Raw genomic sequence first — 57,671 nt, forward strand, 5'->3', positions numbered from 1 at the left:
ACGGTCGACGAGGCGCGCGAGCGGATCGCGCGGTGGGAGGGACGCATATCCGTCGCCGCCGTGAACGGCCCGCGGTCGGTGGTGGTGGCGGGCGACGCCGACGCACTGGACGAGCTGATCGAGTCCTGCGCGGCCGACGAGGTGCGGGCCCGCCGGGTGCCTGTGGACTATGCCTCGCATTCGCCGCATGTGGAGCGTATCGAGGAGGCGTTGGCGGGCGTGCTGGCCGGGGTTGAGCCGCTGCCCGCGAGTGTGCCGATGCTGTCCACGGTGACGGGGGAGTGGCTGACCGGTTCCGAGGTGGGTGCCGATTACTGGTACCAGAATTTGCGGAATACCGTGCGGTTCGAGGAGGCCACGCGCGGCCTGCTCGACCACGGGGTCGGCGCGTTCGTCGAGTGCAGCCCGCACCCCGTGCTCACCATCGGCGTGTCCGAGACGGTGGAGGCCACCGGTGGCGACGCCGTCATGGTGGGTACGCTGCGCCGGGACGAGGGCGGTCTCGACCGGTTCCTGCTCTCCGCCGCCGAGGCGTACGTAGGGGGCCTGCCGTTCGAGTGGCGGCAGACCGTGCCCGCCGGGCGGCACGTGGACCTGCCCACCTACCCCTTCCAGCGCAAGCACTACTGGCTGGACGCCCCCCGCGACCTGCGCTTCGTCGAAGCGGCCGGTGGTCTCGGCCTTGCGGACGCCGATCACCCGCTGCTCGGCGCCGCCGTGGACCTCGCCGACGAGCAGGGCCTGGTGTGCACCGGCAGGCTGGGCACCGACACCCACCCGTGGCTCGCCGACCACGCCGTCGCACAGACGATCCTCCTGCCCGGCACCGCCTTCGCGGAGATCGCGCTCGCGGCGGGCGGCAGGCTCGGCCTGGACGAGGTGGAGGAACTGGCCCTGGCCGCACCGATGGTGCTGCCCGAACGCGGCGGAGTACGCCTGCGGGTGACGGTCGGCGGCGACGACGGCTCCGGCCGCCGGGCGCTGAGCATCGACTCCTGCCCGGACGGACCGGTCGGATTGGAGGCCCCGGCCGCCGGTGCCGACTGGACCCGGCACGCCACCGGCTTCCTCACCACCGGAGCCCCCGCCGAGCCGGCCGCGCCCGCGCAGTGGCCGCCCGCCGAAGCCGAGCCCGTCGACATCGAGGGCCTCTACGACAGCCTGGAGGGGGCCGGGTTCGGATACGGGCCCGCCTTCCAGGGACTGAGGGCAGCATGGCGCGGCGAGGGCGCCGTGTACGCCGAGATCGAGCTTGACGAGGACCAGCACCGGGACGCCGCTTCGTTCGGCCTCCACCCGGCGCTGCTTGACGCCGCGCTGCACGCCTGCATGCTCGGCGGCCTCGTCGAAGACGCCGGTCGCCCCCGGCTCCCGTTCTCCTGGAGCGGGATCCGCTGGCACGCGACCGGTGCCACGGCGGCGCGGGTACGGCTCACACCTGCCGGACCCGACGCCGTCTGCCTGGAACTGACCGACGTACAGGGAAACCCCCTGGCGACGGTCGCATCCCTGGTCCTGCGGCCGATCGCCGCCGACCACTGGGGTGCGCGCCACCGCGATTCACTGTTCCGGCTGGAGTGGGTGGCCGCACCGACCCGTGCGGCCACTCCCGCTCCCGCCCGCGGTTGCGCCGTCGTCGGCCCGGACGACCTGAAGGCCGGCGCGGGTCTCGCCGCGGCCGGTATCGCCGTCGAGGAGTACGACGGCCTCGCGGCCCTCGCCGAGTCCGGGGTGCCGGAGCTGGTCGTCGTCCCGTGCGCCGAGGACGACACGGAGCCGGTCGCCGCCGCCCGCACGGCCGCCCTGCGCGCGCTGCGCATCGCCCAGGAGTGGCTGGCCGACGACCGTTTCCTCGCATCCCGCCTCGTCTTCGTGACCCGCGGGGCCGTCGCGACCGGACCCGACGAGGACGTGCCCGGCCTCGCCGACGCGGCGGTGTGGGGCCTGATCCGGTCGGCGCAGTCCGAGAACCCCGACCGGTTCACACTGGTCGACGTGGACGGGCACGACACCTCCTGGCCTGCATTGCCCGCCGCCCTCGCCGCCGCCGAGCCCCAATTGGCGCTGCGCGACGGCGAGGTGCTGGTGCCGCGCATCGCGCGGACCCGGCCGCCGTCCGACGTGGACTCCGGCATCGCGTTCGCCCCCGGTGGCACCGTCCTGGTGACCGGAGCCACCGGCATGATCGGCGGTCTCGTCACCCGGCACCTCGTGGCCGAGCACGGCGTACGGCACCTCGTCCTGGCCAGCCGCAGCGGCCCTGCCGCCCCGGGCGCCGAGGACCTCGGCACCGAACTGACCGGCCTCGGCGCGCACGTGACGCTCGCCGCCTGCGACGTCACCGACCCCAACGCGCTGGCGGAACTCCTTGCCGATGTGCCGTCGGACCATCCGCTGACCGGCGTGGTGCACTCGGCGGGCGTCCTGGACGACGGCACGATCAGCTCGCTGACCCCGGACCAGGTCGACCGGGTGTTCCGCCCCAAGGTCGACGCGGCCTGGCACCTGCACGAGCAGACCCGCGACCTGGACCTCTCCGCGTTCGTGCTCTTCTCCTCGGCCGCCGGCATCCTCGGCGGCCCCGGCCAGGGCAACTACGCGGCGGCCAACGCGTTCGTCGACGCGCTCACCCAGCACCGCAGGGCCGCCGGACTCCCCGCGACATCGCTGGCGTGGGGCCTGTGGGAGACGGCAAGTGCGATGACCGGCGCCATGGCGGGCAGCGACGTGGAGCGGCTTTCCCGCTCCGGTCTCGCGGGCCTGACCGAGGAGCAGGGCCTCGCGCTGTTCGACCTCGGCTGCGCGGCGGACGACGCGGTCGTGGTGCCGATGCGGCTCGACCTCGCCGCCCTGCGCGGCGGGCCCGACGAGGTGCCACCGCTGCTGCGCGGCCTCGTACGCCCGCGGGCCGCCAAGGCGGCCGCCACGAGCGAGGAGCCGCTGGCGCAGCGCCTCGCCGGTCTCACGGAGGAGGAACAGGGGCAGGAACTCCTGCTGTTCGTCCGGGACCAGACGGCGGCCGTGCTCGGCTACGTGCCGGAGGAGCTCGATGTCTCCGGCGCCCTGACCCAGCTCGGCCTGGACTCCCTGACCGCGCTGCAACTGCGTAACCGGCTCGCCGTCGCGTCCGGGCTCCGCCTGCCCACCACCGTCGTCTTCGACCAGCCGACAGGACCGGCGCTCGCCGGGTACCTCCGGCGTGAACTCGCCTCGGGGGCCGCGGCCGACGCCGGGGGTGAGGCTCCCGCCTCGACCGCCGCCCTGGCGGTCGAGGACACGCTCACCGGTCTGTACCGGCAGGCCTGCGACCTCGGCCTGTACGAGGAGGGGTGGCAGATGGTGAACGCGGCCGCCCGGGTGCGCCCGGTGTTCGAGACGCCGGACGAGGTGCCCGCACTGCCGCCGGTCACGCTGGCGACCGGGCCGGGCACTCCGCTGCTCTGCCTGCCGCCGACGATGGCGCCCTCCGGACCGCACTACTTCGGCCGGTTCGCCCCGGTGTTCGCGGGCGAGCGGGACGTGACCGTGCTGCCCAACCCCGGCTTCGCGGCGGGGGAGTCGCTGCCCGCGACCAGGGACGCGGTCGTGCGCTTCCAGGCCGAGGCCGTCAGGAGGGAGGCCGGCGGCCGACCGTTCGTGCTCGTCGGCTACTCGTCGGGCGGCTGGCTGGCCAACGCGGTCGCCGCGCTGCTCGAACAGCAGGGCAGCGCACCGGCGGCCGTGGTGCTCGTGGACACCTACACCGCGACGACCTCGTTCGAGGGCCGGCTCGAGGAGGCGCTGCGGCAGCGCGCGGCGACCAGCGAGGCGTTCGAGCTGATGTCGGGCGCGCAACTGACCGGGCAGGGCGGCTACTTGCGCGTGTTCGGCGACTGGGAGCCCGAACCGATCGACACGCCGACGCTGTACGTGCACGCCACCTTCCCGCCGGGGGAGTCGCAGGCGCTGGAGACCGAGGACGACTGGCGCCCCCGGTGGCCCCTGCCGCACGAGGCCGCCGACGTCCCCGGCGACCACTTCACGATCATGGACGACCACTCGGAGTCGACGGCGCTCGCCGTACGGGCCTGGCTGGCCGACGACCGGACCACCAACTCCCCCTGAGGGCAACCAAAGACAGACCAGCGAACCACTGAAGACACAACAGAGTCATCCGCACACTGAGTACGACAACCACAGCAGAACGGACGATCGACATGACTGTTGCCGACGGCAGCGACCTCTGGCTCCGCCGGTTCCACCCCGCACCGGACTCCCCGGTCCGGCTGGTGTGTTTCCCGCACGCGGGCGGATCGGCGAGCTTCTACTTCCCCGTATCGGCCGCGCTCCAGAGCGACTGCGACGTGACGGCCCTGCAGTACCCCGGCCGTCAGGACCGGCGGTCCGAGCCGAACGTGGACGACATAGGCGTGCTCGCCGACCGGATCGCGCCCGTGGTGGCGCCCCTGTTCGACCGGCCCGTCGTGTTCTTCGGGCACAGCATGGGCGCGATCATCGCGTTCGAGGTCGCACGCAGGCTCCAGGAGCGCGGCCACACGCCCGCGATGCTCTTCGCCTCCGGGCGCCGCGCACCGTCGACGCGACGCGTGGAGAACGTCCACCAGCGGGACGACGACGGCATCGTGGCCGAGATGAAGGCCATGAGCGGGACCGACGCCCAGGTGCTCGGTGACGAGGAACTGCTGCGGATGGTGCTGCCCGCGATCCGCAGCGACTACCGGGCCATCGAGACGTACGGACCCGTGGACGCGACCGTCGACTGCCCGATCACCGCCCTGGTGGGCGACGCGGACCCGAAGACGACGGGGCCGGAAGCGGACGAGTGGCGCTCCCACACGACAGCCGCGTTCGACATCAAGACGTTCCGCGGGGGTCACTTCTTCCTCAGCCCGCGCGCGGCGGAGGTGATCTCACTGATGCGCGAGACGCTGCGCGGCGCCGTGACCGTCGGCTAGGCACCGGTCAGGCAGGGGAGAACGGGGGTTGGACGAGAAGGTGGTCCAGCCCCCGTCGCGCCGTACGCGATGCGGCGCACCGAGGCATGAGCTCACGCGATGCGGCGGCACCGTGGCACGAGCCCACACGATGCGGTGCGGCCTGGCGCGACCTCAGATGTAGCCCGCGCGCACCGCGTAGGCCACCGCATGGGTGCGGTTGCGCAGTTGGAGGCGGGAGGTCAGATTCTGCAGGACGTTCTTCACCGTCCGCTCGGAGTACGCGAGCTTGACCGCGATCTGCCCGGTGTCCAGTCCCTCCGCGACCAGCTGGAGGACTTCGACTTCGCGTGGCGTGATTCCCATCGTGGGGAGTCCGGCCGGACTTGGTGTGCTGCTCTTGAGCTGTCCCATACGGGTGAGGAAGGTGCCTAATAAGTCGGCCGGTAAGTCACCGTCACCCCGGTGAGCCGCGAGCACGGCCCGCAGCAGCCGCGCGGGCGTGGCCTCTCGTCGCCATACGATCGAGGTGACCCCGCACCCGGCGACATCCAACAGGTCGGCTTCCCGCATCCGGTCCACCACCAGGACCGCCCGGACACCCTTGACGCGGACGAGTGTGCGCAGGCTCAGCAAGGTCGTCTCGTCGACGGAACAGGCGACGAGCAGGGCGACTTGGCCGCGGTCCTGCCGGGTGGTGTCCACCAGCTCGATCTCCGGGTACTGACGGAACTGACTGAGTACGCCGGCCCGGGAAATCGGGTCCGATGTGTGAACGGACAACAGCACCCGCTCAGTCGTAGGGACACTCTCGACGGTCTGCTGCACGGGCTAGAGCTCCTTCTGCTTCCATGAAGGCCCAGGGGGCTCGAGCACGGCAGACATGAGTGTGCGCCGCCACCCCCTCGTCGACCAGATAATCAGGTACTGCGTTGGTGCCCTAGGAGGCTCAACGTGTTCCTGATCACCAGGTTGGTGCTCACCGCTCACGTCCTGCTGATGTTGCGCTGACGTCCGCTCCTTCGGGACCTGCCCACCGGGCGCCAGGAACTACTGTCGGGAGCATGGTCGAACACGATGCCCTCAGTGCCACCCGCGATGCCTACGACGATGCTGCTCACACCTATGCGCAACTGTTCCGCGACACGTTGCGCGACAGCCCCCTGGACCGCGCGATCCTGGGTGTGTTCGCCGAGGCGGTCGGCGCGAGCGGGGACAATCAGGTCGCGGACCTGGGGTGCGGACCTGGCCATGTCACGGCCCATCTGGCGGAGTTGGGACTGCTGGCATCCGGTGTCGACGCCTCACCCACGATGATCGAATTGGCTCGAGAAGCCTATCCGGGCCTGCGGTTCGACGTGGGCTCGATGGCCGCGCTGGACATCGCTGACGGCGCGCTGGGCGGCGTGCTCTCCCGTTGGTCCGTCATTCACACGCCGCCGCGGGAACTCCCCGTTATCCTGGCGGAGTTCCACCGCGTTCTGGCACCTGGCGGTCACCTCCTGATCGGCTTCTCGGCGAGCGAGGACCAGACCCACCTGACGCAGGTCTTCGACCACGCGGTCGCACCCGCCTATCGGTGGTGGCCCGACCACCTCGCCGCGCTGCTGCGCGAGTCCGGGTTGGCCGAGGTGGCCCGGATGGTCCGAGAGCCGCAGCCCACCGACCGCCGACAGTTCAAGGAGATCCAACTGCTCGCCCGCAAAGCGTAGGCAGGCCCAGGAGGAACCGCCTTGGCCCAGGGGATCCCGCGAGCCGTGCCGCCCCTGCGGCCTTCGGCGGTCGTACTGTCGAACCGACACCGAGGAGGACCTCTGATGCGCAGCGTGACCTATTCGATGAACGTCTCCCTTGACGGCTACATCGCCGGCCCGGACGGCGGCATCGACTGGGGCGCGCCCGACGCGGAGGTCTTCCGCTTCTGGATCGACGAGATTCGGGGGATCGACGTCCACCTGCTGGGCCGACGGCTGTACGAGACGATGCTGTACTGGGAGACCGCCGACCAGGACCCGTCGCTCGATGAGGCGAACCTCGAATGGGCCGGGCTCTGGAAGCCGCTGCCCAAGGTGGTGTTCTCCACCACGCTGTCGGAGGTGCAGGGCAATGCACGCCTGCTGTCCGGCGGCCTGGCCGAGGAGATCGAGCGGTTGCGGGCCGAGCCGGGAGACGGCGAGATCGCGATCGGCGGCGCGACACTCGCCGCCGAGGCGGCCGCGGCGGGTCTGATCGACGAGTACCGGGTCGTGGTCCACCCGGTACTGGTGGGCGGCGGCATTCCGTTCTTCCCCCAGCACGAGCGCCAGGTGAATCTCGAACTCGTCGAGACCCGCACGTTCGCCTCGAAGGCCATCTACCTCCGCTACCGCGTGGCGCGCTAGGCCTTGGCGGGCCTTCGCCGCCCGAACCCGGCCTGAGCAAGTCCGAGGACGTCATGTCATCCGGCTCGCCCGCCCCACGCACGTACGCCGGATGTTCGCCGTGCGCCGGGCCAAGGGCCCCGCGGGCTCCCGCCGATCCGCTCGTCGGTCAGTCGCCGGTGTCGGTCGCCCAGATCGGCGCGCCCTGGTGGTAGATGACGACGTTGCCGTCGTCCTGGACGGCCAGGTGGGCACCGCTACGCCCGTTGGTGTCGGAGGCCCAGAGAGGCTTGTCGTTCTCTGTGTAGACGACGAGATTGCCGTCCTCCTGCATGACGGCGTAGGCCGCCTGTTCGCCGGCCGTGTTGGACGCCCACACCGGCTTGGAGACCGATTCCCTGTAGAGGACGAAGTTGCCGTCCTCCTGAAGGCGCAGGATCGCCCGCCCGTTCCCCGACGTCCAGGCCTGGTTGCGGCGGATCGTGGCCTCTGGTGTTCCGGGACGGAAGGTCGCATCGCTCATGGTGTGCTTTCCCCTCTCGGCTACTCGGCTACTCGGCTACTCGGCTACATGGGGCTGCTGTCCGATCCCCTGGGACGGTAGCGCCCGGAGCGCGGCTGGCAGAGGACGAATAGCGCCAACCGGAAAAGACCATCTATTTCAGGCCCACCGATTCCGAGTTCGTGCTTGCCACTTGCCACTTGCCACTTGCCGCTCGTCGCGTGCGGGAACTGCGAGAGGTTTCCGATGCCTTCGCCCGTCTCTGGGGCGCTCAGACCGCCGCCGCCCCGCACACGACGGTCGGTCACGGCCCGGGCAGGCACGGAGGTCAAGGGGCCAGACGCAGCAGGGTCTCCCGGAAGGAGACCGCGTTCTTCGGGGGACGGTTGTGGGGCATCTTGGCCAGGGCTGCGGCCATGCCGCAGGTGTTGGTCACGCCGGAGAAGACGAGTCCGGCGCCGATGGCCCCGGACAGCCAGTGCGCGGGCGTCCAGGCGAGACCGGCCACGAAGCCGGTGAGGACCAGGGTGCCGGCGGCGAGGCGGACCTGGCGGTCCATGGGCCAGGTCGCGCGGGCGCCGGCCGGGCGCTCGACCTCGTGGCCCGCAGAGGCCCAGGCGGTGGTGCCGCCTTCGAGGGTGGCGGCATCGATGCCGTGGGCGGCCAGCTGGGCGCAGCCCCTGGCGGAGCGTGTTCCGGAGGCGCAGACGACGAGGAGCGGCGTGCGCTGTGCGGCCTTCCTCAGGGTGTCGGCGGCCGTGTCCAGGCGGTCCAGGGGGATGTTGTGGGCGCCGGGCAGGTGGCCGGTGGCGTACTCGCCGGGGGTGCGTACGTCGATCACGGTGAACTCGCCGAAGCGGGCGGTGGCCTGGGCGGGAGTGAGTGCGGTGGTGGTCACGGAACAGATGCCTTTCTGGGCTGGTTCCCACGGTAGGATACCCGTGGGGGTATGAGAGGAGGTTGGTGTGCAACTCGACATGAGTGCCGAGGAACTGAAGTCGGCGCTGAACCGGCTACGGCGGGCGCAGGGCCAGCTCGCGGGAGTGATCAAGATGATCGAGGAGGGCCGGGACTGCGAGGACGTGGTCACGCAGTTGTCCGCGGTCTCCAAGGCGCTGGACCGGGCCGGGTTCTCGATCATCGCGACGGGTCTGCAGCAGTGCATGACCAGCGAGGACCCGCAGGTGCGCGACTCGGCGCAGATGCGCGCCCGGCTGGAGAAGCTGTTCCTTTCGCTGGCCTGACCGTTCCGCCCTCCCGTGGGGCCTGCCGCGGACGTGCCGACAGCGGGGCGTCCGCGGCAGGCCCCACGGGTGTTTCACAGCAGGGCGCCGGTCGCCATCACCGCGGCTACCGTCAGCAGCAGGCCGCCGAAGACTTGCTGCAGGACGGCGGGCTGGACCTTCGCGGACAGCCGCTTGCCGTCCCACGCCCCCAGGACCGCCGTCGCGATGAACGGCATGATCAGAGCCCAGTCCAGGCTGACCTCGGTGGCCGCCCGGGCCGCGAGAGCGACCAGCGCGTTGGCGACGATGACCAGCAGGCTCGTGCCGACGGCCGCGCTCATCGGCACCGCCAGCGCCGCCACCAGGGCGGGGACGGCGAGGAAGCCGCCGCCGACCCCGAGGAATCCGGTCACCGCACCCAGCGCGGCGCCCGCTCCCGTTGCGCGGGGCGCCGACACTGTTCCGTTCACCGGCGGTGTGCGCGGGCGCAGCATGCGCAGTCCGGCGAGCACCGCGAGGGCGGCGAAGGCCAGGGTCAGCACCGTGGCGGGGATGCGCGCGGACAGCAGGCCGGCCGCCGCGGCGGGCAGCAGTCCCGCTGCGGCGAACAGCAGTCCGGCTCGCCAGCGCACCGTTCCCGCCCGGGCGTGGGCCACCAGCGCGGTGAGCGAGGTGGCGATCACGATGATCAGGCTGGCAGTGGTGGCCTCGGCCGGGCTGAAGCCGAGCAGGTAGGTCAGGGCGGGGACGGTCAGGATGCTGCCGCCCGCCCCGAGTGAGCCCAGGGCGAGACCGACCAGCGCCCCGGCGAGCAGGGCGAGCACGAACGCGGTCATATGACGGTGCCCGCCGCCCCGTGCGCGTCCTGGACGGGCAGACCCTGATCGGCCCAGTCCACCATGCCGCCGATGACGTCGACAGCCGTCACACCGCGCTCGGCGAGCAGGCGCACGGCCTGCTGGGAGCGGTTGCCGGAGCGGCAGATCAGCACGAGACCACGGCCGTCATCGGGACCGGGCGGAGCCGCGCCCCGGGCCAGCCGCGACAGCGGCCAGAGCGTTGCCCCGGGGGCGTGGCCGGCCCCGAACTCGTTCTCCTCACGGACGTCGGCGAGCAGCGCGGAGCCGTCCTCGACGGCGCGGCGGGCCTGTGCCGGTGTGATGCGGCCGGGGCCGCTGTGCGGCAAGAGCATGATGCTTCCTCTGATGCTCTGACCCCGGGCGGACCGTGAGGGGCCGGCAGGGTCAGGTGGTGCGGTCAGTGTTGGGCGGGGGAGACGAGACTGAGGCCGGCGTCGGCGGCAGCGGCGTAGCCGTCGTCGACGGCGACGACGTCACGTCCGGCGGAGTCCAGGACGGAGGCGGCGATCGCCGCGCGCATGCCGCCCGCGCAGTGCACCCACACGGTCCCGGCGGGCACCTCGTCCAGCCTCTGGTGGACCTGGTGGATCGGGATGTGCACGCTGCCCTCGATCCAGCCGTCGGCCCGCTCCGCGTCCCGGCGTACGTCCAGCACCACGGGGTTCTCGCCCCGCTCACGGGCGGCGGTCAGGTCGGCGAATGTCGCCCGAGGGAACGAGGCGAGCGGCGCCCCGCCGGTAGTCCAGTCGGCCGGGGAGCCGACGGCCGCGGCGGCCGGGCGGTCGATTCCCACCCGGGCAAGCTCCCGCTGGGCGCGGGTGATGTCCTCGGCACTCTTGGCGAGCAGGGTGACCGGCTTGCCCCACGGGATCAGCCACGCCAGGTAAGTGGCCAGCTGGCCCTCGACCTCGAAGTTGAGCGAGCCCGCGACATGGCCTTCCGAGAACGCCACACGATTGCGCAGGTCGATGACCCACTCCCCGGCCGCCAGACGGCGGGCGATCCCTCTGGCGTCAGCCCGCTCAGGTGCGGTCAGGTCTATAGGAGCGGGGCCTGCGGCATTGGCCGGGCCCATGTGGGTGTAGTAGGCCGGGACGTCGTCCAGGCCGGTCAGCAGCTCCTTGACGAACGCCTCCGCGTCCTGGAGGAGCGCCGGGTTGGATGTCTTCTCCGTGCCGATGGTGCTGTGGTCGCCGTTGGCCTGGGTGGAGGAGCAGAAGCTGCCGAACCCGTGTGTCGGCATCACCGCCACGTCGTCGGCCAGCTGGGCGGCGAGCCGGTGCGCGGAGGCGTGCTGGGCGCGGGCCAGGTGCTCGGTGAGCCGCGGCTCCACCAGATCGGGACGGCCCACGCTGCCGATCAGCAGCGAGCCGCCGGTGAACGCGGCCACCGCACGCCCGGCCTCCTCCAGCACATAGGAGGTGTGGTGCGGGGTGTGCCCGGGAGTGGCCACGGCCCGCAGCACCAGGCCCTCGTCGACCTCCTCGGTATCGCCGTCGGCCACCGGGAGGCGGGCGTAGGCCACCGACGCCCCGGCGGGCACCAGGTAGCGGGCGCCGGTCAGCCGGGCCAGCTCCAGACCACCGGTGACGTAGTCGTTGTGCACGTGCGTCTCCGCGACGGCCACGATCCTGACTCCGCGCCGGGCCGCCGCCGCGATCACCCGGTCGATGTCCCGCGGCGGATCCACGACCGCCGCCGCCCGGGCCCCGCCCGCCAGATAGCTGCGGTTGCCCAGACCTTCGGTCTCCAAGACGTCGGCAAAGAACACGGCGCACTCTCCCTCACTCCGAAATTACCCCCCGGGGTATCGCCATCCACCGTAACAGAGATACCTAGGGGGGTATTTTCGGGCGGGTGTGTGACGGCCGCACACAGGCGGATCACGCGCTCCTTTCCGCACCTGGCGCACCAGTGGCGTCGGCGGAACTCCGGCCATGAACCGTGCGCAACGGGCGCTGTTCACCCCGCACTGGTTCCGCGAAGGGCCCAACGGCCCGTCAGGTACGGCGAATCCGCCCTGCCCCGCGGGCCTCCCTGCCCAACCGCGTTCGGCGCGGAACGCGCCGGCGGTCGATAGGGTCGGTCCATGTCCAGTCCTGGAGACGTGCCGCCGGAGATCCTGAACCGGGTGCGGTCGATCTGTCGGCAGCTGCCCGAGTCGTACGAGGAACCGGCCTGGATCGGCGTGCGCTGGCGCATCCGTACGCGGACGTTCGCCCATGTCTACGCGCCGGACGTGGATCGCTACCCGGTCTACGCCTCGTACGTATCCGCAGATCAGGAACCGGTGGTGATGACTTTTCGGGTACCCGTCGACGACCTGCTCGGCCTGACCGCCGGTGGTTTCCCGTTCCTCCGTGCCGACTGGGGCCATAACGTCGTCGCCGCGATTCTCGGTGACCACACCGACTGGACCGAGCTCGCCGAACTGATCACCGACAGCTACCGCGAGATGGCCCCGAAGTTCCTCGCCGCCCGGGTGCCCCTCCTGCCGCCGATCAGCTGACCGGCGGTGGGCCTCGCCTCCCGCCGCACCACGCCCTGCGTGTGGACCTCCACCAAGGCCGTGCGCGCGCACGATCCAACTCCCTTGCCCTGGAAGCGGGCTGAGGCGCGAGGTGCGTGGGAGTCGTGAAGAGTTTGTGCGCGATTCTTGGGATTCGGTCATCGGAGAGGAAAACTCGGAGGGCTCACTCGGCGCTTTCGAACAGGTCGGGCGCCGACCCATGCGATGGGAGACCGATCAACGATGTTCACTCTGGTACGGAGCAGAGCGCGGGCGGCCGCGCTCGCGCTCTCGGCCGTCGCGGCCCTCACCTTCGGCACGACCGCCACGACCGGCGCGGCAGCGGCACCAGCCCCCGGGCCCGCTCCCACGAAACAGGGACCGACCTCGGTGGCCTACGTCGAGGTGAACAACAACAGCATGCTGAACGTCGGCAAGTACACCCTCGCCAACGGCGGCGGCAACGCCTTCGACGTCGCCGTGATCTTCGCGGCGAACATCAACTACGACACGAGCAAGAAGGCGGCGTATCTGCACTTCAACGAGAACGTGCAGCGCGTCCTCGACAACGCCGCCACGGAGATACGGCCGTTGCAGCAGAAGGGCATCAAGGTCGTCCTCTCGGTGCTCGGCAACCACCAGGGCGCGGGCTTCGCGAACTTCCCGTCCCAGAAGGCGGCTTCGGCGTTCGCGAAGCAGATGTCGGACACCGTGACCAAGTACGGCCTCGACGGGATCGACTTCGACGACGAGTACGCCGAGTACGGCAACAACGGCACCGGCCAGCCCAACGCCAGCTCGTTCGTGCACCTGGTGACGGCGCTGCGCGCGAACATGCCGGACAAGATCATCAGCCTCTACAACATCGGCCCGGCCGCGTCGCGCCTCTCCTACGGCGGCGTCGACGTCTCGTCGAAGTTCGACTACGCCTGGAACCCGTACTACGGCACCTGGCAGGTCCCCGGCATCGCACTGCCCAAATCGAAGCTGTCGCCGGCGGCCGTCGAGATCGGCCGGACCTCGCAGAGCACGGTCGCCGGCCTCGCCCGCCGCACCGTCAGTGAGGGATACGGCGTCTATCTGACGTACAACCTCGACGGAGCCGACCGCAGCGCCGATGTCTCCGCGTTCACCAGGGAGTTGTACGGCAGTGACGCCGTCTACACGCCGTAGGGCGACGGCACGCCCCAGTGCGCGGTACCTCCTCGGGGTCTGCCGCATCCCGTAGGTTCGCGATCCGTGCAAGCCGCGCCCTTGACAACGATGTCGGGGGCGCGGCGCGGGCGGGCGATGGGGCCTGTCGGGGGCGGGAAGCGGGATGCGGGGACGGGGGAGACTGTCTGGTGCAAGGGCAGGACATGAGACGGGATTTGGGAACAGGAGGAACCGTCATGCGTATCCCCGGACCCGAGCATCAGGAGGACGGCGGGCTGAGTGCCGTCGCGGCCGCGGGCGGGCTGCACCACTACCAGTTACGCCTGCACGAGGCGCACGGCCCCGTCGTGCGCTTTCAACTGCCGGGCGCGGACACGGCCGTGTCGGTCGCCGATCCCGTGCTTCTGGAGGCCACGGCGCACATCGACAAGCGGCCCGAGGAACTGTTCGCTTTCCTGGACCCGCTGTGCGAGGCGGACAACCTGCAAGTGCTGTCCGCCGACGAGCACACGCCCTGGCGCCGCGTCCTGCTCTCCGTGCTCGCCGGACGGCCGGCGCACGAGCGGCACTTCGCGCGCTTCACCGAGCTGGCGCAGGAGCTCGCGGAACGTTGGGCCGGGCAGGCCGACGGCGAACCCGTCGAGCTGCAGAAGGAATTGACCGCGCTGTCGCTCCGCATGATCTGCGGGTTCGCGCTCGGCGGCGCGGAAACCGACACGGACCGTGTCGTCGCCGCGTTCGAGGAAGTGCTCACCGAGCACCTCGGACGGCTCTACCAGGTGCCCCGGGACGACCCGCGCGCGGCGGAGCGGGCCGAGGAGGCCCTCGCGTACCTGCGCGCGACGGTCGACCGCATGGTGGCGGCACACCGCTCGGGCGACGGCACCGAAGGCACCGACGGCACCGAAGGCACCGACGGCACCGAAGGCACCGCCCGCGCCGACCGCAGCGACCTGATCGGGGCACTCGTCGAGGCCGGTCAGAGCCCGGCGCGGATCAGGGACACCGTGATGGTGACGCTGCTCGCCGCCCACCACACCACCGGCGTCGCCGTGTCGTGGACGCTGCACCTGCTGGGCCGCCACCCCGAGGCGGCCGACCGCGTCGCCGCCGAACTGGACCAGGTGCTGGGCGAGCGCGCCACGCCCGACTACGGCGATCTGCGGCGGCTCACGTATCTGGACATGGTGCTCAAGGAGTCGATGAGGCTGTTCCCGCCCGGTCCGTACGGCGCGCGCGAGACGACCGAGGACCTGGTCCTTGGCCCGTACGAGATCCCGGCAGGGACGACGGTGTTCTATCCGTTCTGGGCGGTGCACCTGAACCCCGAGCACTGGCCCGAGCCGGAACGGTTCGACCCCGAGCGCTTCACGCCGCAGGAAGTGGCCAAACGGCCGCGGCTCGCGTACGTCCCCTTCGGGATCGGGCCACGCAGCTGCGAGGGCGCCGCTCTGGCGACGATCGAGGCCCAGCTCGTCCTGGCCGTCCTCCTCAAGCGCCTGCGCTTTCGGCCGGCGCCGGGGCACGAAGTGACGCCGGTGGAACGGTTCGTGCTGTGGGCGCGGGACGGAATCCGGATGACGGTGCGGCCACGGGGCCTCTAGGGCGCCGGATCAAGAGCCGCTCGTCAGTGTCGAGATCGGAGACGGGGCCGTTCACCAGAGATCATCGAGCGATACGCTCCTGCGATGCGTCTGATACCCGACGATCCGTTCCCCGAGATCGGCCACCCTTTCACGACCGATGTGAGCGCGGACGGCCGGTGGATCGCCGTCAGTTGTCACGCGAGCGGCCGGGCCGGCCTTGGCCGGATCGCCGTCTACCGGACGAGCGATCTCGCCCTGTGGGACGAGATCGTGCTGGAGCAGGGCATCGAAGGGCTCGTCTTCCATCCCACCTTGCCCGTACTTGCCGTGGGCACGGAGGACGGTGACGAGTTCGAGCTCCGGGGCGGGCTGCACCTGTACGAGCCGAAGACCCGGCGCCGTACCGCCGTGGCTGTTGCCGGGGCCGGTGTCAGCGCCCTGTGCTGGCGGGACGCGCGCCGCCTGGAGGTGACGTTCGCCCGGCCGGTCGTCGACTACGAAGACCTGGGCCGAGTGACGTACACGCGCTCCGTCGCCGAGCGCGACGACTGGCACGCCGTCGCCGCTGACGTGCTCGCGGCTCTGGTCTCCTGGCCGCAGGTGCCGGTGGAGGTCGACTGGAGCCGCATCAAGGGACCGGACATCGACCAACCCCAGCGATACCTCGCCGCTCTCGCCGCCGAGAGGGGCCGCGCCTGGAACCGGCGGCCCGGGGCGGCCGTCGTGGAGGTCCTGCGGGACGGCCGGATACTGGCCGCGGCGCAGAGCGGGGTCCTGCTGGAGTGCTGGTCGCCGGAGGGCACCCTGCAGTGGACCGTGCCGGTGCCCGACACGCAGCGGCAGCGCAACGGCTGTCGGCTGTACGTCACCCCGGACGAGGAGAGCGTCTGGATCACACTCCTGGAGGGCGACAGCAGCGACCGGCGCACCCTGCTGTGCCGGTTCGCCCTCGCCGACGGCGCCCGGCTCGCCGAACTCCGCCTCGACTTCCCGGTCGCCATCGCCGCGCGCACGGATGGCGCCTGGGTGGCCAGGGACTCCCGGGAGCTGTTCCCCGGTCCGCGCTGGCCGCCGAACGAGAGCGTCGTGCTCACGCCTTCCGGGCGACAGCTGGCCACCCTGGCGTTGGGGGAGAGCGACAGTTCCTTCGACTTTCCGGTGCGAGGCTCGCCCCACCTGCTCTTCCTCTACGGCGTCGGTGCCGGGGACATAAGGCCGGAGGTGCTGGAGAGGTGGGTCGTGCGGGCAGACCCCGACGGGATCGAGCGGCTGTTCCCGTTCGCCTGGAACGACTCCCTCGGCCCTCACCTGCGCGGCGGTCCCGCCGTCTACGTCGACGACGAGGCCGGGCCTGGACTCGTCCACACCTGCACGGCACGCGACGGCACCCACCTCGTACGCCGCGCCTACCCGGGCGGCGCCGTGGCCTGGGCGCACCGCTTTGACGCGCGGGTCACCGGGGTCGACGTCCACGGCGGCCTCGTCCACGCCGCCGTGACTCGAGCGGGCTCCTGCGAGCTGCTCACGCTGCGAGCAGCGGACGGCACGGTCGTACGACGAAGGACGCTCACCCTCGGCGGGCACGTCTACACCCCGATGAGCCTGAGCGCCGGCCCGGACGGAGACCTGGTGATCGGCACGGTGGAGGGACGGCTGATCAGGACGCGGGCGGACTAGCGCACGCTCCCCGCACTCAACCGCGGTGGCGGCTGGGCATGCGTAACGCCTTCTGCGCAGGCGGCTGTCACGGCGGTCTTTGCTCGCCGTCCGGGCCGCGGTGTATTCGGCCAGCAGCAACTCATGGTGCCCCACCGCGCGTTGCTTCGAAGCCGGAGCACTGGCCACCGGGTGCGAACTGACCGTGAGCTCCGGCGGACCCGACTACGCAGACCCGCGCCCCGATCCCGCGATGCTGGCTCTGCACCGGGCCAACACCGAAGCCCTCGGCCGCAACCTTCTGGACCTGCCCGGCGACGCTGCCGCCGGAGCCGCTCCCACGCCGTACCCATTCCCCACCACCCCTAATGCGCGGTAGGCACTCCCTGCTGGGAACCGAGCCCTGCTCAGGGGGCTGTGTGGTCGCGTATGCCTGCCTAGAACACGCGGTCGCGCCGGATGTGGTGCGGGATGAGGTCGAGAAAGGCGTGCAGCGCCCGCGTCGGCGGATGCGTTGCCGAGGCGACCACGCTGAGCGTCCAGGACAGCGGCGCGTCCGCGAGGGGGACGGGACGCACGGCGTCCCCGGCCGCCTCTGCGAAGTCCGGGGGCAGCAGCGCCACTCCCAGCCCGTGCGCCACGTACTCGGCGATCGTGGTGATGTCCGACACCTCGATCAGGACACGTCGGGACAGCTCCGCCTTGGTGAACGCGTCGTCCACGATCTGGCGTTGCCCGAATCCCATGGGCATGTCGACGAAGGGTTCCCCGGCAACGTCCTTCAGGCGCACGCTCTTTCGAAGTGCCAGTGGGTGACCGGCGGGAACCAGCAACTGGAGGGGGTACCTCTTGACGGGCCTCACTCTGAGGTGGTCGTCCTTGATGTCGGCTCCCACGAAGGCCACGTCGACGTGGCCTTCCTTGATCTTCTCGATCAGACCGGAGGTTCCCCGCTGGGAGGTCTCGGTACGCAACCTGACCTCCGGATGGCGCCGGTGGAAGTCGCCCGCCAGCGCGGGCACGTCGACCACGGTCAGCCCGCCGAGCACGCCCACGGTGAGGCTGCCACGCAGATCATGATCCGCCTCGACCACGCCAACACGCTGCCCGCCACGAACGCCGCCGCCACGATCGTCGCGGGCGGCCACGCCGGGAACGTCGACCTGGTGGTGGTGGCCGGTGACGTCCTCAAGGAGAACGGTGTGCTGAAAGCCGGGGACTCCGTCTTCGACGAGGCAACGGCCTCCCGTGACCGGCTGTTCCACGCCGCGGGCCTGCCGCTGGCCGTCTGAGCCGACCGCCCGACCACACGCACGAACACGAACACGAACGCCGACCGCCTGACGGATGGGCGTCACGGCTCTGCTCACGGTCCGTCACCCGCGGCGAGCAGTCGTCTCCGTCCCGAGGGCTGACCGCCAGTTGCCGGACACGCTCCGCTGCCTGGTCGTCTGGAGCGCAACGTTGTCTCCAGGCGACCCGACGCGAGTTTCAGAAGAACCCATGCTTCTTCGGGCTGTAGGAAACAAGAAGGTTCTTCGTCTGCTGGTGGTACATGCCCAATAGAGGCTCTGACCTGCCGAAAAGTGTGGAATCGTCTGCTACCGAGCCAAGTTGGCCCGGGCCTGGTCCGGATCTTGGAGTGCAGTCTGTGGTGTCGAGGCGCCCGTCATGCCGTACGACCTGGTGCAAGGGACGATTAGGGCGTCTGAGGCTACTCCCGCAGATCATCCGACACCATCCACGGCGAGCTCGCCGCACCGGGCCGAACGCTCAACTCGCATGTCGGCAAAGGCCGGCAGGGTGGATTTACCTCATTGTGTTAGCCGTTCGCTAACAAAGCCGTTGGTCGTGACGGTGAGTGATCAGACAGTCCGCGAGGCCGAGGAGGGCCTCATGGTTGTCGTCGCGCCGTTCCCAGCGGATGCGCAGGCGGCGAAAGCCGTGCAGCAGCCAGGCGATGGTGCGCTCGACGGCGTACCGGAACATGCCCAGGCCGCTGCTGTGTGGCTCGCCGCATTTCGCGGTCACCGGGCGGATCCCGCGCTGCCGGAGCAGGTGCTGGTACATGTCGTGGTCGTAGCCGCGGTCGGCCAGCAGCGCGTCAGGGCGCCGGCGCGGTCTGCCGACTCGGCCCGCGACGGCCAAGATCTTGTCGAGCAGGGGCATGAGTTGGGTGACATCGCTGCGGTTGTCGCCGGTCAGCGTGACCGCGAGCGGGATGCCTTGCCTTGGCCGTCGGCCCGCGACCAGTCGAGCTTGCTCTTCGAGCGCAGCTTATCCAGCAGGACGACGTGGAGTTGGTCCCAGACGTCGGCTTCGTTCCAGGCGGCCAGACGCCGCCAGCAGGTCATGCCCGAGCCGAAGCCCAATTCCTGGGGCAGGTACTCCCACTGGATACCGGAGTGTGGCACGAACAAGATGGCGCACAGAACCTGCCGGTCGGGCGCCCTAGGCCAGCCCTGGGCCAGCTTCGGTCCCGATTCGGGCATCAACGGCTCGATGAGCGACCACTGTTCATCCCATCTCGGCGAGCTGTCCCCTGACGACGTGGAGGGGCGGCATCCGTTCCGGACGCCGCCCCTTGCGTGACTGACCGGGGGTTACTTGACGTTGACGCCGGTCCAGGCGGCGGCCACGCGCTTGTACTCGGTGGAGTTCGCGCCGTACAGGTCCTTCGCGGCGCGCAACGTTCCCTTACGGGCCGCCTTGTAGTTGGTGGTCGACGTGAAGTACGTCGTCAGGGCCTTGTACCAGATCTTCTCGGCCTTGCCGCGTCCGATGCCAAGGACCTTGGAGCCGTCGGCGGTCGGCGAGTTGTACTTGACGCCGTTGATCCGCTTCTTGCCGCTGCCCTCGGACAGCAGGTAGAAGAAGTGGTTGGCGATGCCCGAGGAGTAGTGGACGTCGACGTTCCCGGCGTTGGCGCTCCACTTGTCCAGGGAGCCGCCGTCCTTGCTCGGCTTGTCCATGTAACGCAGCGGGGTGCCGTCGCCGTTGATGTCGATCTTCTCGCCGATGAGGTAGTCACCGACGTCCTTGGGGTTCTTGGCCTTGAACTCCACGGCGGCGGCGAAGATGTCCGAGGTGGCCTCGTTGAGGCCACCGGACTCGCCGTTGTACTCCATGTTGCCGGTCGCCGAGGTGACGCCGTGCGTCATCTCGTGGGCCGCGACGTCGATCGACGTGAGAGGCTTCTTGTTGCCCTCGCCGTCGCCGTACGTCATGCAGAAGCAGCTGTCGTCCCAGAAGGCGTTCACGTAGCCGTTGCCGAAGTGGACCCGCGACGACGCGCCCTTTCCGTCGCCGTTGATGCCTTTGCGGCCGTGGACCGACTTGTAGTAGTCCCAGGTGAGCTGGGCGCCGTAGGCGGCGTCGACACCGGCGGTCTGCGCGCTCGAGGGTTTGCCGTTGCCCCAGACGTCGTTGGCGTCCTTGAACAGCTTGCCGGCGCCGCTCTCCGCGTGCTTCAGGTCGAAGGTGCGGTGGCCGCCGCGGGCCTTGTCGGTCAGCTCGTAGCCGCTCGTGCCCTTCTTGGAGCCGACCGTGACCTTGCCGCTGTACTGGCTGTTGCCGGTGCCGTTCTCGATGGCCTGGTACTGGTACAGCTTCTTGCCGGTCGCGGCGTCCGTGATGACGTGGAGCCTGCTGGGCGTGCCGTCCTTCTGCATGCCGGTGACGACGGTCTCGTACGCGAGGACGGGCTTGCCGGAGGCGGCCCAGACCACCTTGCGCGGTGACTGCGCGTCGGCCTGCGCGGTCTTCGCCTTCGCGGCGGTCGACTCGGCGGACTTGGCGACGGAGGACTTGGCCAGCTTCGCGTCCGTGGAGGCGACCTTGACGGTCGCTTCGGTCGCCTTGGTGACGCCCTTCAACTCGCCGCTCTTCGCGGTGTGCACGACGAGGTCGCCGCCAAGGACGGGCAGACCGTCAAAGGTGCGCTCGTAGCGGGTGTGGGTGGTGCCGTCGGCGTCCTTGACGACGTCGCGGACGACGAGCTTCTCCTTGGCACCGAGACCGATCCGCTCGGCGGTCACCGATCTGTCGGCGCTCGCGTCCTGGAGGAGGTCCGCGCGGGCCGACGCCGAGAGGGCGACGGGGGAGCCGGACGGCTCGGTGTCCTTGGCAGGCTCGGCGGAGGCGCCGGTGGTCAGTCCGGCGGTGAGCAGCGCTCCGGCGGCGACGGCGGTGCCGATCGTGAGTGTCGAACGCTTACGGGATATATGAGAGGTCACGCAGGCTCCATCTGTGGGGGCCCGGGAGGCATGGAGGGCCGCCCGGAGCAGAAAAAGACGCGATGCGGGCGTGCAGCGTGTGGCTGTACATGCAGCGTGTTGCGGGGAAGCGTGCCATTCGAGCCAGGTACATGTCAGCATTTCGGCTGGATGTTGGCCGGATATCGTCCGTTGGGCGGTGGTCGACATACGTAATGCGAACAAGCCGTGCACGCGGGCGGCAGCGACAACGCGCTTGCCGCGCCTTGGAGTTGTTGACCCGGGGCGGCGGCGTGGCTCGGTGAGGGCGGAGGCTCTGTGTGCGATGGGCTAACGGGAAGGTGACCTTCGAGCCGTTGGTGCAGCCCGTGTCCTGCACGGCCCCGTCCTGGACCTTCAGCTTCCCGGCACCGTTGGCGACCTCCGAGCAGGCGTGGCCTGGCTTGCTTCGTCGGAGCCCTTCTTACTCTGGCGGGGTGCGAGCGGCGTCGGCCATCTGCCAGTAAGCACATCGGCAATGTGCTCGTGAAGCTGGCGCTGCCGCCGAGCGGCAGCGGACATTGGCGGGTGCTGGTCGTGCCGGCCTGTCTGAACGCGGGGAACGGGGTAGCGGGGCGTCAGTTCGGTGTGGGTCGTGTGCTCGAAACGTGAGCGAAACGTGAGCGAAACGTGAGCGGCGGATCTCACGCTGAGCCGCGTAACGCCCCGCTCTGGACAGGAGTCCCATGCCCGGCCCCACTCCTCGCGCCGCCCGCGCCGGATCGCGCATACGGTCCCGCCCGCTGGCACATCTGATGACGGTCTGTGTCGCGCTCGGCGCGGCGCTGCTGACCCCGACCGCCGCTGGGGCGGCCGGGTCGACCAATGATGAGGCCTACCACAACCTCGGCGCACCGGACCGGAACGAGTGGATGTGGGGCGTCGCGAGCAACACCATGCTGTCGGACGTGCCCATCCCGGGGACTCACGACACGCTGTCCGTCCACGGTGGTAACTACGTGGAGACGCAGGAGAACTACGACGACAGCGGGCAGACGCTGAAGGCGCAGTTCGACCGCGGGATCCGTGCCATCGGCATCCGGGTTCGCTCCATCGGTGGCAAGTTCACGGTTCACCACGCGTCGTACTACCAGAAGGCCAACTTCGACGAAGTCCTCAAGAAGACGCGGGGCTTCCTCAAAGCCAACCCGCACGAGACGATCGTCATGCGACTGAGGGCCGAGTGCCTTTACAAGGACGAAAAGGGCAGCCCGGCCGACGGTAAGAACGAGCCGGACAACGTGACCCAGGAACAGATCCGGTCGACCTTCGACACCTTACGTGAAGGAGTACCCCGGCCTCTTCCATGCCGATTCGGTGAAGGGGGACGGCAAGGCGGGCATTCCCAGGCTGGGGGACGTCCGCGGCAAGCTGGTCCCGGCCAGCTTCGACAATGCGGAAGCCGGCGGATAGGGCATCAAGGATCTCAACTCCAACACGGAAGACACCTGGAACGCGGCGGACCCCAACGCGAAGTGGGACTTCGTCAAAAAGAACGTCAACAAGGCGATGTACAGCCCTTCGTCCCATGACCTGTTACTGATGGATACGTCCGCATCCACCGTCCCCCTGGGCTGCGCCCCGTACGAGTACGCCGACGGCCGAGTACGCCGGCAGCCGCTCCTCCCTGCGAGCTACGCGGAAGTGTCCACCGCGCCGTGACGATTCGAAGCCGGCGGAGGAGGTGGCCGGGCGGGGGCCGGGGCCGTGCTCGGCGTGGGGACGCTGATCGGCTTGGCGGTGTTCGGGCTTGTCATCCTGCAACCGGCCACCAACGGGAAGTACGAGAGCAACGGCCGGGGCTCGATGGCCGGAGCGGTAGGGCTAGTCGGTTTCATGGCCGCCGCCGTGGCAGAGGCGACCAGGACTTCTGCGTTCACGTTGTGGCGTCCTCAGGCAGTAGGGGAGCGGCAGTTCTCGCGTTCGGCACCGAAGTGAGGTCCACCCGCTTGTCTGCGCCCTACGGCCACGGCTCATGCCCTTCGTCTCGTGGTCATCCTCGGATCGGTGGGCGTCCCAACGTCCCGGCGTCCCGTTCCACGCCCACGACGTCTGTGCTGGTCAGGGAATGTTTCGGCGTTCCGGCGTCCCGTAGTGGTCGTCATCTGTGGCGGGCGGGACGATCACCGAAACAAGCTGCGGTCATCTCAGAAACCCGCTGGACGAACCACTTCCGCACCCTTCAGCACCATGGAGATCCAGATGCGTTGGCGCCTTGTCGCCCGTTCCGCCCGCCTCGCCCTCGCCGCGGTCGCCGCGCTGGCCCTCACCGGCGCCGCGACGGCCGCTGCCACGGCCGACAGCCGCGGCACCGCCGCACCGGCCTGCGTAACCGACGACCTGACCTTCACGGTCACCGAGGAGACGCAGGCGGGCGGCTACCTCTTCCTCACCGCCAAGGCCAAGCCCGGTATCTCCTGCACCCTGGAGGGCGTCTTGCCCTCCGCGTCCTTCGGCTCTTCCCCCGACACTGTCGTGTCGCCCGCCGAGCACGCTCTCAGCGAGAGCATCTCCCTCGACCTCTCCAACACCGTCCTCGTCGACCAGCCCATCGCCACCAACTGGCACGCCGACCCCGCCGACGCCGTCCCCTTCTCCCGCTGACGCACTTCTCCGACTGACCAGCCGTACCAGCTGACCTTTCACCTCACGCACACACCAACTCCCGGTCCTTGTCGGAGCCCTTCGGCCCGCCCTTGCCGTCTTAGGACGAAGGGCGATCATCGTTCGGTGTGGGGATTTCGATTTTGAGTCGGTCGATGGGTCCGAGACGGCCGTTCCGGCGGATGCGTTGGAGTATGTCGCGGGGAAGGACGGTGCCGCGTTCGTATTTGACGGCGAGTAACTCTTCGAGGTTCGGTTCGGTGTTTATGTCGTCGGCGAAGGTGATGGCGGGCGAGGAACGTCCGCACCGGCTGGCGGTGCGGGGTGAGAACTAACGTGTCGCCGACCGTTGCGTGACACAGAGGGTAATTTTTTCAGCCCGGTTCAGAGTGTGACGAACCTGGCGCCTGTCACTCCTCGTTCCTTCGACCCACGCAAGGGAAAATTACGTGACCATTACGTGGCGAGACCAATCCAGTCAGAAACTCGTTGTGGAAGAGCAAGCCGCTGGACACGACAGCGGCACCTTGACATACCAATTGTCGGATCAGTGGTTCGGCATCGTCACGCCAATACGAGGTGTGTGTCAAATTGAACGTCGGGACAATCACGGTTGGCGAGGTACCACGCTCACGCCTGGAGAGGTCTGCCGGGTCGCACCCAACAACCTGATCCGGCTCAGCAGGACACCGCCCAGATATCTCCCATTCGAAGTCGTCTATATCCAGCTTTCCGTAGAATTCCTTCAGCGGGCACTGGACACACACGCCGCCGCCCCTGTCCATGATGTTTCGGAATTGCAGACGCTGCGCGCCTTCGATCCACATGTCGCATCCATGGCGCAAACTCTGCTTCACGCCCGAAAGACAGGTGCAGGAGAGCGCTATGCCCTGAGTGCAGCCCACTACCTGGCCGAACACCTGCTCCATCCTTTCCATCCCGCATCACCGGGCACGGGAGGTCTCAGCCCGGAACAACTGCTCACCCTGCGGGCCTACATGGAGATGCACCTGTCCGAGAACATCACACTCGACCAGTTAGCCAGAGAAGTACGTCTCAGCCGGTACCACTTCCTGCGCCGATTCTCCTCCACCACGGGAAAGACGCCCATGCGGTACTTGACCGGGTTACGCATCGACGCTGCCCGCCATTTGCTCACGGCGGGCAGCGACCCCATATCCCAGGTCGGCAGGCTCTGTGGTTTCCCGAATCCGGAGAATTTCGCGCGGGTGTTCAGGAAGCACATGGGCTGCTCGCCCTCGGAGTACCGGCAGCGAGGGCAGTGTCCGCCCTCTCCTTGAGCGCCGACACGTGATGACGGACCATGGCCCCAGCGAACACGGTGGTGGGGAAGGTGGCAGACACGTGCCGGACGAGGCCCCCGGGCAGAGAGGCGGGCGGTGGAGGCGTTGATGTAGTGCGTGTGCTGCCAGGGGTGGGTGGACTTTGATCCGCCCCGCCCTGGACACCAGCGGCGCGGATGGTCTTGAGGAGGTGGCCGCTCACGCTCTTCAGCGATATGCCCCGCCGAAATGACCACGGCAGGCGGCTCGGAATCCGTCCAGCGTTCCTGGTCGGCTCGGCATCGATGACCGGACCGGTGTTGACCTGGAGCAGCTTTGACGCTCGGCGATCAGACACTCCCGCGGGGAGGTAGCAGTTGCCCTGGTCGGTGGGCTGGGACAGCGCGTACCGCTGGCCCACTTTGACGGGCTCCGGGCTGTCGTGCGGGATGCGGGATGCCGGATGCCGACGGAAATGGGCGATCTTGGCGGTGGTGAGGAAGCCGATGCCCCAGACGTCGACGGCCGGCCGGCAGGGCTGGTTCCTCACCATCGAGATTGAGCCATCGCTGTACTTCTTGCAGATGCACGGCGATCGACGTGGAGATCTCCTCAGTCTGCAGGAAGAGCAAGACCGCCCGCCGAGTTCGAACGGGCCATCCAGGAAGCGCGAGCCCGGACCGATGAGGAAGGCCGGGCCGCAAACCAACGTCTTTACACAACCAGGGAGTTGACACGGCCCATGGATTGGGCCGCAGCATCGATACTTCCCCCCTTCACTGCCAACTCCTCCACGAAGAAAGCCCGTTGAGTGAGCTGATGGCACCCGCATCCGCACCACCGCCGCCAAGCTCGGCCTGCCGCACCTGGCCGAAGCCCTGAACCAGTACATCCAGCGGGCGGACGAGGCCAAGACGGGCTACTTCGACCTGTTCGACCTGGTGCGGGCCGAGGAACTTGCTGTCCGCGACGACCGCCGCTTCCGTAACGGCCTGCGGCTGTCGAAGCTGCCGCACCACAAGACGCTGGAGGACTACGACTTCGCCTTCCAGCCCGACCTCGACCCACGCGAGGTCAAAGACCTGGCCACCCTCTCCTTCGTCGAGGACAAAGCCAACGTCGCTCTGCTCGGGCCACCCGGGGTTGGCAAGACGTACATCGCCGCCCTGGCAGTCGAGTCCTGCCGGGCCGGCTACTCGAGCTACTGCACCAGCCTCGACGACATGGTCCGCCGCCTCAAAGCCGCCGAGGACCAGGGCCGGCTGATCAGCAAGCTCACCAGCTACCTCCGGCCCAGCGTCCTCGTGGTCGACGAGGTGGGCTACCGGCCGCTGGAGCGGGCCGAGGCGAACCTGGTCTTCCAGGTCATCTCCAAGTGTTACGAGAGGGGCTCGATCATCCTGACCTCGAACAAGACCTTCGGTGCACGGGGCCAATTATTCGGCGAAGAGGTCCTGGCCACCGCGATCCTCGACCGCCTCCTGCACCACTGCGAAGTCGTCTCGATCAACGGCAACAGCCACCGGTTCAAGAACCGTCGCCGGCCCACGTGCGCGGTGGCCGTGCCGTCGACTCGTCTGCGGCACCGCCGGGAGAGTCGGCGTACTGAGAGCAATAACGATGCGGCAATGAGCAACGTAGGCCAACTGTTCGTACTGGAGGCGCCATACATTCCCACGTTGAAGGCGTCGGACAGCGTTCGGAGAATGATGACGTTCCCTGGGGCATTACTCAAAGACTGGATGCGCGACCATTATCACGATGCGGTCATCGACATCGGGTCGAGCGGGGTCCTCGATTATTCACTCGCGCGGGTGCGGCAACTTGTCGGCATCGAGCCGGGCGAGCTCCACGAAATCGTCTTCCGGTGACAGCCCGTGCCTGGGGCGCGACGACCTGCGCGAGGCCAATTGCCCAACGATTGGGGCGACGGGGACGCACAACGGGTGATGACCACGCACGGCGGCAGCGAGGCGCTCTACGTCGCGCCATCGTGGTCAACTTCCCGCAGAATCTGACCGGCACCACACTCGACCTCGACGGTTTCCACCGACTGATCGAGATCGCTGCCGACGCCAATGCCGGTCTTCTATGGGACGCGGCCTTCACGGACCTGGTCCATGAGGACGCGCCGTTGCCAGACCCGGGCTGAGCTACTACCGGGTCCGTCCCCGTCGGATCCTGCTCGAAGGCTTTCGGCCTGCCCGGCATGAGATTCGGATGGTGCATGGCCGACCCGGAGCTTCTGCGGGCGATGACCAGTGACAGCAGGGCGTAGACGGCTCACGAGGCGTCCGCGCGCCCTTTCACCCTGAGCCGCTAACTGTTCTTCCGTGCCTGGCTGTTCGCGCTCGGGCCGCCGCAGGACCACGTACTCCTCCTCTCGATGCACCACATGGTCAGCGACGGCTGGTCGCGCGAGCTGCTCGCCCGCGACCTCTCCCGCGCCTGCGCGGCGCGACGGCGCGGTGTCACACCGGATCCGCCGAGGCTTCCCCTGAGTTACGCGGACTACGTGCTGTGGCAACAGCAGTTGCCGGGCAGCGAGAAGGACCCGGACAGTCTTCTGGTGTCACGACAATGGGAGTACTGGCGCACCGCGCTGGGCGGCATGCCCGAGGAGCTGCGGCTGCCGGTGGACCGGCCGCGTCGGCCGGTGTCCGACGGGGTCTGCGGCGCAATCACGTTCAGCGTGGACGAAGGGGTTGCACACGGCGCTGACCGAGGTGGCCCGGTCCGAGGGCGCGACGCTGTTCAAGGTCCACAGCCTTCTTCAGGCCCCCACCAGGACGACGCACCCGCCCCCTCCGGTCTCCCCATGCCAGAACAACGAGTCCCACAGTTGGAAGCCACGACTTGTTTCCCGGCAAGTCCTCAACTGCCAAACCCCACCGAAGAATCGAGGCTGAATTCGAAGACCCAGAATGGGCTGTTGTCTGTTGTCGATCGTTGCCCGATATTCGATCAATATTGCTGCGCCATCTGCCGTCGTCGATTCGGCTGTTAAGGTTACGGAGCGCGATGCCGAGCAAACTCCGTGACAGCGAAGGTGATTTCCTTGGTGAATATGCGAGCAGGGTTCGACTATGACAGCCATGACCCGGCGATAGCGGTGGATCCGTTTCCGACCTATGCGAAACTCCGCGAATCCTGCCCGGTGCAGTGGAGCCGCGCCTGGGACGGGTATTGGGTCGCGACTGGTCACAGTGAGGTCTCCTCGGCGGCCCGCGATGCCCGGACCTTCCAAACCGCGCAGGATAGGGCGGACGGTACGGTGCAGGGCGTGACCATTCCCTCGCTCGGGCAGAGCAACCGGATGATACCGCTGGAACTCGACTCGCCGGAGTGCCTGAAGTACCGCAAGCTGATCTCCGTTTTCTATTCCCCGAAGCGGGTCGCCGCGCGCGTCGGCGAGGTCCGGAAGTTGGCGGCGGCTTGTATCGACGAGGTGATCGAGCGCGGCGAGTGTGACATCGTTCTGGCGATGACCGAGAAGCTGCCCAGCATTCTGACCATGCGGGACATCGGACTGCCGGAGGAGCGGTGGTTCGACATCGACTCCCTGCTCTACCGGGCGCTTTTCGCCGCTCCGCACGATCCGTCGACAGCCCGCGAATGCGCGCAACTGATCTGCCTGGAGCTGGTGGAAGCACTCGACGCGCAACGGGACGGCGACCAGCGGGGGTTGCTCGGGCACCTGGCGACCCGTGAGGTGGACGGAGCACCGGTACCGGACGATGACATCGTCTCGATGATGTATTTGCTGCTGCTCGGCATCCATCCGACGTCAAGCCTGACCGCGATCGCGCTCCGTACCCTCGCCCAGCAACCCGAGCTGCGGTCCCGGCTGATGTCCGACCGCTCGATGATCCGCACCGCCGTGGACGAGTTCCTGCGGTGGGTCTCGCCCGTTCAAAGCACGGGCCGGATCGCCGCCGAGGACGTCGAACTCGGTGGGCAGCGCATCACCCGGGGCGAGCAGGTGCTGCTCGGGTGGGCCGCGGCGAACCGCGACGATTCCGTCTTCCCGCACTCGGACCGGATCGACCTGGACCGCGATGCCGGCCGCCACCTCGCTTTCGGTGCCGGCCAGCACTATTGCGTGGGCGCGGCCATGGTGCGAGAGATGTTCACGGCGATGCTGGAGGAGGTGTTCGACCGGATACCGGACTACACCGTCGCCGATGACGCGGTGATCGAATGGTTTCCGGATCTCACCCCCGTATACGGGATCAAGGCTCTGCCGATACGGTTCACGCCCGGCCGATAAGAGGTTCGCTTCGGTCAGCGCGGCGGTTACTGCGGCGGCGATGCCGCGGCCACGGTAGGCGGGGCGGGTGCCGACGCCGGACAGCTCTGCGGTGCCCTCGGCCGACGGGGAGCCTGACGCCCGGCCGACGATGCCGCCCTGCTGGTCGCGGACGAAGCGCACTGCTCCGCCGCTCTGCTGGGTGCGGCGCAGTCGGGCCGCACCCTGTGCGGAGGGTGTGAAGACGCCACCGAACGCCTCGGCAAGCGCGGCATCGAGCTCGGTGAACTGTTTCTCGGCGGTCGGGCTCTCCACACGCAGGGAGTCGGCGGACTGGGGGAGTATCAGCGTGTGGAGTGTGCAGACGAGGTATGCGTGCACCGCCTCGGTGTCGAAGCCTGCCGCCTGCAGGGGCCGGTGCCACGGCGGGGGGCGGCCTGCGGTGCGAACTCCAACCGGGGCAGCAGACCCCGCTCCCGGAAGATCCCGATCAGCGCAGCGATGTCCCGCTCCATCGGCTCGGCGCCGGGTAGCGGGGTCGCGTAGCTCAGATAGGGGTTGTCGGCATCGGGGGTGAAGCCCGCGACGAAGCCGCCGGTCTCGACGAAACGGGACGGCGGCGGAGGTTGGTGACGGCAAAGCTCTGGACCTGGGTGTCCATGGTGGTGTTGACCTCACGAAGTCTCTGAAGGAGCCCTGGTGAACTCGGGAAGTTCGGGGCGCGGGAGAGTGGCGATGCGTCAGGCACTGCGTCGTGGGGCCGTCGTAGAGGACAGCGTGGCAGGCTGAGGCTGCTGCAGATCCAGTCCGGCCGGCGCGGGCCGCACATGTTGCGTGCCTTGGCGTAGACGGACAGCCGCACGCAACATCGGTTCCTGGGGCATCCGGTGTCCGAGCGGGAGCCCGAGGTCGACCCATTCCTGGAGCTTGTGCGTCTGCGGAACGAGCCCCTCAGCCCGGTCCGTTCGACGAGTGCGGCGATGGTGGCGGCTTCGTGCCCGACCTCGATGAACAGGCGCGCCATGGCTTCCAGTATGGCCTCACGCGTACGGGCGCGCGCACGCTCCTGACGCGCCACTCGGCCGCCCCCCCGTCTCTCTCGCCCTGCCTGCACATCGAACCGTCCACCATGGGCCCACCGAAGGTTCGGTACGGCACCATGCCCTTCCGGCCGTCCCGGGAGCTCTACTGCGGGACGTGGAGCCGGGGACGGGGGATGATCCCGGCTCCGCGTCCCAGGCGGCACGTCAGTGGTTGACGTGGCCGCCGTGCATGGGGCGCCCCGCTGCCATCAGGTACTTCAGGTCCCGGGCGTACTTGGTGACGAGGTCGCGCGTGAGGCTCGGGATGTCGCCGTGCCCTGTGATGGCGCCGGCCTGGACGGCGGCGCGGAACCGGTCGGAGGGGATGACGGATCCGGCTACCGGGTCCTCGGGCTCCTTGAAGCCGTGCCGGATGGGCAGCGCCGCGTACTGCCGCTGTGCCTCGGGCAGGGCGCGCATCGCCGCCTCGAACCGCAGGTACCACTCGGCGTAGTCGTCCACCCGTTCCATGGCGTGGCCGTCCTGCGCGAGCCAGTCGATGATGGCGTCGAGGGAGACGCCGTCGTCGTTGGGGTTCACGAGGCTGAACGTCCGGTATCCGGACGGGGCTTCAGAGGTGCCGCGACCCCCCAGCGCCAACACGGCGGCGGCGGTGAAGTCGACCGGCAGGCCGTCGTAGTGCGCGCGTTCGCCGTCCGCACGGTAGAAGCTGCGCGGCGCGATCCCGGTGGCGAGCACGCTGAACAGGAGGCGGCTGAACACATCGGTGACGTTGAGCTGTCCGCCGTACCGGCTGTGCGCGAGGATCATGCTGGACCGGAAGGTCGTGACCGGCAGTCCGCACAGGTCGTGCGCCTCCCGCAGCAGCACTTCGCCGGCCCATTTACTGGTCGCGTACCCGTTGGCGTAGCCACCGTCAACGTTCAGGACCGGTATGGCGACGCGGACGTCGGTGTCCTCGTCGAGGGCCGGCCGGCAGGAGTCGGCGACCCCGACGCTGGAGATGTAGGTGATCGGCTTCGTCCGGCGGGTAAGGGCCAGTCGCACGAGTTCGGCGGTGCCGACGACGTTGGCGTCGAAGAGGTGCGGGTACGGCAGGAGGTGGTTCACCACCGCACCGGCGTGGACGATCAGGTCGACCTCGTCGGCCAGCCGGTCCCAGGCCGCCTCGTCCAGGCCGAGCCGCGGTTCCGCCATGTCACCCGCCACGACCTCGAGATGCACCGCGGCCAGTTCCTCGTACGTCCGCACCAGCTCCGGGTCGCCGCTGTCGAAGGCCGCGTCCAGCCGCTGCCGGGCCGCGGCGGCGTCCTTGCCGCGCACCAGGGCGATCAGTCGGCCGCCGGCCGGCGCCAGGGTGCGCAGCCATTCCAGGGCGAGGAAGCGGCCGAGATAGCCGTTCGCGCCGGTCAGCAGCACGGTGCGCGGCTCCCGCCCGGCGCGGGGCAGCGCGGGGGCGTCGGCGAGGAGGTGTGCATCGAGGAATTTGTCGAGGGTGAGGTCCTTCGCGTGGACCTCGGTCACGCCCTCGCCGTGCACCGAGGCGAAGGTGGGCCGCCGCACGGCCGTAACTCGGTGAGCAGGGTGCCCGGCGCCGTCGCCGCCTTCCTTGATTTTCACGATGTGGATCGTCATTTCCTTTAGCGTGACCGGTTCCAGGAACAGCTGGATCGGTACGTCGATGTCGAGCTCGTCGCGGAGCCGTCCGGCCAGATGCACAGACGTCAGCGAGTCGCCGCCCGCCTCGATGTACGTCTTCTCCAGACCGGCGGGCCCGTCGAGATCCAGCGCCTCGATCACCAACTCGGCGACCCTGGCCTCCAGTTCGTCCCCCAGCGCAGGCGCCGCGCTCTCGGCCGGCGCTTGAGCGGCCGGGCCGCGCAGCGTCAGCGCGCCGTAGCTCTCGCCCGCGAACGGATACGACGGGAGCCGTACCCGGCGCACCTCGCCGTCGAGCGCCGGCCAGGTCACCTCCTCGCCGCGCAGCCACGCCTCCCCCGAGGGGTGCCGCACAGGATCCGGGTGGCCCTCGGCCAGTGCCATGAGCTTGTCCGACGCCTCCTGCACGCCGACGGCGACCACGTAGGCACGCACGGGCATCCCGACCCGGCCGGTGCGCAGGGTGTGCGCGACATCGGCGAGGGCGGGGGCGTCGGCCTCGCGCAGACGTGCCGCCAACCGGGTTGCCACGAGGCCGAGTTGATGCTCGGTGCGGGCCGACAGCGGCAGGACCGTCGGGCGGGCGTCGGCCTTCGCGCGCGGCTCGCGTGCCGGTGCCTCCTGCGCCACCACGTGCACGTTCGTGCCGCCCATGCCGACCGACGTCACGCCGGCCAGCCGGGGCAGGTCCCGCCTGCGCGGCCAGTGACGGGTCTCGGTCACCAGCCGCAGCGGCGAGTCCCGCAGGGCGGCCATCGGGCTCGTGACGTTCACCGTCGGGGCCAGGGTGGCGTGCTCCAGCATCAGGACCGTCTTGATCAGCGCCGCCACACCGGCCGCCGCGTCGGCGTGCCCGATGTTCGATTTCACCGAACCGAGCGCGATGCCGACGCCGCCGTCGAGGCCGGCCCGGGCGGTGAACGCCGCGCTCGCCGCCGCCAGTTCGATCCGGTCGCCCAGCTCGGTCCCGGTCCCGTGCGCCTCCACGTACTGCGCCGCCGACGGCTCCAGCCCCGCCGCCGTCCACGCCTCGGTGATCGCGGCCGTCTGCCGGTCCACGCCCGGAGCGGTGAAGCCGACCTTGCCGGCCCCGTCGTTGGTGACGGCCGTGCCCCGGATCACCGCGCGCACCGGGTCGCCGTCGGCGAGCGCGTCCTCCAGCCGCCGCAGCACCAGCACGCCCACCCCGCTGCTCGGCACCGTGCCGGCCGCTTTCTCGTCGAAGGGGCGGCAGCGGCCGTCGGGGGAGGAGGTCCCGCCCTGGTAGTAGACGTAGCCCTCCTTGCGCGGGGCGCCGATGGAGACGCCGCCCGCGAGCGCGGTGTCGCACTCGCCGAGCAGCAGGGCCTGGACGGCAACATGGACCGCCGTCAGCGAGGACGAGCAGGCCGTCTGGACCATCATGCTCGGCCCGTCCAGGCCCAGCCGGTAGGAGATCCAGGGCGCCAGGAACTCGCGGTCGGTGAGGAGACGCACCTGGATCGCGCCGATCGACGCGGCGAGCGCCGGGTCCGTCTCGGCGGCCAGCGCGTGCTCCGTCGAGCTGCCGCCCATGTAGACGCCGGTGCGGGAGGGTGCGTTCAGCGGGGCGTACCCGGCGTCCTCCAGCGCCGACCAGGCGGTCTCCAGGAGCACCCGGTGCTGCGGGTCCAGGGCGGCCGCCTCGGTGCGGTTGAAGCCGAAGAGCTCGGCCTCGAAGCGGTCCGCGTCAGCCAGATGCCCCTGCACCGGGACGAACGCGGGATTGCGCAGCTCGGCCGGGTCCGTCCCGTCGGCGAGCAGTTCCTTCTCGGTGAACTCGGACAGCGAGCAGACGCCGTCGCGAAGGTTGGCCCAGTAGGCGTCGAGGTCGGGGGCGCCGGGGAAGCGTCCGCTCATCCCCACGACGGCCACCGCTTGCTCAAGGTCGTGCTGTGTGGCTTCCTCGGTCGTCATCGCGTCGTGCCTTTCCTGGAACGGAGCTTGTGCAGGGCGGCCCGGCGGTCGCTGCCGCGCCGGGCCGCCTCCTGCTCGGCCGTCTGGTCGAGATGGGCAGTCATGGCGGCCACCGTCGGGTGCCGGAACAGGTCGGTCAGGGTGATGAGGTCCTGGTACTCCGGGTGTTTCTGGAGCGCCGCGAGGACGACCGGCAGCCGTATCGAATGGCCACCCGATTCGGAGAAGTTGTCGTGGACGCCGACCCGGTCAAGGGTCAGCAGCTGCTGCCACACCCGGGCCACGCGCCGCTCGGCCGTGCTGTCCGCCTCGTACCCCACTACGGATTTCCCCATGTCAGGGTTACATCCCTATTGGCCTGCATGAGGCGAGTCCTTCCGGCTGGTTATCTTGACGTTGGGGGATTTCCGGATCAGAGAGTATGGAGGTTCTGAATGGTCGACGGTCCGCATGCTCGTATTCGGCGCCGGAGATTGTGGAAACGGGGCAGTGCAACTGCGGCTCCGTGTGTCCATCAACGGGTCGTTTCGGCGTCGTTCTCGGGGGCGGCGGGCGGCGGGCGGTGGATAGCTGGCTGCGTTGCGGTTGCCCGAAGCGAATAGATGCGCCACTCGGGTGCCGCGCGCCTGGAAGACTCGGGCAGTCTCCAGGGCTACCAAGGCGCCCATACTGTGATGGGACCTAGGTCAACTCCACCGTCACAGCCGTCCCCCTCCCTCCAAACGCTGGCGCCGTACTTGCCGCGCGCGAGCGCGCCTCGCCGATGCCGCTTGCCCGACCACAGCCGAACCATCGTCCGAGGGCACGCCGTTACGGATCAGCGTTGCCTGCGCCGCCACCGTGGTATGCGAGAACAGAGAAACAACCGAGAGTCGGACTCCCGTACGTCGTTCAAGGGCGTTCTGAAGCTCGAAGAGCTTGATCGAGTGGCCGCCCAGATCAAAGAAATTCACCTCGATCGGAATGTCTTTCCGATTCAGCACCTCGGCCCAGGCGGCGGACACCCGTCCAGTCGTGTCGTCCGTGGGGGCGGCGGCTACCTCCTCTGTCTGGGAGTCCGGACAGGTTTCCGCCAGAGCACCAAGGCGTTTCCGGTCGAGTTTTCCGTTGCCAGTCACAGGAAACCGATCGAGCACATGAATCCAGTTCGGAACCATGGCTTGCGGCAGCCTGCTGGCCACATGCTCGCGGATAGATTCTGGAGAAATACCAGGAGGCGACAGGACGAACCCGACAAGCTGGGTCCGCTCCGCGTTCGTCACTACGGCGGCGTCGCTGACCCCTGGCGCAGTACGCAGATGAGCCTCGACTGCGCCGAGCTCGATCCGATGGCCACGGATCTTCACTTGTTGATCGCGGCGGCCGAGAAATTCCAACTCACCATCGTCTTTCCACAGGGCGAGGTCTCCCGTGCGGTACATCTTGGCGCCCTCGACGTCGGTGAAAGGGTCGCCGATGAAAGCCTGGGCAGTCGCTTCAGGGCGGCCGAAGTATCCTCGGGCCACCCCTGCGCCGCCGATGAACAACTCGCCGCTTACACCGCGTGGGACCGGCTCCAGTTCCTCATTCAGCAGGTACAGGCGGACACCAGGAACCGGCCCGCCGATGGATATCGGCCCAGGGGCCTCATAACGGCGGAAGCTAGCCCATACAGTGGCCTCGGTCGGGCCGTACTCATTGACCAGGGCGACCGTGCGGCCGAGCAAGGCGAAATGGCGTTCCACCAATGCCTCAGCCAGCGAATCGCCGGCCACGATCACCGTATCCAGCGCATCCAGCCGCGTGCCCTGCCGTGCCGCCGCGTCTAGCAGTGCGCTGTAGAGGAGCGGTACACAGAGCAGCCGGGTCACCTGCAAGCGTTCCACCAGGCGGGCCAGCCGCTCAGGATCGCGGATTTCATCAGATGCAGCTACGACTAGGCATCCCCCCGCGGTCAAGGTCCCCCACACCCCGGCAACCGAGGAATCGAAGGCCAAGGGGGACACAAGCAAGAAGACTGGAGCGCCGGGATACACCGCGCGGCGTGCCCAAGTGGAAGCGGACAGCTGACTGTGCTCGACCAGGACGCCTTTGGGCTCGCCAGTGCTGCCCGAAGTGTAGATGACGTAAGCGGCGTCATTGGGTGTCACCGCGACTGCCGCCGCCGCGGTCTCTTCTCCTTCTCGGGCGTCCTCCGCTCGAATGACCGGGCATGTGAGCGTGGGCAGTCGGGCAGACGTGCCGTCTGCGACGATCACGGCAGACACGCCCGCGTCAGCGAACACGTCAGCGATCCGCTGATCAGGGTGGGCCGGGTCTGCCGGGACGTACGCGGCACCCGCGTACAGGATTCCGAGCACGGCGGCAATCATCGCGTTCGAAGGTTCAACGAGCACACCGATTCGCTCGCCTCTGCCCGCACCTGCCGCACGGACAGACGCTGCGATGCGCCTGGCCCAAGCGTCGAGCTCGCCATAGCTCAGCTCGGTGCCCCTGCTCCGAACGGCAGCCCTCAGCGGATCACTGCTGGCTATCCGGGCCACGACTGCATGGACTGGGCTGAGTTCCTCGTGTGGAGCGTTCGACACAAAGTTCTGTTCTGGCAAGGTCATCAAAATTCCCACACTAATTCGTCGTCACGGAGATCGGTGTGTCCAAGCAGTTCAGTCCGCAACCCGGCTCGCATGGCCTACGGATCAGGTACTACCGGTATCAACACCCGAAAACACCGAATTCCTACGGACAGGAGTGGCGGGCGAACATGAGCAGTACACGCTCATCGGACGGTCACTGAACTCCGCTCAGACCGGAGAGGATTCACTCTGGCATCCGCTCACCCCAGCGTCAATGCCGTAAGAAGGGCCGGTGAGGGGGCACGCAATACGTGTCCAGAAGAGCGCAATAACTGTCAACCGTGCTTTGTTGACGACACTTGACGCCAGCTCGAGGACATCGCTAGCTTGTCTCGATATTCCATCACCGGTGCAGTGCTCAACTCCGACTCTTCATTCCTGAAACCCCTGGGTGGAACGGAGCTGACGGCGCCAATCGACCACAGTGCCTGTAGCTTCACAAGCAACAAGCAGGCTGCAGCCTCGGGTTATCGACTTTTTCGATGCGATGGACTGGAGGATCTTCCATGCGCACTCCCCATACGACGAATCTTTCTCACCTGCTCGATCCCGAACATGCGGCGGAGCCATACTCATTCTATGCCGAGTTACGCACAAAATCACCGGTGCAGTGGGACGAATGGATGCAGACCTGGGCGGTGTTCGGCCATCCGGAAATCCTCGATCTCTCGAAAGACGGGCGTCTTTCTGTAGCCAGAATATCGGATTTCCACGAGAGCCTTCCCGAGCAGGCCCGTGGCGATGTTTCACTGCTGGCTCGCACATTGTCAGACATGATGCTGTTCAATGATCCGCCGCATCACACCCGGCTACGCCGACTGATCAGGCCGAGCCTTTCTCCCCGCCTCGCCCGGGAACTACGCTTTCATGTCCAGGAGTTGGCCGACGCACTGCTCGACAAGGTCCTGTCGAGCGGGCGCATGGACATCATTCACGACTTCTCGGAACCGCTCAGCCGTGGCGTCATCGCGAAACTGGCAGGCGTATCTGACGACGCCACCCACCTCATGGAGAACTGGCAGGGACTGTTGCATGAGTTCTTTACGCAGTCCGACTCCCAGAACGCGCGGATACAGGCGCTGAGGGAATCCTTCGACCGCACTGCCGCCGCTCGTCGGAACAGCACGGCCGACGACTTCTTCAGTCGGATGATCAGCCCCCAACTCCGGGCAGCCGACTACACCGAGGACGAAGTCTTCGCCAACCTCCTGCTGCTCATCGACGCGGGGCAGGCGACTACCACACATCTGATCGGGAACGCGGTCCTTGCCCTGTTGAACAACGACGAGCAAACTCAGCGGCTGCGCAGAGATCCTGAACTGATTTCACCCGCCACGCACGAACTGATGAGATACGACAGTTCGGTCCAGTTCACCACTCGGAAGGCGCTCGCCGACATCGACATCGGTGAGCACCTCATCAAAGCCGGCCAGTCGGTGACCCTGGTTCTTGGTTCAGGGAATCGTGACCCCCGCCGCTACACCGACCCTGACATATTGGATGTCTCCCGACCGGCCGCTGATCACCTATCGTTCGGGCACGGCATCCACTACTGCCTGGGCGCCTCACTCGCTCTCACCGAGATCGACGTCGCACTGCGGGCCCTGCTGCGTCGGACCACCAACTGGAAGTGCGAGGTGGCGCAGCCCGAGTGGCTCGAAAGCATCAACTTCCGCTTCCTTGCATCCCTTCCGATCACTTTTGAGGCAATCGCCTGAATGTGGCATTCTCCGCGGCCTCTCCGTCGTTCTTGCCGTGCATCCGGTGTTGCGCAGTCCGTTCGAGTCGTCGGCCGAGCCGGCCCTTAAGCAGGTGTTCCACCGTGAGGCGGTGTGCGAGTAGCGGACCGCCCGTTAGACCTCGGCCGGGCACCGTTGCTGCGAGTCCCTCCCGGATGGCGCTGCCCCGGCTCCGGGCAGCGCCATGTACGAGGACTCCGCCCACTGGTACGACGCCGTCGCCGACTTCGGGCTGTCCCGGCTGGCCACTGGATCGCTCTCCCTATACCGGTGGTTCGTCAAGTCCGGTGATGGTGTGGGTTGATGGCGGGTCAGGCTGGTCGTAGGCCGGTGCTAGCCGGTGCTAGGAGTGAACGGGCTTGGGGGCTGAGGATGACTGCTCGCCGTCCGTGTCCGCCTGGGCCGGGGCTATTGGAGGAGTACGCGGCCCGGATCGATGACCTCTTCTTCGGCCTGGCCCAGCGGCGGGGATGTCGCGTGCGTACCTGACGGGGCTGCCGGCGCCGTGGGAGCGGAACGAGGCGATCACCTGCCTGGCCGGGGCGGAGCCGGTCGCCGGTGCGGGGATGCCCGGGGGTGCAGCGGCTGCAGTTCTTCTTGTCCGAGTCGCCCGGGGAGGCCGAGCAGGTCAACGACCGGCGGCTTGAACTGCCGCGCAAGCAGCGGGCGATGGCACCGCACGACGGCGGGTCCATCGTGATCGACGAATCCGGGGACCGCAAGGACGGCACCGCAAGGACGGCACGGCCACCGCGCACGTGGGCCGGCAGCAGCCGAGCCGATACGGCAAGACGGACAACGGCATCGCCACGGTGACCACGGTGTTGAGCGACGGCCGCGTGTACTACCCGCTGGACGCACAGCCGTACACGCCCGCCCGCCACCTCGCCCCAGCCGGCCCGACCCAGCCATCCCCGCCAAGCCGCAACCGTGCGCCACCCTCGCGGCCGGGTCAAAGAGGCGGGATTCGCCGGCCGGGCCGTGGCGTCCAGCACTGGCCCGACATCGTCGAGGGTGCCCCGCCGGAACATCCCTCACACTCGAACCGCCCTGACCTACGACACCACTTGAAGATCGGTGGTGTCTGGAGCGTGCCGCTCACCACGCTACGGAAGCCCTCTTCTTCCGCGATGTCGGCTATAGGCAGATGGGGCCCTGACTCGTCGACGCATGGGCAGCAACGCAGATCCCGCAGCGGGCAATATCTGTCAACTGCCCATATCGGAGAGGACATACATTGCTCCACAGAAGACCTCACACCCTCGATCTGGGAGTTTGAGGAATCGCAGTCATTGGAGCAGATACGCGAGATCGGTATCTCTGCCGAAAAGAATCTACTTACCTCTTGTGATCCCTGTATGGGGTCGCGGTTCTCGGGTCGCGTGGACAAGGTTCTGGAGAACGATGAATTTTGATGGGGCATTGCTCGAAGACTGGATGCGCGACCACTATCATGACGCTGCGATAGACATCGGGTCGAGTGGGGTTCTTGACTACTCGCTCGGACAGGTGCGAAATCTCGCCGGCATCGAGCCTGGTGATTTGGACGAGATCGTCTTCCGGGACAGTCCGTGCCTGGGCCGGGACGACCTGCGCGAGGCCATCGCCTCGCGCTGGGCGGACGGTGACGCGCGCAGGGTGATGCTTACGCACGGCGGCAGCGAGGCTATCTACGTCGCGCTCCAGACCCTCCTCGAGCCGGGTGACCAAGTCGTCGCCCTGCACCCGGCCTACCACTCGCACGTATCCGTCGCAGAGTCCATGGGGTGCGAAGTTCTGCGCTGGCGGCTGCGCGAGGAGGATAGATTCCGGCCTGACGTGGAGGAACTAGCGAGGCTCGTCACTGCGCGCACAAAGGTTATTGTGGTCAACTTTCCGCACAACCCGACCGGCGCGACACTCGACCTTGCTGGTTTCCGTCGCCTGCTTGAGATTGCTGACAGTGTTGGCGCCTATCTCCTGTGGGACGGCGCTTTTACGGACCTGGTCTATGATGACGCACCGCTGCCGGACCCCGGACTGACCTATCCGCGCAGTGTGTCGATCGGAACCTTTTCAAAGGCTTTTGGTCTACCCGGCATGCGTTTCGGATGGTGCATGGCCGACCCGGAGCTTCTGCGGGCGATGACCAATCTGCGCGACCGCATCACCCTCAGCCTCTCTCCGCTTCTCGAGTACATAGCGCTGCGCGTCGTACAGCGTGCAGACGTCTTCATCGCTCCCAGGCTGAAGAACGCCCAGGCCAACCGACGCCTGTTGGCCGACTGGGCCGCGCGGCACGAGGATCGTGTCGACCTGCCGCTGCCCCTCGGCGGGGTGACAGCGTTCCCGCAACTACGCCCGTGGCGGGACACGACCGAGCTGTGCCGTCGGCTGGGAGAGACCAGCAACATACTGCTCGTCCCCGGCCGGGCATTCGACCACCCGTGCCGCGTCCGGCTCGGTTTCGGCGGCGATCGCAGCCAACTAAGCAAAGGCCTGGACATCTTGGGCGCTGAGTTCGCCGCGAGTCCCCAACCGTGAGGCGGAAAGGAACCCTGACGAACATGCAGAGCATTGAACTCTCAGACATTGAGTTGAAGACAGTCCACGAAGTACTCGCTTCGCTCACGGCGAAGTTCCACTCGATCAGTGACCCGGAGTTCGTCCGGCAGTGCGCTGTGTACGCACACGAGCTGCCGCAGCGGCTGCGGGCTGAGTTGAACGCGTTCCGCCTGGAGGCTTCCGGTGGCGTGCTGTCCATCCGCGGCTTCCGGATTGACGACGTCGCCATCGGGGCCACTCCCGAGCACTGGCGTTCCCACGTCGGCCGAGTGTCCACGCTCCCCGCGGAGGTGTACTTCATGCTCTGCGCATCCCTGCTGGGCGACCCCATCGCCTGGGCGACACAGCAGGACGGCCGGATCATGCACGACATCTTTCCGATCAAGGGTCACGAAAATGAGCAGCTTGGCTCCGGCAGCGAAGAACTGCTGACCTGGCACACCGAGGAGGCCTTCCACCCGCTGCGGGCCGACTACCTCGGCCTGGCCTGTCTACGCAACCACGACCGGGTGGCAACGACCTTCGCCTCGGTCGACGACCTCGAGCTCACTGATGAGATCAGGGACCTGCTCTGCCAGGAGCGGTACCCGATCAGGCCCGACCGCTCGCATCTGCCGCACCACGCCGAAGACAACCGGGAGATGTCGTCGCGCGAACGCGAGCTGCTCTCGCGCAGCTATGAATGGATCATGGCCAAGGACAGCGAGCCCGACCGAGTCGCCATCCTCTTCGGCGACCGCGAAGCACCCTATCTGCGCATCGATCCATTCTTCATGGAGGACGCATACGCCGTCCCGGACAGCGCCCGCGCAATGAAGGCCATCGCCGCGGAGGTCGATCGCAACATACGAGATTACGTGCTCGAACCGGGTGAACTGCTCTTCCTGGACAACTACAAGATCGTGCACGGCAGGGTGCCATTCACTGCCCGCTTCGACGGCACGGACCGCTGGCTCAAGAGGCTGAACGTGGCGCGCGACCTGCGGAAGTCGCGCGATCGCAGAATCAGCCACGACGCGCGAGTGATCCATTGACGACCTACAGCGCCTCGGCCCTCGCGGCCGGACGGACCCTACCCGGAAACGACTGGGAGACGTCAGTGTCGACTACCCAAGACTCTGCGATACAACCGAAAGACAGCCAGGACCGCCGCGTTGACAGGGATTTCCCCCTTTCCCTGGCACAGGAGCGGATCTGGGTCTCCGAGCAGCTCGCCGATGCGGGCTCGCACTACGGGGCCCCGGTTGTGTTCGCCCTGCGCGGCGAGTTGGACCCCGGGCTGCTCGAGGTGGCTCTGACCCATATCGTTGAACGGCACGAAGTGCTGCACTCCGTGGTCTCCATCGCGTCTGGCTCGCCCCGGTTCGTCGTCGTCCCCGCACGCCCCGTACGACTCGATCCACAGGATGTGGCCTCGGAGCAGGAGATGACTGAGCGGGTGAGCGCCGCGACGGCAGCTCCGTTCGACCTCTTGCATGGGCCGCTCGTGCGGTTCGGCTTGTACCGCCTTGGTCCCGCGGATCACCGCCTGCTGGTGGACATACATCACCTGATCTTCGACGGAGTCTCGGCCGGCGTGTTGGTCCAGGAGCTCGCCGAACTTCTTGCCGCGGGGGCCGAGGGCCGCACACCCGAGCTCCCCGTTCTGCCTTTCGCCTACGGGCAGTACGCCGTTGCGCAACGTCGCTCGCTCGACGAGGGCCTGTTGGACAGTCAGGTCGAGCACTGGTGCACCCAGTTCAGGGACGCGTCCTTCACACTTGAACTGCCCACCGATTACCAGCGTCCCGCACGCATGAGCTTCCATGGCGCCAGCCACTCCTTCACGTTGCCGGCTTCGCTGGGCGTCGAACTCGCGGAGGCGGCCCGCCGCTGGAGCGTCACCCCCTACGTGGTCATGCTCGCTGGCTGGGCTGCCGTTCTCGGCCGCTACGCAGGCCAAGAGGACCTGATGGTGGGCACCGCCATGGCCGGTCGGACCGAGCCGGGCACCGAGGAAATGATCGGCATGTTCGTCAATGTCCTGGCCCTCCGGGTACGCCCAGAGCGAGGTCAGACCTTCCACGGCCTGGTCAGCCAGACACGCCTGGCTTCCATCGAAGGTCTCGCCCATCAGGAAGCGCCGATCGAGAAGGTCATCGAGCGACTTCGTACGCCACGCGACCCGAGCCGCAATCCGCTGTTCCAGACGGCGTTCATCTACGACGAGGCGCTTGAGGAGTCCATACACGTCTCGGGACTGACCATCGAGGGCGCCGCACCGCCACCGCGCACCGCCAGCAAACTGGACCTGAGTATCGAGGTCGTTGAGCGGGACGGCCGACTCGAAGCGGAAATCGAGTACGCGACCGACCTGTTCACGCCGGAGACGATCCGCCGCATCGCAACGCACTACACCACCTTCCTCGCCAACGCGGTCCGCTCGCCGAACCGACCGCTGTGCGAGATTCCACTGGCCTCAAAGGAGGAGCACGCTCTGCCGGCGACGCAGCAGAGCGGAGACGGCGCGTCATACGATCCCGTCGTCCTCCCCTCGCTCTTCGAGGCCCAGGTCGCGCGGCGTCCCGACGCATGCGCGGTCTCCTGCGGCGCATCGCGGTGGAGCTACCGACAACTCAACGAGCGGGCCAACCGGCTTGCCAGAGATCTGATTGCCCGCGGAATGGGACCCGAGAAGCTGGTGGGGGTCGCGTTGCCCAGCGGCCCGCTCCTCGTCCTGGCCATCCTCGCGATCAGCAAGGCGGGAGCCGCGTTCCTACCGCTCGACCCGGCCTATCCGACCAAGCGAATCGAATACATCGTCGGCGACGCGCGCCCCGCCCTGCTGCTGACCGATGCCGCCGGCGCCACGGCCCAGCCCTGGACGACGCCGATCCTGGTCCTCGACGAACAGCAGACCGGGCGTGACGCGGACGCGGACGCATCGAACCTTTCCGACGCACAGCGGTCGCACCCACTCACCCTCGCGCACCCGGCATACGTCATTTACACCTCCGGTTCGACCGGGACACCGAAGGGCGTGACGGTCACGCACGAGGGCCTCGCTGGGCTCTCCGGCGCGCAGATCGAGGCATTCGGCGTACGGTCCGACAGCAGGGTCCTGCAATTCGCCAGTCCAAGTTTCGACGCCTCCGTCTCGGAGCTCTGCATGGCCCTGCTCAGCGGTGCTACGGCGGTGTTCGTCCCGGGCCTTCACGATTTCGTCGGGGGTTCGTTCGAAGCAGTGCTTGTCCGAGAGACCGTGACGCACGTAACCCTGCCGCCCTCGGTGCTCGCCTCGCTTTCCCCCGACGAGGATCTGCCCGCGGACCTGACCATCGTGGTTGCCGGGGAAAGCCTGACCGCCGACCTCGCCGCACGTTGGTCCGGGCGTTGCAGCATGTTCAACGCTTACGGGCCTACCGAGGCCACGGTGTGCGCAACGCTGATCGGCCCGCTGAGGGGGAACGAGGGGAACGAACCGCCACCCATCGGCCGGCCGATCGCCGGCACCCAGATCTTCGTCCTGGACGAGGGCCTGCGGCCACTGCCGGTGGGCGTGGCGGGCGAGTTGTACCTTGGCGGCGCCGGGCTGGCCCGCGGATATCTCAGCCGACCCGACGTCACTGCGGCCGGCTTCGTTGCCTGTCCCTTCGGCCCGGCCGGGGGGCGGATGTATCGCACCGGAGATCGGGCCCGCTGGCGTAGCGACGGGAATCTTGAGTTCGTCGGGCGCCGGGACGACCAGGTCAAGATGAACGGCTTCCGGATCGAGCTCGGCGAGATCGAGAACGTGATCGCAGCGCACCCAGATGTGGAACAGACCGCCGTGGTGGTACGCGAAGACAGGCCGGGACTGCGGCAAGTCGTCGCCTACGTAGTGGCCCAGGCGCCCAACGAGGAGATCCTCGCCCACGCCGCGTCACAGTTGCCCGGTTACATGCTCCCGTCTGCCGTGGTGCGCTTGCAGAACCTGCCGTTGACCATGAACGGCAAGGTGGACCGTCGTAACCTGCCTGCTCCGGATGATCGAGGATCTGTCACCGATCGCAGCCCGGGCACCGCGCGCGAGCAGCAACTGTGCGAGCTGATCAGCGAGGTGCTGGACCTCTCTGCGGTCGGCGTGGACGAGAGCTTCTTCGAACTCGGCGGCCGGTCTCTGCACGCGGTGCGTCTGCTGAGCCGGATCCGCAGTGTCATGGGTGTAGAGATCGGTATCAAGGCCCTGTTCCAGGCGCCTACCGCGGCGTTGCTCGCGGCGCAGATCGACTCTGGTCAGGTCGCCGTCATCACCCGGCCGGCACTCCTCCCGATGGCCCGCTGACCCACGGCGGGCGCCGGATGAATTCCGCGTGGGCGGATGGGCCCGCACAGAGCAATAGGGATCTCAATGATTGTGTCAAGCCGTTTGCGCGAGCGATCGGGCCGAGGCGACATTATGTGGGAACAGCCATGATCCCTCTGTCGTTTGGTCAGCTCGGACTGTGGTTCATCCATCAGATGAATCCGGGCAATTCGATATACACCATGCAGCTCGCTTCGCGGCTGACGGGGCAGTTGGACCGCACAGCCCTTGAGGAGGCATTGCGGGACGTCGTGCAGCGACATGAATCGCTTCGCACGGTGATCCGGGACGGTGAGGGCGGGCCGCACCAGGTTGTCCTGGACATCTCGGAATACGCGGTGAGGCTGGAGTACGAGGAGCTTGCCGAGGAAGAGGTGTACGAGGCGATGCACGAGGCCTCGGAGCACCCGTTCGACCTTGTGCACGACCTGCCTCTTCGGGCATGGCTGTTCGCACTGGGGCCGCAGGAGCACGTGCTGCTCATATCGATGCACCACATCGTCAGCGACGGCTGGTCGCTCGGGCCGCTCACCCGAGACCTCGCCCGGGCCTACGCGGCGCGGCGCCGTGGTGCCGAGCCGAATATGCCGCCGCTGCCTGTCCAGTACGCCGACTACGCGCTCTGGCAGAGGCGGTTGCTGGGCCGCGAGGAGGACCCGGACAGCCTGGCGTCGAGACAGCTCGCGCACTGGCGTTCGGTGCTCGACGGCATTCCCCAGGAACTGCGGTTGCCGGTGGATCACCCGCGCCCACCGATGTCCGACTTCGCCGGGGACACGATCGAGTTCACCCTCGACGCCGATCTGCATACGGCATTGGCCGAGGTCGCCCGCACCGAAAATGCGACCATGTTCATGGTATTGCAGGCCGGGTTTGCGGCGCTGCTGAGCAAGATCGGTGCGGGCGCCGACATTCCGATCGGCTCACCCGTGGCCGGCCGCATGGATGATGCGCTGACCGATCTCGTCGGGTACTTCGTCAATATGCTGGTATTCCGCGTCGACGTCTCCGGCGACCCGAGTCTGCGAGACCTGGTCAAACGGGTCCAGGCCGTCGCCCTCGATGCCTACGACAACCAGGACATCCCCTTCGATCGCCTGGTAAGGGAACTCAATCCTGCCCGCTCGCGGACCCGGCACCCGCTTTTCCAGGTCATGTTGACCCTGGAGGACAACACCGACGCCGGGCTCAAATTCGACGGATTGACCGACGCGCCTTTGGACATCGACGCCGGCAGCTCCATGCTCGACTTGGTGTTGAGCCTGCGGGAGAAATTCGGCCCGGACAAGGAGCCGGCTGGGATGGATGCGCTCCTGGAGTACCAGCTCGACATGTTCGAACCGGAGACCGCACAGCACGTGGCCGACGGTTACCGGCGGATGCTGACCGCTCTTGCCGCCGACCCGGATGCGCCGATCAGCACAGTCGACGTGCTGCGGGTTGCATAAGTTCCCTATTTCTCATGAATTCGGCACGCACATCGAGTTGAGCGGCCGTTGACGAACGATGACAACTTACCTAGGGGAGTGAAAGCAGTGGCGAATCCGTTCGAGGACCAGGACGGCGTGTACCTCGTGCTGGTCAATGCTGAGGGACAACACTCGTTGTGGCCCGCCGCCATCACCGTGCCCAAGGGCTGGACCGTAGTCCACGGCGAAGCCGGGCGAGAGGAATGCCTGGAGTACGTGAAACGGAACTGGACGGACATGCGGCCCAAGTCCCTGGTCGAGGCGACAACCTCTTGAGGGCCCCTCGGTATGGCACCGCCGCCTGACCGGACCCGAAGAAACCATCACCTAGCCCTCGTGCCGGGACCTGAAACCAGCACGCGCGGAAAGAGACGCAATGAGCGATGTAGAGGTCTCCGACAAAAAAGGGCGCCGAAGCAAACGCAGAAGGCTGCTGACCAACCGAAACTTCACCTGCCTATTGGCCGCCCGGCTGGGCTCCAGCATGGCCAACGGCTTCCTGCCGATCGCGGAGAGCTTCGGTATCCTCCACACCACTGGTTCTGCGAGCGACCTCGGCCTTGTCCTCGGAGTTCAGGCGGCGGTTTCTCTCGCCTTGTCGCTGTTTGCCGGCGTCGCGGCGGACCGCTTTCCGCGTGCCGCTTTGCTCATCGTCTCGTCGATCGTACGCCTGACCGCGGCGGCGACCTTGGCGATAGGACTCCTCACGGATACTGCGACCCTCGCCTGGTTCTTCGCTCTGGCAGTCGTGTATGGCGGCGCCGACGCGCTGTTCGGTCCGGCCAGCATGGCGATCATGCCGGACATCGTTGCGAGAGAAGACCTGGACGAGGCCAATGCGCTGGTCGGCGCTTTTTCCTCGCTGGCTTGGACGGTGGCCCCTGCGGCGGCAGGCATGGTCGTGGCGGCGTACGGCTCGGGAGCCGCTTTCCTGGTGGAGAGCGTGCTGATGGCTTTCATCACCCTCTGTCTCATATTCGCCAGGATCCCCGCCCGGGGCGAAGTCGAACCGGATCACGAAGGCGGGACGCTCACGCAGCTGAAGCAAGGCTGGCGGGAGTTTCGAAAGCGCCCCTGGCTATGGCTGCTGACCTTGCAGTGGACGTTGTTCTCGATGGTCCTGCTGGCTCCCCTCGCGGTCCTCGGCCCGTTGGTGGCCGACACCCATCTGGGCGGTCCCGCGGCCTGGGGTGTCATCGGCACCTGCATGACCATCGGCGTGCTCTGCGCGGAGTTCACCTCCAGCCGGATCAAGCCGAAGCGACCGGTGGTCTTCATAGCGTGGCTGCCACCGCTGATCGTCTTCGAGGCGTTGGCCCTCGGCTCCGGCGTGCCGACGGTGGTGGTGGCGGGTGCCGCAGTGCTCTCCGGCTGCGCGATCGGCCTGCAAGGAGTGTTCTTCCAGACCCTCATGCAGCGAGCGGTGCCGAGCAAGGTACTCGGCCGGGTGGCCGCCTTCGATCTGATGGCCTCGGAGATCGCCCAGCCGGTCGGCTTCGCCGTAGCCGGCCCCCTGGGCATCCTGTTCGGCCTGCGCCCGGTGCTGGTGGGCTGTGCTGTGGTCGCGGTGGTGGGCACGGCACTGTTCGCCCTTGCCCTGGCCAAGGTTGAGCAACCAGAGCTACAGGTGCAGAACGAACCGCACGTGCCGGACAGCGGCACTGAGGCGACGGTCAGCTGAGCGGCACTCGACTGCGGACGAGCCTTTGACGAAGCCGGACCACCGCGGCACGAAGGAATCAGGAAGATGATCTACAAGGACAGACTGGCCATACCCGGTCCGACCCCGCTGCCGCCCGCGGTCATCGCGGCGGCGACGCATCCCATGGTCGACGAGCGCACCGTGGACTTCGCACGCATATTCACACGCATCATCGACGGGCTCAGGCAGGTGCTCGGTACCACGGGGGACGTGCTGGTCTTCACGTCAAGCACCACCGGTGCGTTCGAGAGCGCGGTGCAAAACCTCTTCAGTCCAGGGGAAAAGGTACTCGTGGTGGACAACGGTGCCTTTGGAAGGCGCTGGGTGGAGCTGTGCCGCGCTTACGGCCTCGAGACGGTCGTGCTCGACGTCGCACCGGGTTGCGAGCCGGACCCTGCCGTCGTCGAAGCCTGTCTGGAGGCCGACTCGCAGATCGTCGCGGCGATCGTCGTGCACTGCGAGACCTCCACAGGCGTCGTCACCGACCTTGAGGCCTTCGGGCGAGCGACTCGCGACGTGCTGACGATAGTGGACTCGGCCTCCGGGGTCGGCGGCTGCGAAATGCAGGCCGACGCGTGGGGGTTGGACGTCGTGGTCAGCGGGACTCAGAAGGCGCTGATGGCGCCGCCAGGGGTCTCTTTCGTCTCGGTCAGTGAGCGCGCCTGGCGCCGGCACGCCGAGGCCAGGCACATGCGGTACTACTTCGACTGGACGATCACGCGTGACAGCCTGAACCACTCCATCCCGCGTACCCCCTGGACGCCGGCGATCGGCGTGCTGCTCCAGTTGTCCGCGGCGCTCGAACAGGTACTCGCCGAAGGCATGGAGCGGCGCCAGCGGCGGCATGCGGAGCTCGGCCGGATGGCCAGAGCGGGCTTGCGCGGCCTCGGACTCCGGCTGCTGACCCCAGAAGTGGCGCGCAACGGCATCGTGACGGCCGCGTTCACACCACCCGGAGTGGGCGCGCAATCTCTCGTCGATGCGGTGGTCGAGCACACAGGCGTCCAACTGACCACCGGCAACGGAGAACTGGCCGACCACGTCGTGCGGATCGGTCACTGCGGCCACGTCGACCCGCTCGACCTGGTCACCGCGCTGGCCGCACTCGAGACCGGGTTCGCGGCCCTCGGCGCCCCGGTGCTGCCGGGCAGTGGCGTCACACCCGTTGTGAAGCTGATGGCAGAGCAGGTTGACGTCCCCGCAGGCCCCTTGACGTCGATGTCGTCCAACCCTGAGGAGTCCGCTGCGTGAACGCCGACGTTCGATCAGCGCGCAACGACGCGCCGAAGCTCATCCCGAGCCTGCTCGAGCAGCACTCCAGGGTGACGCCGCACGCCCCCGCCACCGAGGATGCACAGCGGGCGCTGACCTACGCCGAACTCGCCGCCGAAGCCGAGCACATGGCGGCGCGCCTGGCGGAGGCGGGAGTGCTTCCCGGAGATCGCGTCGGCGTCATGATGCGTCACTCCGTCGACCTGCTTGTCGCGATGCTCGGCGTGCTGCGTGCGAGAGCGGCCTACGTGCCCATCGACCCGGACTACCCCGACCAGCGCAAGAGTTTCCTCGCGGCGGACTCCGGTATCAAGATTCTCATCGTGGACGGAGCGCATGAGGGGCCGACCAGCTTGCCCGTCACGACGCTTGCGCCGGACCGAGGGCGCTTGGCTCCCCGTCCGGGCGCCCCCGCGGCCGCGCCGGAGGATCTGGCCTGCGTGATCTACACCTCGGGTTCCACCGGAGCACCCAAAGGCGTCATGATCACCCATCTCGGCCTGGCGAATCTCGCAGCCGCCGCGAGTGCCGAGTTCGGCATGGGGCCGCGTGATCGCTACCTGATGCTGGCCGCCTCGGCGTTCTCCGCCTCACTCGAGGAGCTGTTCCCCCCACTCGTGCAGGGCGGGACAAGCGTGTTCCCGGCCGACCGGGTCGCGCTCTCCCCGGTGGAGGCCCTGCTCGACTTCCTCACCGCGCGTGGCGTCACGCTGCTGGAGATGCAGACCGCGCACTGGCACCTGCTGGTTCACCACCTCGTGGACACCGGCGGGGCGCTGCCCCCATCGCTGCGCCTGGTCGTCATGGGAGGAGACCGCGCCATGCCCGAAGCCGTCCAGCAGTGGAACCGCTTCCGCCTTCCGCTGGTGCACGTCTACGGGCCGACCGAGACCACTGCGACCGCGGCGTACTGGAGCGTGCCGCCCGGACAGACACCCAAGGACGGGGTGCTGTCCATAGGCGACGCCATCGCCGGAACCCGCATGTTCGTCGTCGACGAGCGGCTCGAACTCGTTCCGGCGGATACCGAGGGCGAGCTGCTCATCGGTGGTGACTCGCTGGCACGCGGTTACCTGGGCAGGCCCGACGTCACCGCGGAGAAGTTCGTCGCCGACCGCTACTCGGGGATTCCGGGGGCCAGGTTGTACCGCACCGGCGATCGGGTACGCCGTCTTCCCGACGGTCGGCTGCAATTCCTCGGACGCAGCGACCAGCAAGTCAAGGTGCGTGGTTATCGCGTCGAACCGGGCGAGATCGAGGCTGCGCTCGACCGGCACCCAGCGGTGCGTCAAGCCCTGGTCACGACTGGTCGGGACGCGTCGGGTGAGCAGCGTCTGATCGGCTACGTGACTGCTGACCGGGACACGGTGAGCGTCGGTGAGCTGCGTTCCTTCCTCGCCGACGAACTGCCGACCCATCTGATCCCCTCAGCGCTGATCCGGCTGGAGGAGTTCCCGCTGACGACGCATCGGAAGATCGACCACGCGATGCTTCCGCAGCCGCCGAAGCGCCGACCCGACCTGCCCACAGAGTTCGTACCGCCGGCAGGTGAGATCGAGCGGCGCATCGGCGCCGCCGCGGCGGAGCTCCTGGGACTCGACGAGATCGGTGTGCTCGACAACCTGCTTGAGCTGGGCGGGGATTCGCTGTTCATGTTGCGGCTGATCAGCTGGATCCGCAAACACTTGGGCATCAGCCTCGGTCCGCGCGAGGTCTTCGACGCGTATTCGGTACGTGGAGTGGCAGCGCTGGCCGACGTGAAGGCGGACGTCACGGCGGTGGGTACGCCGGGCAGTGGCTGGTGACCATGCTTCCCGACCTACCAGTGGCAGTGCTTCCGCAGCCGGCGCCCGCCGATCTCATGACAGCGCTGCATGCTTCAGGCGTTCGACCAGTACCGCTGGGCCGGGCTCAGGGCTTGATCTGGACCGGCGAGCAGCCCTCGGTGCTGGCAGCCGCACTTCAGAGCGCGCCGTCGGTGCGCTGGGTTCAGCTGGCGAGCACCGGCGTCGAAAGCTACCTGCCGCTCATGGATCAGCGGATCCGCTGGAGCCGGGCCGTGGGCGTCCAGTCCGAGCTGGTGGCGGAACACGCCCTCATGCTCGCGCTGACCGTGCTGCGTCAGGGCACTGCCTCCGTGAGGGCCGGCGCGTGGCTGCCGCGCCCCGCCATCGGGCTGACGAACGCCGAGGTCCTTGTGGTGGGCGGCGGCGGGGTTGCCCGGGCACTGCTCGCACTGCTGCGCCCGTTCAAGGTCCGCCCCAAGGTGGTGTGCCGCAGCGGCGCCCCGATGGCGGGCGCCGAGGTCGGCACTCCCGATCGCCTCGACGCATGGCTGCCCGAGGCCCGTGTGGTCTTCCTCGCGGCGCCGCTGACCGCGGACACGGCCGGGCTGATCGACGCAGTCAGACTCAGGTCCATGCGTCGGGACGCGTGCCTGGTGAACGTGGCGCGCGGCGGGCTCGTCATCACAGATGACCTCGTTCGTGCGCTGACCTCCGGGTGGATCGCCGGCGCGGGCCTGGACGTCACCGACCCCGAGCCGCTTCCTCCGGAGCACCCGCTGTGGTCCCTTCCCACCTGTGTGATCACCGCGCACTGCGCGGGCGATATGGACCACGCAATCGGACCCTTCGTCGACCTGGTCCGGCGCAACATTCGTCGACTGGCGAACGGCCTCGAGCCGATCGGCCTGGTCGACCGGGACCTCGGTTACTAGCCGACTGTCAGGAAGAGCGGATCACGATGACCGAGTCAACCACCACTCCGAAGGCCCCGCACCCGACCGGAGCACCCATGGGCAACCGACAGACCGAGAGGATCTCCCTCCTGCAGGAGCAGATCTGGATTGCCGAACAACTCGCCCCGGGCCGCAGCGTTTACGGAATACCCATGGTGATCCGACTGCGTGGCGCGTTGGACACGGAACTCGCCGCGCGCTGCGTGACCGAGATCGTGCGCCGGCATGAGGTGCTGCGCTCCCGGGTGGGCGAGGAAAACGGTGAGCTGTACCTCGTCACAGATCCGCCGCAACCCTTCGCGCTGCCTGTGTTCGACTTTCGCTCCCGCCCCGACGAGTGGCGTGTGTTCGTCGAGACCGCCGCTCGCGAGCCCTTCGACCTCGTGCACGGCCCGCTGCTGCGGGCTGCTGCGCTACGTCTCGAGGATGACGCCTACGCGATTTTCCTCAACATGCACCACATCGTTGCGGACGGCTGGTCGCTGCGTCTGTTCTGGACCGAGTTCGCCGCGCTCTACACCGCATGGCACGCGGGCGATGAGCCCGATCTGCCCGACCTCACGCTGCAGTACCGCGACTTCGCGGCCGAACAGCGGCGCCTCACCGAGGACGGCGGGTACGGCGACGCGCTCGACGCGTGGGCCCGGGAACTGGCCGGTGCGACGACGACCCTTGCACTGCCGGTCGATCACAGTGCAGGAGCGTCCCGGGAGTACCGGGGGGACGAGTTCACGACAGTGGTGCCGGAGCAGCTTCGGGCCGATGCGTACGCCTGCGCCAAGCGGCTCGGGGTCACGCCGTTCGCGATGCTCGGCGGTGTCTGGGGCGTGCTGCTGGCCCGCTACACCCGTCAGGACGACCTGTTGATCGGAACGCCTCTGGCCGGCCGGACCCGGCCCGAGTACCAGTCGCTCATCGGGCTGTTCGCCAACACCATGCCGTTGCGACTGCGGCTGGACGCGGACGTTTCCTTCGCCTCGCTGGTCCGCGAACTCCAGCTGAGTACTTTCGACGCGCTCTCCTCGCAAGACGCGCCTTTCACCGAGCTTGTCAAACGGGTCGACTCCAAACGCACCTCGCAGGAGACCCCGCTCTTCCAGACGGCGTACTCCTTCGAGCAGTCCACGGAGTTCGAGGCCACGCTGCCGGGCTGCGCGGTGACGGAGCTGTACGAGTTGTCCAATGGCGGGGCCCGGCTCCGTCTCGGTCTCGGCGCTGTGGACGCGCTGGGGGAGCTGAGCCTTCAGTTCGAATACGACAGTGCGCTGTTCGACCCGGGCACCATCGAGGCCATGGCCGAGAGCTACCTGGCGCTGCTCGGCGAGGCCGCGTCCCATCCCGAGTTCCCACTGGGAGCGCTTCGCACGTCGACCGACGCCGCGCCCGATCGGGAGCTGACCGGTCGGCCCGTGCCGGGGGACGAGCCGGCCACCCTGCACGCGCTGTTCGAGCGACGGGTCCGACAGAGCCCGGATGCGCCGGCGATCGAGCGTGAAGACGGTACTCAGGTCAGTTACGCACAGCTCAACAGCCAGGCCAACCGGCTCGCGCGGCATCTGCGTCAGCTGGGTCTTCGCACGGGCGAGCGGGTGGCGCTCGCCTTGCCCCATGGCTCCTCCTGGCCGTCCGCCGTGCTCGCCGTGCTGAAGGCGGGCGGGGCCTACGTCCCTGTGGCTCCGGACGCGCCCGGCAGCCGCAAGACCCACGTCCTCGCCGAGACCGCGCCCCGCTTGGTGCTCACGGTCGTGGACCTTGCCGAGGACTTTGCCGGGGCCCAGCACGTGCTCGCCCTCGACGACCCAGCGGTTGTTTCCTCGATCGAGGCCCAGACCGGTGAAGATCTCGAGGACATCGCTGTGACAGGCCGTCAGGTTGCTTATGTCCCGTTCACCTCCGGCTCGACGGGAGTGCCCAAGGGCACCCTCGTCACCCATGTCAACCTGACTGCGTTCACCCGTGCCGCGGTGGACACGTTCGATCTGGGCCCGGAAGACAGGATGCTGCAGCTCGCCGCGATGACCTTCGACGTACATGTCGAGGAGCTCTTCCCCACCTGGCTGGCCGGTGGCTGCGTCGTCTATTTCGACGGCGTGCTCGGCCGGACCAGCCAGGAGAAACTGCTGCACCTCCTCGGAGAGCGCGAGGTCACCATATGTGAGCTGCCCACCGCCTACTGGATCGAAGTAGTGCGCCTGATCGACCCGGCTGTTGTCCCCATTCCGCAAACCTTGCGGCGAGTGCTGGTCGGCGGCGAACGCGCGCCACTCGAGGTCTACCAGCGCTGGTTGGACTTCGGCATTCCGCTCACCAACGTCTATGGGCTCACCGAAACGGCGGTGACCAGCACGACCTACCAGCCTGGTGCTGACTTCGACCGCGAGGCGCTGCCGATCGGACGACCGATGCCGCACGCCGCCGTCTACGTGCTCGACGCATTGCTCGCACCGGTTGGACGCGGCGTGACAGGGGAGATCTACCTGGCCGGCCCCGGCGTCTGTGACGGCTTGCTCAACCGGCCCGAGCAGACCGCCGAGCGCTTCTTGGCGGACCCCTTCGCGGCCGAGCCGGGCGCACGTATGTATCGCACCGGTGACCAAGGCCGATGGACTACCGACGGTGACCTCGAATTTCTCGGCCGCGTGGACCGCCAGCTCAAACTGCGCGGCCATCGGGTCGAGCTCGCCGAGATCGAATCGGTACTCGACGGCCACCCGGACGTGGCGCGCAGCCTGGTCGTGCCTCGGCGCACCGAGGCCGATGAAGCGACCGAGCTTGAGCTGATCGCGTTCCTGATCGGTGCGTACGCCGACGAGGCAGCAGTCGCGGCGTACGTTCGTACCCAGCTTCCCCCACACCTGGTTCCGGCTCAGTTCTCAGTAGTTGAACGGTTCCCGCTCACCTCGCACGGCAAGGTTGACCAAGCAGCCTTGCTCGCGCTGCAGAGCCGCGAGCGTGTCGTCCCCGAGGAAGCGCAGGGCAGCGAGCTCGAAGTCAAGGTCGCGGAGATCTACTGTGCGGTACTCAAAGTACCGACGATCGACCTGCGGACGGACATCTTCGCGCTGGGTTTCCACTCGCTGGCCGCGCTGCGGCTCGTTTCCCGTCTCAAGAGTGTGTTCACGGTGCAAGTTCCGATGGTCGAGTTCTTCGTGGACTCCTCAGTCACCAACGCCGCCCGACTGATCGTGGCGGCGGGGGCCGACCAACCAGTCGGCTGACTGCGCCATGGGCGCATACGGCCGACGCTCTGCACCCGACTATGCAACTTCGGGCCACCGCCGCCTGGCTGTGCTGCACTCGTGTCGGTGAATCTGCCAGTAGAGGAGTTCATGTGGGGTGCACCCGCTCGTGGAGTAGCTGGCCTACCAGAGCGAACCGCTTAATCGCGGTGACCGAAATGGCGCCAAGGGATTGGGGGTGGTCAAGGTGGTCAAAGACCGTCCGCGGAGGCTGTCCGCGAACTTTGCGCACCTGACATGCACCCAGTGCACTGCGAGCGGGCTGGTATCCGACAGGTGAAAGTGCAAGTCAGCAATGGCCGTGGCCCGGTGACTTTTACCTTCGGACTGTCGTCCCAAAGGGCCGCACGGCCACCTTGCGGAGGTGGGAGAGAAGCGTGAGCTCGCCGCTGCTATGGCGGAACTCGATGTGATCCAGGGTGAGTTGGCGCGTCGCGTGAACGCAGCCGGCAACCTCTTCACCTGGGAGCGTGTTGATTCCGTATCCAAGCTCTCCTGCAGCGAAAAGGTGGTCGGCGAGGGAATCGGCAACAAAGGCGTGGGGTTTCGCAGCGTGCTGCAGATCAGTGCCGAACCCGAGATTTACAGCGCTAGGCCCGATGGCGGCACCCCCGCCGAGCTGGACGGCTATTGCTTCCGCTTCGCCACGCCCGACGACCTGAGCCTGCTGCTGGGCGACGCCGAGCTGGTGAGCCGGGCGACCGACGAGTTCCCGCCGTTCCAGCTCCCGTTCCCGGTCTCCGTGGTCCCCGAGAGCTGCGCGACGCTGGCCCTGGCCGGCCATGTCACCGTGATCCGGCCTCCCTTGCGCAGCGAGATTGCACGCGGTGAGGTACGTCGGCGGATTGATGAGCTGGCTGGCTCAGGCGCTCCCGCCATGCTGTTCCTGGACCGTCTTGCGCGTCTGATGCTGGAATGCCGTACGGGTGACGTGCTCGAACGGACCGAACGCATCCCGATCGTCCTCGACCACCTTGTGCAGTGCTTCTTCGCGTGGCGCCGACACGACACCTTGCCCGAGCCGGCTCAGGCAGACACCTTGCCCGAGCCGGCTCAGGCATGCGAGGCGGCCCGTGAGTCGTGGATGCTCCGGCCGGACGAGCAAGGCCGCCCCTGAACGTATGCGGCCCCCTCCGGTCTCGTGCCTCCGCTGCGGCTACCCAGGGGGCGATGCACGATCGGAGCCGGGACGCCGCCGATGGGGGCATACCCCGCCGATGTCGACCTCGACGACGAGACATCGCTCGCTGAGCAGTGCAGCCCACCCGTCCACGTCGGCGGCCGAGAATAGGCCTAGTCGCACCGCTGAGGCGCATTTACCGTGCGCCTATGGATGAGCTGCGCACACGCAAGTGCGAGCGGTGGTTCCGCGCCGCCGACGTCGACGGCGACAGCGCGATAACGCGGCAGGACGTCGTCACGATGAGCGAACGCTACGTCCAGGCCAGGGGCATCGCCCCCGACTCCCCTCAGGCACGGCAGATGTACGAGACCATGCACGGGTTCTGGGAGTCCGTGATCGCCCCCGCCGACGCCGACAAGGACGACAGGGTGACCTTGGCGGAAGTCACACAGGCGTTCGCCGCCACCTTCACCGATCGCGCCCACTACCCCGAGGAGCTCGCGCCGGTCGCCGACCGCTTCTTCGACCTCGCCGACGGCGACAGCGACGGCGCGATCAGCCGCACCGAGTTCACACACATCTTCGGAAGCACCGGACGGGCCGCCGACGACGAGTGCGCCGAGGTGTTCAACGCGCTCGACCTCGACGTCTCCGGATCCCTCTCGCGGGCCGAATATCACAAAGCCGTCTCCGAGTTCTTCTACGGAGACGATCCCGGCTCGCCGGCCAACCACATCTTCGGCCGTCTCACATAAGGGAATTGGGCCGACTCCCTCACACACATCGAAACCTGGGGTTCCGACGGAACCCAGGGCGCGCCGGCTCCAGGTTCCAAGGTTGGGCCGACCACCTTCAGCGCCCAGCATGTATTCGCCGTAGCATCTGCCGACTGCATCCACTACATGTGCCTGACCAGCAGAAACGCGGGAGGCAGGTCTGCGCCACGGTAAGCAGGCAGGACATGAGAGCCCTGACCAACCATCCCGTTCAAGGAGGCCACCATGGCGCAGGACAGCACCGAGCAGAAGTTCACCTTCCTGTTCACCTGGTTCGACCGCACTGGCGACGGCTACCTCACCCGCGATGACTTCCA

Annotated in this window: 42 protein-coding genes and 5 pseudogenes (2 of these 47 running past the window's edge); 32 read left to right on the plus strand and 15 right to left on the minus strand. The window is 68.0% G+C overall.

Annotated elements, in window-relative coordinates; all coding sequences use genetic code 11:
- Window positions 1-4,104 (plus strand): annotated as a pseudogene (locus tag ACIGXX_RS03155) (SDR family NAD(P)-dependent oxidoreductase); its annotated part reaches 7,230 nt to the left of the window's first position; the annotation flags it as partial.
- A 92-nt stretch (window positions 4,105-4,196) separates the two neighbouring features.
- Window positions 4,197-4,955 carry a thioesterase II family protein gene (locus tag ACIGXX_RS03160; RefSeq protein WP_399972191.1) on the plus strand — a complete coding sequence of 253 codons (759 nt, stop codon included), beginning with the start codon at window positions 4,197-4,199 and terminating at the stop codon, window positions 4,953-4,955.
- 153 nt (window positions 4,956-5,108) lie between these two features.
- On the opposite strand, the gene ACIGXX_RS03165 is transcribed toward ACIGXX_RS03160, so the two are convergent.
- Entirely contained in the window at window positions 5,109-5,762 is a 654-nt protein-coding gene (locus ACIGXX_RS03165; RefSeq protein ID WP_399972194.1) for a response regulator transcription factor, read from the minus strand.
- 236 nt (window positions 5,763-5,998) lie between these two features.
- Here ACIGXX_RS03165 and ACIGXX_RS03170 point away from each other — a divergent pair, with 236 nt between their 5' ends.
- Together ACIGXX_RS03170 and ACIGXX_RS03175 are read left to right on the plus strand one after the other, a co-directional pair.
- Window positions 5,999-6,646, plus strand: coding sequence for a methyltransferase domain-containing protein (locus ACIGXX_RS03170; protein ID WP_361473837.1), 648 nt, complete (start codon window positions 5,999-6,001; stop codon window positions 6,644-6,646).
- A gap of 105 nt (window positions 6,647-6,751) precedes the next feature.
- A complete protein-coding gene (locus tag ACIGXX_RS03175; RefSeq protein ID WP_361473834.1) occupies window positions 6,752-7,315 on the plus strand; it encodes a dihydrofolate reductase family protein in 564 nt (187 codons plus the stop codon).
- A 148-nt stretch (window positions 7,316-7,463) separates the two neighbouring features.
- Here the strand turns inward: ACIGXX_RS03175 and ACIGXX_RS03180 are convergent, their stop codons facing one another.
- Window positions 7,464-7,817 (minus strand): hypothetical protein, encoded by a 354-nt coding sequence (locus ACIGXX_RS03180; RefSeq protein WP_351156494.1) that lies wholly within the window; start codon window positions 7,815-7,817, stop codon window positions 7,464-7,466.
- 307 nt (window positions 7,818-8,124) lie between these two features.
- On the minus strand, window positions 8,125-8,694 hold the full coding sequence (locus ACIGXX_RS03185; protein WP_399972200.1) for a rhodanese-like domain-containing protein: 570 nt from the start codon (window positions 8,692-8,694) through the stop codon (window positions 8,125-8,127).
- 67 nt (window positions 8,695-8,761) lie between these two features.
- Between ACIGXX_RS03185 and ACIGXX_RS03190 the strand changes: the two genes are divergently transcribed.
- On the plus strand, window positions 8,762-9,040 hold the full coding sequence (locus tag ACIGXX_RS03190) for a metal-sensitive transcriptional regulator (RefSeq protein WP_225823872.1): 279 nt from the start codon (window positions 8,762-8,764) through the stop codon (window positions 9,038-9,040).
- 74 nt (window positions 9,041-9,114) lie between these two features.
- Here the strand turns inward: ACIGXX_RS03190 and ACIGXX_RS03195 are convergent, their stop codons facing one another.
- The 3 genes from ACIGXX_RS03195 to ACIGXX_RS03205 all read right to left on the minus strand — a co-directional run bounded on the left by ACIGXX_RS03195 (window position 9,115) and on the right by ACIGXX_RS03205 (window position 11,653).
- Window positions 9,115-9,858 carry a sulfite exporter TauE/SafE family protein gene (locus ACIGXX_RS03195; RefSeq protein ID WP_351156490.1) on the minus strand — a complete coding sequence of 248 codons (744 nt, stop codon included), beginning with the start codon at window positions 9,856-9,858 and terminating at the stop codon, window positions 9,115-9,117.
- Window positions 9,855-10,214: a rhodanese-like domain-containing protein gene (locus ACIGXX_RS03200; protein WP_351156488.1), complete on the minus strand. Its 360-nt coding sequence runs from the start codon at window positions 10,212-10,214 to the stop codon at window positions 9,855-9,857. Before ACIGXX_RS03200 ends, ACIGXX_RS03195 begins: the two co-directional genes overlap by 4 nt.
- 65 nt (window positions 10,215-10,279) lie before the next feature.
- Entirely contained in the window at window positions 10,280-11,653 is a 1,374-nt protein-coding gene (locus ACIGXX_RS03205) for a rhodanese-like domain-containing protein (RefSeq protein WP_399972204.1), read from the minus strand.
- 318 nt (window positions 11,654-11,971) lie between these two features.
- Between ACIGXX_RS03205 and ACIGXX_RS03210 the strand changes: the two genes are divergently transcribed.
- The 4 genes from ACIGXX_RS03210 to ACIGXX_RS03225 all read left to right on the plus strand — a co-directional run bounded on the left by ACIGXX_RS03210 (window position 11,972) and on the right by ACIGXX_RS03225 (window position 16,809).
- Window positions 11,972-12,391: an MmcQ/YjbR family DNA-binding protein gene (locus ACIGXX_RS03210; protein WP_361465163.1), complete on the plus strand. Its 420-nt coding sequence runs from the start codon at window positions 11,972-11,974 to the stop codon at window positions 12,389-12,391.
- Between the two features lie 243 nt (window positions 12,392-12,634).
- Window positions 12,635-13,564 (plus strand): endo-beta-N-acetylglucosaminidase H, encoded by a 930-nt coding sequence (locus tag ACIGXX_RS03215; protein ID WP_351156482.1) that lies wholly within the window; start codon window positions 12,635-12,637, stop codon window positions 13,562-13,564.
- 218 nt (window positions 13,565-13,782) lie between these two features.
- On the plus strand, window positions 13,783-15,150 hold the full coding sequence (locus ACIGXX_RS03220; RefSeq protein ID WP_399972209.1) for a cytochrome P450: 1,368 nt from the start codon (window positions 13,783-13,785) through the stop codon (window positions 15,148-15,150).
- Between the two features lie 84 nt (window positions 15,151-15,234).
- Window positions 15,235-16,809, plus strand: a complete 1,575-nt coding sequence (locus tag ACIGXX_RS03225; RefSeq protein WP_399972212.1) for a hypothetical protein — start codon at window positions 15,235-15,237, stop codon at window positions 16,807-16,809.
- A 416-nt stretch (window positions 16,810-17,225) separates the two neighbouring features.
- Here the strand turns inward: ACIGXX_RS03225 and ACIGXX_RS03230 are convergent, their stop codons facing one another.
- Window positions 17,226-17,882, minus strand: coding sequence for a LysR family transcriptional regulator substrate-binding protein (locus ACIGXX_RS03230; RefSeq protein WP_366464346.1), 657 nt, complete (start codon window positions 17,880-17,882; stop codon window positions 17,226-17,228).
- Here ACIGXX_RS03230 and ACIGXX_RS03235 point away from each other — a divergent pair.
- A complete protein-coding gene (locus ACIGXX_RS03235; protein WP_351156470.1) occupies window positions 17,865-18,080 on the plus strand; it encodes a hypothetical protein in 216 nt (71 codons plus the stop codon). The genes ACIGXX_RS03230 and ACIGXX_RS03235 overlap by 18 nt on opposite strands.
- Window positions 18,081-18,621: 541 nt before the next feature.
- Here ACIGXX_RS03235 and ACIGXX_RS03240 read toward each other — a convergent pair.
- Window positions 18,622-19,280, minus strand: a pseudogene (locus tag ACIGXX_RS03240) (transposase).
- 111 nt (window positions 19,281-19,391) lie between these two features.
- A complete protein-coding gene (locus ACIGXX_RS03245) occupies window positions 19,392-21,023 on the minus strand; it encodes a M4 family metallopeptidase (RefSeq protein WP_383817114.1) in 1,632 nt (543 codons plus the stop codon).
- Window positions 21,024-21,727: 704 nt separating this feature from the next.
- Between ACIGXX_RS03245 and ACIGXX_RS03250 the strand changes: the two genes are divergently transcribed.
- From ACIGXX_RS03250 to ACIGXX_RS03260, 3 genes are all read left to right on the plus strand, one after another.
- Complete coding sequence (locus ACIGXX_RS03250; RefSeq protein WP_399972216.1) at window positions 21,728-22,573, plus strand: phosphatidylinositol-specific phospholipase C domain-containing protein; 846 nt, start codon at window positions 21,728-21,730, stop codon at window positions 22,571-22,573.
- A 658-nt stretch (window positions 22,574-23,231) separates the two neighbouring features.
- Window positions 23,232-23,645: a hypothetical protein gene (locus ACIGXX_RS03255; RefSeq protein ID WP_399972219.1), complete on the plus strand. Its 414-nt coding sequence runs from the start codon at window positions 23,232-23,234 to the stop codon at window positions 23,643-23,645.
- A 449-nt stretch (window positions 23,646-24,094) separates the two neighbouring features.
- A complete protein-coding gene (locus ACIGXX_RS03260; RefSeq protein ID WP_383817122.1) occupies window positions 24,095-24,946 on the plus strand; it encodes a helix-turn-helix domain-containing protein in 852 nt (283 codons plus the stop codon).
- On the opposite strand, the gene ACIGXX_RS03265 is transcribed toward ACIGXX_RS03260, so the two are convergent.
- The gene (locus ACIGXX_RS03265) at window positions 24,879-25,820 is read right to left on the minus strand and encodes a helix-hairpin-helix domain-containing protein (protein ID WP_399972820.1); all 942 of its coding nucleotides are present in this window, start codon (window positions 25,818-25,820) and stop codon (window positions 24,879-24,881) included. The genes ACIGXX_RS03260 and ACIGXX_RS03265 overlap by 68 nt on opposite strands.
- Between ACIGXX_RS03265 and istB the strand changes: the two are divergent.
- The 5 genes and pseudogenes from istB to ACIGXX_RS03290 form a co-directional block, all read left to right on the plus strand.
- Window positions 25,759-26,466: pseudogene (gene istB / locus ACIGXX_RS03270) on the plus strand (IS21-like element helper ATPase IstB); the annotation flags it as partial. The gene ACIGXX_RS03265 and the pseudogene istB sit on opposite strands and share 62 nt — an antisense overlap.
- A 455-nt stretch (window positions 26,467-26,921) precedes the next feature.
- Window positions 26,922-27,080, plus strand: coding sequence for a hypothetical protein (locus ACIGXX_RS03275; RefSeq protein WP_351156455.1), 159 nt, complete (start codon window positions 26,922-26,924; stop codon window positions 27,078-27,080).
- Between the two features lie 33 nt (window positions 27,081-27,113).
- A pseudogene (locus tag ACIGXX_RS03280) lies at window positions 27,114-27,206 on the plus strand (aminotransferase class I/II-fold pyridoxal phosphate-dependent enzyme); the annotation flags it as partial.
- Between the two features lie 63 nt (window positions 27,207-27,269).
- Window positions 27,270-27,935: a condensation domain-containing protein gene (locus tag ACIGXX_RS03285; RefSeq protein ID WP_399972823.1), complete on the plus strand. Its 666-nt coding sequence runs from the start codon at window positions 27,270-27,272 to the stop codon at window positions 27,933-27,935.
- A gap of 30 nt (window positions 27,936-27,965) precedes the next feature.
- On the plus strand, window positions 27,966-29,198 hold the full coding sequence (locus ACIGXX_RS03290) for a cytochrome P450 (protein WP_399972224.1): 1,233 nt from the start codon (window positions 27,966-27,968) through the stop codon (window positions 29,196-29,198).
- 69 nt (window positions 29,199-29,267) lie between these two features.
- On the opposite strand, the pseudogene ACIGXX_RS03295 reads toward ACIGXX_RS03290, so the two are convergent.
- From ACIGXX_RS03295 to ACIGXX_RS03315, 5 genes and pseudogenes are all read right to left on the minus strand, one after another.
- A pseudogene (locus ACIGXX_RS03295) lies at window positions 29,268-30,095 on the minus strand (hypothetical protein); the annotation flags it as partial.
- A 329-nt stretch (window positions 30,096-30,424) separates the two neighbouring features.
- Entirely contained in the window at window positions 30,425-33,814 is a 3,390-nt protein-coding gene (locus tag ACIGXX_RS03300) for a thioester reductase domain-containing protein (RefSeq protein ID WP_399972228.1), read from the minus strand.
- Complete coding sequence (locus tag ACIGXX_RS03305; protein ID WP_351156449.1) at window positions 33,811-34,149, minus strand: phosphopantetheine-binding protein; 339 nt, start codon at window positions 34,147-34,149, stop codon at window positions 33,811-33,813. Before ACIGXX_RS03305 ends, ACIGXX_RS03300 begins: the two co-directional genes overlap by 4 nt.
- 15 nt (window positions 34,150-34,164) lie before the next feature.
- Window positions 34,165-34,482, minus strand: a complete 318-nt coding sequence (locus tag ACIGXX_RS03310) for a hypothetical protein (protein WP_399972231.1) — start codon at window positions 34,480-34,482, stop codon at window positions 34,165-34,167.
- 30 nt (window positions 34,483-34,512) lie between these two features.
- A complete protein-coding gene (locus tag ACIGXX_RS03315; protein WP_399972826.1) occupies window positions 34,513-36,381 on the minus strand; it encodes an amino acid adenylation domain-containing protein in 1,869 nt (622 codons plus the stop codon).
- 551 nt (window positions 36,382-36,932) lie between these two features.
- On the opposite strand from ACIGXX_RS03315, the gene ACIGXX_RS03320 reads away from it, so the two are divergent.
- The 14 genes from ACIGXX_RS03320 to ACIGXX_RS03385 all read left to right on the plus strand — a co-directional run.
- Entirely contained in the window at window positions 36,933-38,144 is a 1,212-nt protein-coding gene (locus ACIGXX_RS03320) for a cytochrome P450 (RefSeq protein WP_399972234.1), read from the plus strand.
- A gap of 1,425 nt (window positions 38,145-39,569) precedes the next feature.
- Window positions 39,570-40,688: a capreomycidine synthase gene (gene vioD / locus ACIGXX_RS03325; protein ID WP_399972237.1), complete on the plus strand. Its 1,119-nt coding sequence runs from the start codon at window positions 39,570-39,572 to the stop codon at window positions 40,686-40,688.
- Between the two features lie 23 nt (window positions 40,689-40,711).
- Complete coding sequence (gene gntD, locus ACIGXX_RS03330) at window positions 40,712-41,743, plus strand: guanitoxin biosynthesis L-enduracididine beta-hydroxylase GntD (protein WP_399972240.1); 1,032 nt, start codon at window positions 40,712-40,714, stop codon at window positions 41,741-41,743.
- Window positions 41,744-41,808: 65 nt separating this feature from the next.
- Entirely contained in the window at window positions 41,809-45,012 is a 3,204-nt protein-coding gene (locus ACIGXX_RS03335) for an amino acid adenylation domain-containing protein (protein WP_399972243.1), read from the plus strand.
- Between the two features lie 128 nt (window positions 45,013-45,140).
- The gene (locus ACIGXX_RS03340) at window positions 45,141-46,481 is read left to right on the plus strand and encodes a condensation domain-containing protein (protein WP_399972247.1); all 1,341 of its coding nucleotides are present in this window, start codon (window positions 45,141-45,143) and stop codon (window positions 46,479-46,481) included.
- A gap of 87 nt (window positions 46,482-46,568) precedes the next feature.
- Window positions 46,569-46,778 (plus strand): MbtH family protein, encoded by a 210-nt coding sequence (locus ACIGXX_RS03345; protein ID WP_399972250.1) that lies wholly within the window; start codon window positions 46,569-46,571, stop codon window positions 46,776-46,778.
- A 100-nt stretch (window positions 46,779-46,878) separates the two neighbouring features.
- Window positions 46,879-48,183, plus strand: coding sequence for an MFS transporter (locus ACIGXX_RS03350; RefSeq protein ID WP_399972253.1), 1,305 nt, complete (start codon window positions 46,879-46,881; stop codon window positions 48,181-48,183).
- A 66-nt stretch (window positions 48,184-48,249) separates the two neighbouring features.
- Window positions 48,250-49,455, plus strand: a complete 1,206-nt coding sequence (locus ACIGXX_RS03355) for an alanine--glyoxylate aminotransferase family protein (RefSeq protein ID WP_351156427.1) — start codon at window positions 48,250-48,252, stop codon at window positions 49,453-49,455.
- Complete coding sequence (locus ACIGXX_RS03360) at window positions 49,452-51,281, plus strand: amino acid adenylation domain-containing protein (RefSeq protein WP_399972258.1); 1,830 nt, start codon at window positions 49,452-49,454, stop codon at window positions 51,279-51,281. Before ACIGXX_RS03355 ends, ACIGXX_RS03360 begins: the two co-directional genes overlap by 4 nt.
- A 113-nt stretch (window positions 51,282-51,394) precedes the next feature.
- On the plus strand, window positions 51,395-52,195 hold the full coding sequence (locus ACIGXX_RS03365) for an NAD(P)-dependent oxidoreductase (protein ID WP_399972261.1): 801 nt from the start codon (window positions 51,395-51,397) through the stop codon (window positions 52,193-52,195).
- A 77-nt stretch (window positions 52,196-52,272) separates the two neighbouring features.
- Window positions 52,273-55,434, plus strand: a complete 3,162-nt coding sequence (locus ACIGXX_RS03370; protein ID WP_399972264.1) for an amino acid adenylation domain-containing protein — start codon at window positions 52,273-52,275, stop codon at window positions 55,432-55,434.
- A gap of 385 nt (window positions 55,435-55,819) precedes the next feature.
- Window positions 55,820-56,572, plus strand: coding sequence for a hypothetical protein (locus ACIGXX_RS03375; RefSeq protein ID WP_399972267.1), 753 nt, complete (start codon window positions 55,820-55,822; stop codon window positions 56,570-56,572).
- Window positions 56,573-56,784: 212 nt separating this feature from the next.
- Window positions 56,785-57,333, plus strand: coding sequence for an EF-hand domain-containing protein (locus ACIGXX_RS03380; protein ID WP_399972270.1), 549 nt, complete (start codon window positions 56,785-56,787; stop codon window positions 57,331-57,333).
- Between the two features lie 246 nt (window positions 57,334-57,579).
- Window positions 57,580-57,671: the 5' end (the start) of an EF-hand domain-containing protein gene (locus tag ACIGXX_RS03385; protein WP_399972273.1), read on the plus strand. 460 nt of this gene lie beyond the right edge of the window; only the first 92 of its 552 coding nucleotides appear in the window; its start codon is at window positions 57,580-57,582; its stop codon lies off the right edge, out of view.

This window comes from Streptomyces sp. NPDC055243, from assembly GCF_044544025.1.
GTDB lineage: Bacteria > Actinomycetota > Actinomycetes > Streptomycetales > Streptomycetaceae > Streptomyces.

What these genes read in the sequence shown, in the direction of transcription:
- ACIGXX_RS03370 (WP_399972264.1), top strand. Translation starts at nt 52,273, where the DNA reads ATGGGCAACCGACAGACCGAGAGGATCTCCCTCCTGCAGGAGCAGATC.
- ACIGXX_RS03320 (WP_399972234.1), top strand. Translation starts at nt 36,933, where the DNA reads ATGCGCACTCCCCATACGACGAATCTTTCTCACCTGCTCGATCCCGAA.
- vioD (WP_399972237.1), top strand. Translation starts at nt 39,570, where the DNA reads ATGAATTTTGATGGGGCATTGCTCGAAGACTGGATGCGCGACCACTAT.
- ACIGXX_RS03380 (WP_399972270.1), top strand. Translation starts at nt 56,785, where the DNA reads ATGGATGAGCTGCGCACACGCAAGTGCGAGCGGTGGTTCCGCGCCGCC.
- ACIGXX_RS03225 (WP_399972212.1), top strand. Translation starts at nt 15,235, where the DNA reads ATGCGTCTGATACCCGACGATCCGTTCCCCGAGATCGGCCACCCTTTC.
- ACIGXX_RS03160 (WP_399972191.1), top strand. Translation starts at nt 4,197, where the DNA reads ATGACTGTTGCCGACGGCAGCGACCTCTGGCTCCGCCGGTTCCACCCC.
- ACIGXX_RS03355 (WP_351156427.1), top strand. Translation starts at nt 48,250, where the DNA reads ATGATCTACAAGGACAGACTGGCCATACCCGGTCCGACCCCGCTGCCG.
- ACIGXX_RS03215 (WP_351156482.1), top strand. Translation starts at nt 12,635, where the DNA reads ATGTTCACTCTGGTACGGAGCAGAGCGCGGGCGGCCGCGCTCGCGCTC.
- ACIGXX_RS03350 (WP_399972253.1), top strand. Translation starts at nt 46,879, where the DNA reads ATGAGCGATGTAGAGGTCTCCGACAAAAAAGGGCGCCGAAGCAAACGC.
- ACIGXX_RS03170 (WP_361473837.1), top strand. Translation starts at nt 5,999, where the DNA reads ATGGTCGAACACGATGCCCTCAGTGCCACCCGCGATGCCTACGACGAT.
- ACIGXX_RS03305 (WP_351156449.1), bottom strand. Translation starts at nt 34,149, where the DNA reads ATGGGGAAATCCGTAGTGGGGTACGAGGCGGACAGCACGGCCGAGCGG.
- ACIGXX_RS03200 (WP_351156488.1), bottom strand. Translation starts at nt 10,214, where the DNA reads ATGCTCTTGCCGCACAGCGGCCCCGGCCGCATCACACCGGCACAGGCC.
- ACIGXX_RS03300 (WP_399972228.1), bottom strand. Translation starts at nt 33,814, where the DNA reads ATGACGACCGAGGAAGCCACACAGCACGACCTTGAGCAAGCGGTGGCC.
- ACIGXX_RS03255 (WP_399972219.1), top strand. Translation starts at nt 23,232, where the DNA reads ATGGAGATCCAGATGCGTTGGCGCCTTGTCGCCCGTTCCGCCCGCCTC.
- ACIGXX_RS03210 (WP_361465163.1), top strand. Translation starts at nt 11,972, where the DNA reads ATGTCCAGTCCTGGAGACGTGCCGCCGGAGATCCTGAACCGGGTGCGG.
- ACIGXX_RS03195 (WP_351156490.1), bottom strand. Translation starts at nt 9,858, where the DNA reads ATGACCGCGTTCGTGCTCGCCCTGCTCGCCGGGGCGCTGGTCGGTCTC.
- ACIGXX_RS03220 (WP_399972209.1), top strand. Translation starts at nt 13,783, where the DNA reads ATGCGTATCCCCGGACCCGAGCATCAGGAGGACGGCGGGCTGAGTGCC.
- ACIGXX_RS03235 (WP_351156470.1), top strand. Translation starts at nt 17,865, where the DNA reads ATGATCCGCCTCGACCACGCCAACACGCTGCCCGCCACGAACGCCGCC.
- ACIGXX_RS03175 (WP_361473834.1), top strand. Translation starts at nt 6,752, where the DNA reads ATGCGCAGCGTGACCTATTCGATGAACGTCTCCCTTGACGGCTACATC.
- ACIGXX_RS03310 (WP_399972231.1), bottom strand. Translation starts at nt 34,482, where the DNA reads ATGGGCGCCTTGGTAGCCCTGGAGACTGCCCGAGTCTTCCAGGCGCGC.
- ACIGXX_RS03265 (WP_399972820.1), bottom strand. Translation starts at nt 25,820, where the DNA reads ATGTACTGGTTCAGGGCTTCGGCCAGGTGCGGCAGGCCGAGCTTGGCG.
- ACIGXX_RS03250 (WP_399972216.1), top strand. Translation starts at nt 21,728, where the DNA reads ATGCCCGGCCCCACTCCTCGCGCCGCCCGCGCCGGATCGCGCATACGG.
- gntD (WP_399972240.1), top strand. Translation starts at nt 40,712, where the DNA reads ATGCAGAGCATTGAACTCTCAGACATTGAGTTGAAGACAGTCCACGAA.
- ACIGXX_RS03340 (WP_399972247.1), top strand. Translation starts at nt 45,141, where the DNA reads ATGATCCCTCTGTCGTTTGGTCAGCTCGGACTGTGGTTCATCCATCAG.
- ACIGXX_RS03180 (WP_351156494.1), bottom strand. Translation starts at nt 7,817, where the DNA reads ATGAGCGATGCGACCTTCCGTCCCGGAACACCAGAGGCCACGATCCGC.